The 57,671-nt window shown below is 73.5% G+C and carries 46 protein-coding genes and 1 pseudogene (2 of these 47 cut by a window edge); 18 read left to right on the forward strand and 29 right to left on the reverse strand.

Translation table 11 applies throughout. From position 1 onward, the window contains the following. Together ACIODU_RS10275 and ACIODU_RS10280 are read right to left on the reverse strand one after the other, a co-directional pair. Positions 1-603 carry the 5' end (the start) of an alpha-mannosidase gene (locus tag ACIODU_RS10275; protein ID WP_401766087.1) on the reverse strand. The gene continues 2,526 nt to the left of window position 1, outside the view, so only the first 603 of its 3,129 coding nucleotides appear in the window; the start codon lies at positions 601-603; its stop codon lies off the left edge, out of view. Next, positions 596-2,692 carry a DUF2264 domain-containing protein gene (locus ACIODU_RS10280; RefSeq protein ID WP_401766090.1) on the reverse strand — a complete coding sequence of 699 codons (2,097 nt, stop codon included), beginning with the start codon at positions 2,690-2,692 and terminating at the stop codon, positions 596-598. Before ACIODU_RS10280 ends, ACIODU_RS10275 begins: the two co-directional genes overlap by 8 nt. 411 nt (positions 2,693-3,103) lie before the next feature. Between ACIODU_RS10280 and ACIODU_RS10285 the strand changes: the two genes are divergently transcribed. After that, entirely contained in the window at positions 3,104-3,973 is an 870-nt protein-coding gene (locus ACIODU_RS10285) for an RNA polymerase sigma factor SigF (RefSeq protein WP_356421863.1), read from the forward strand. Positions 3,974-4,111: 138 nt separating this feature from the next. Continuing rightward, entirely contained in the window at positions 4,112-4,375 is a 264-nt protein-coding gene (locus tag ACIODU_RS10290) for a hypothetical protein (protein WP_401766094.1), read from the forward strand. Positions 4,376-4,415: 40 nt separating this feature from the next. Here ACIODU_RS10290 and ACIODU_RS10295 read toward each other — a convergent pair whose 3' ends face one another. The 6 genes from ACIODU_RS10295 to ACIODU_RS10320 all read right to left on the reverse strand — a co-directional run bounded on the left by ACIODU_RS10295 (position 4,416) and on the right by ACIODU_RS10320 (position 14,326). Further along, entirely contained in the window at positions 4,416-7,508 is a 3,093-nt protein-coding gene (locus ACIODU_RS10295; RefSeq protein ID WP_401766097.1) for an alpha-mannosidase, read from the reverse strand. A 149-nt stretch (positions 7,509-7,657) separates the two neighbouring features. After that, a complete protein-coding gene (locus ACIODU_RS10300) occupies positions 7,658-9,778 on the reverse strand; it encodes an endo-beta-N-acetylglucosaminidase (RefSeq protein WP_401766100.1) in 2,121 nt (706 codons plus the stop codon). Between the two features lie 79 nt (positions 9,779-9,857). Beyond that, positions 9,858-11,129: a glycosyl hydrolase gene (locus ACIODU_RS10305; protein ID WP_356421874.1), complete on the reverse strand. Its 1,272-nt coding sequence runs from the start codon at positions 11,127-11,129 to the stop codon at positions 9,858-9,860. Positions 11,130-11,201: 72 nt separating this feature from the next. Continuing rightward, on the reverse strand, positions 11,202-12,095 hold the full coding sequence (locus tag ACIODU_RS10310; protein ID WP_401766103.1) for a carbohydrate ABC transporter permease: 894 nt from the start codon (positions 12,093-12,095) through the stop codon (positions 11,202-11,204). Further along, a complete protein-coding gene (locus ACIODU_RS10315; RefSeq protein WP_401766105.1) occupies positions 12,092-13,024 on the reverse strand; it encodes a carbohydrate ABC transporter permease in 933 nt (310 codons plus the stop codon). The genes ACIODU_RS10310 and ACIODU_RS10315 overlap by 4 nt, the downstream gene beginning before the upstream one ends. Positions 13,025-13,036: 12 nt before the next feature. Beyond that, positions 13,037-14,326 carry an ABC transporter substrate-binding protein gene (locus tag ACIODU_RS10320; RefSeq protein ID WP_401766108.1) on the reverse strand — a complete coding sequence of 430 codons (1,290 nt, stop codon included), beginning with the start codon at positions 14,324-14,326 and terminating at the stop codon, positions 13,037-13,039. A gap of 406 nt (positions 14,327-14,732) precedes the next feature. Between ACIODU_RS10320 and ACIODU_RS10325 the strand changes: the two genes are divergently transcribed. The 5 genes from ACIODU_RS10325 (at position 14,733) to ACIODU_RS10345 (ending at position 20,334) form a co-directional block, all read left to right on the forward strand. Next, on the forward strand, positions 14,733-15,749 hold the full coding sequence (locus tag ACIODU_RS10325; protein WP_401766735.1) for a LacI family DNA-binding transcriptional regulator: 1,017 nt from the start codon (positions 14,733-14,735) through the stop codon (positions 15,747-15,749). Between the two features lie 88 nt (positions 15,750-15,837). Further along, positions 15,838-16,527, forward strand: coding sequence for a FadR/GntR family transcriptional regulator (locus ACIODU_RS10330; RefSeq protein WP_401766111.1), 690 nt, complete (start codon positions 15,838-15,840; stop codon positions 16,525-16,527). Further along, the gene (locus ACIODU_RS10335; RefSeq protein ID WP_401766114.1) at positions 16,524-17,315 is read left to right on the forward strand and encodes a creatininase family protein; all 792 of its coding nucleotides are present in this window, start codon (positions 16,524-16,526) and stop codon (positions 17,313-17,315) included. The genes ACIODU_RS10330 and ACIODU_RS10335 overlap by 4 nt, the downstream gene beginning before the upstream one ends. Positions 17,316-17,610: 295 nt before the next feature. Further along, positions 17,611-18,627: an alpha/beta hydrolase family esterase gene (locus ACIODU_RS10340; RefSeq protein ID WP_401766117.1), complete on the forward strand. Its 1,017-nt coding sequence runs from the start codon at positions 17,611-17,613 to the stop codon at positions 18,625-18,627. A 99-nt stretch (positions 18,628-18,726) separates the two neighbouring features. After that, the gene (locus ACIODU_RS10345) at positions 18,727-20,334 is read left to right on the forward strand and encodes an AbgT family transporter (RefSeq protein WP_401766120.1); all 1,608 of its coding nucleotides are present in this window, start codon (positions 18,727-18,729) and stop codon (positions 20,332-20,334) included. A gap of 127 nt (positions 20,335-20,461) precedes the next feature. Here the strand turns inward: ACIODU_RS10345 and ACIODU_RS10350 are convergent, their stop codons facing one another. From ACIODU_RS10350 to ACIODU_RS10365, 4 genes are all read right to left on the reverse strand, one after another. After that, positions 20,462-20,629: a hypothetical protein gene (locus ACIODU_RS10350; RefSeq protein WP_401766123.1), complete on the reverse strand. Its 168-nt coding sequence runs from the start codon at positions 20,627-20,629 to the stop codon at positions 20,462-20,464. A 72-nt stretch (positions 20,630-20,701) separates the two neighbouring features. Beyond that, positions 20,702-21,088 (reverse strand): hypothetical protein, encoded by a 387-nt coding sequence (locus ACIODU_RS10355; RefSeq protein ID WP_401766126.1) that lies wholly within the window; start codon positions 21,086-21,088, stop codon positions 20,702-20,704. Positions 21,089-21,302: 214 nt separating this feature from the next. Continuing rightward, positions 21,303-23,513 carry an alkaline phosphatase family protein gene (locus ACIODU_RS10360; protein WP_401766129.1) on the reverse strand — a complete coding sequence of 737 codons (2,211 nt, stop codon included), beginning with the start codon at positions 23,511-23,513 and terminating at the stop codon, positions 21,303-21,305. Between the two features lie 110 nt (positions 23,514-23,623). After that, positions 23,624-24,097: a hypothetical protein gene (locus ACIODU_RS10365; RefSeq protein WP_401766131.1), complete on the reverse strand. Its 474-nt coding sequence runs from the start codon at positions 24,095-24,097 to the stop codon at positions 23,624-23,626. 258 nt (positions 24,098-24,355) lie between these two features. Here ACIODU_RS10365 and ACIODU_RS10370 point away from each other — a divergent pair, with 258 nt between their 5' ends. Continuing rightward, positions 24,356-25,147 carry an MBL fold metallo-hydrolase gene (locus ACIODU_RS10370; protein ID WP_401766134.1) on the forward strand — a complete coding sequence of 264 codons (792 nt, stop codon included), beginning with the start codon at positions 24,356-24,358 and terminating at the stop codon, positions 25,145-25,147. Between the two features lie 11 nt (positions 25,148-25,158). Then, on the forward strand, positions 25,159-25,830 hold the full coding sequence (locus ACIODU_RS10375; protein ID WP_356421913.1) for a VTT domain-containing protein: 672 nt from the start codon (positions 25,159-25,161) through the stop codon (positions 25,828-25,830). Here the strand turns inward: ACIODU_RS10375 and ACIODU_RS10380 are convergent. Continuing rightward, on the reverse strand, positions 25,810-26,871 hold the full coding sequence (locus ACIODU_RS10380) for an MBL fold metallo-hydrolase (RefSeq protein ID WP_401766738.1): 1,062 nt from the start codon (positions 26,869-26,871) through the stop codon (positions 25,810-25,812). The two genes, ACIODU_RS10375 and ACIODU_RS10380, sit on opposite strands and share 21 nt — an antisense overlap. A 1,210-nt stretch (positions 26,872-28,081) precedes the next feature. Then, positions 28,082-29,374: an aminotransferase class I/II-fold pyridoxal phosphate-dependent enzyme gene (locus tag ACIODU_RS10385; protein ID WP_401766137.1), complete on the reverse strand. Its 1,293-nt coding sequence runs from the start codon at positions 29,372-29,374 to the stop codon at positions 28,082-28,084. 1,026 nt (positions 29,375-30,400) lie between these two features. Between ACIODU_RS10385 and ACIODU_RS10390 the strand changes: the two genes are divergently transcribed. The 3 genes from ACIODU_RS10390 (at position 30,401) to ACIODU_RS10400 (ending at position 33,223) form a co-directional block, all read left to right on the forward strand. Further along, positions 30,401-31,912: a bifunctional phosphatase PAP2/diacylglycerol kinase family protein gene (locus ACIODU_RS10390; RefSeq protein WP_401766140.1), complete on the forward strand. Its 1,512-nt coding sequence runs from the start codon at positions 30,401-30,403 to the stop codon at positions 31,910-31,912. Positions 31,913-32,013: 101 nt separating this feature from the next. Further along, entirely contained in the window at positions 32,014-32,823 is an 810-nt protein-coding gene (locus tag ACIODU_RS10395) for a class I SAM-dependent methyltransferase (protein ID WP_401766143.1), read from the forward strand. Between the two features lie 49 nt (positions 32,824-32,872). Beyond that, a complete protein-coding gene (locus tag ACIODU_RS10400) occupies positions 32,873-33,223 on the forward strand; it encodes a VOC family protein (protein WP_356421928.1) in 351 nt (116 codons plus the stop codon). Positions 33,224-33,277: 54 nt separating this feature from the next. On the opposite strand, the gene ACIODU_RS10405 is transcribed toward ACIODU_RS10400, so the two are convergent. Continuing rightward, positions 33,278-35,257 carry a DUF5107 domain-containing protein gene (locus ACIODU_RS10405; RefSeq protein WP_401766146.1) on the reverse strand — a complete coding sequence of 660 codons (1,980 nt, stop codon included), beginning with the start codon at positions 35,255-35,257 and terminating at the stop codon, positions 33,278-33,280. A 124-nt stretch (positions 35,258-35,381) separates the two neighbouring features. After that, the gene (locus tag ACIODU_RS10410) at positions 35,382-36,299 is read right to left on the reverse strand and encodes an arginase family protein (protein ID WP_401766149.1); all 918 of its coding nucleotides are present in this window, start codon (positions 36,297-36,299) and stop codon (positions 35,382-35,384) included. Between the two features lie 130 nt (positions 36,300-36,429). Between ACIODU_RS10410 and ACIODU_RS10415 the strand changes: the two genes are divergently transcribed. Beyond that, complete coding sequence (locus ACIODU_RS10415) at positions 36,430-36,765, forward strand: DUF6204 family protein (protein ID WP_401766152.1); 336 nt, start codon at positions 36,430-36,432, stop codon at positions 36,763-36,765. A gap of 3 nt (positions 36,766-36,768) precedes the next feature. Here the strand turns inward: ACIODU_RS10415 and ACIODU_RS10420 are convergent, their stop codons facing one another. The 7 genes from ACIODU_RS10420 to ACIODU_RS10450 all read right to left on the reverse strand — a co-directional run bounded on the left by ACIODU_RS10420 (position 36,769) and on the right by ACIODU_RS10450 (position 43,568). Next, positions 36,769-36,984, reverse strand: a complete 216-nt coding sequence (locus ACIODU_RS10420; RefSeq protein ID WP_401766155.1) for a DUF6243 family protein — start codon at positions 36,982-36,984, stop codon at positions 36,769-36,771. Positions 36,985-37,109: 125 nt separating this feature from the next. Beyond that, positions 37,110-37,649, reverse strand: a complete 540-nt coding sequence (locus ACIODU_RS10425) for a GNAT family N-acetyltransferase (protein WP_356421941.1) — start codon at positions 37,647-37,649, stop codon at positions 37,110-37,112. Between the two features lie 36 nt (positions 37,650-37,685). Continuing rightward, complete coding sequence (locus ACIODU_RS10430; RefSeq protein WP_401766158.1) at positions 37,686-38,621, reverse strand: LD-carboxypeptidase; 936 nt, start codon at positions 38,619-38,621, stop codon at positions 37,686-37,688. Further along, positions 38,618-40,666, reverse strand: a complete 2,049-nt coding sequence (locus tag ACIODU_RS10435; protein ID WP_401766161.1) for a prolyl oligopeptidase family serine peptidase — start codon at positions 40,664-40,666, stop codon at positions 38,618-38,620. Before ACIODU_RS10435 ends, ACIODU_RS10430 begins: the two co-directional genes overlap by 4 nt. Before the next feature lie 58 nt (positions 40,667-40,724). Then, a complete protein-coding gene (locus tag ACIODU_RS10440; protein WP_401766740.1) occupies positions 40,725-42,080 on the reverse strand; it encodes a M20/M25/M40 family metallo-hydrolase in 1,356 nt (451 codons plus the stop codon). Between the two features lies 1 nt (position 42,081). Continuing rightward, positions 42,082-42,918 carry a M55 family metallopeptidase gene (locus ACIODU_RS10445; protein WP_401766164.1) on the reverse strand — a complete coding sequence of 279 codons (837 nt, stop codon included), beginning with the start codon at positions 42,916-42,918 and terminating at the stop codon, positions 42,082-42,084. Next, positions 42,912-43,568, reverse strand: a complete 657-nt coding sequence (locus ACIODU_RS10450; protein WP_356422235.1) for a ScbR family autoregulator-binding transcription factor — start codon at positions 43,566-43,568, stop codon at positions 42,912-42,914. Before ACIODU_RS10450 ends, ACIODU_RS10445 begins: the two co-directional genes overlap by 7 nt. Positions 43,569-43,679: 111 nt before the next feature. Between ACIODU_RS10450 and ACIODU_RS10455 the strand changes: the two genes are divergently transcribed. Together ACIODU_RS10455 and ACIODU_RS10460 are read left to right on the forward strand one after the other, a co-directional pair. Then, positions 43,680-44,630, forward strand: coding sequence for a ScbA/BarX family gamma-butyrolactone biosynthesis protein (locus ACIODU_RS10455; RefSeq protein ID WP_401766168.1), 951 nt, complete (start codon positions 43,680-43,682; stop codon positions 44,628-44,630). A 166-nt stretch (positions 44,631-44,796) separates the two neighbouring features. After that, positions 44,797-45,504: an HAD family phosphatase gene (locus tag ACIODU_RS10460; RefSeq protein WP_161308776.1), complete on the forward strand. Its 708-nt coding sequence runs from the start codon at positions 44,797-44,799 to the stop codon at positions 45,502-45,504. A 161-nt stretch (positions 45,505-45,665) separates the two neighbouring features. Here the strand turns inward: ACIODU_RS10460 and dhaL are convergent, their stop codons facing one another. From dhaL to ACIODU_RS10490, 6 genes are all read right to left on the reverse strand, one after another. Further along, positions 45,666-46,343: a dihydroxyacetone kinase subunit DhaL gene (gene dhaL, locus ACIODU_RS10465; RefSeq protein ID WP_356421955.1), complete on the reverse strand. Its 678-nt coding sequence runs from the start codon at positions 46,341-46,343 to the stop codon at positions 45,666-45,668. Between the two features lie 61 nt (positions 46,344-46,404). Continuing rightward, positions 46,405-47,403: a dihydroxyacetone kinase subunit DhaK gene (locus ACIODU_RS10470; RefSeq protein ID WP_356421958.1), complete on the reverse strand. Its 999-nt coding sequence runs from the start codon at positions 47,401-47,403 to the stop codon at positions 46,405-46,407. 424 nt (positions 47,404-47,827) lie between these two features. Next, positions 47,828-48,541 (reverse strand): class I SAM-dependent methyltransferase, encoded by a 714-nt coding sequence (locus tag ACIODU_RS10475; protein WP_401766171.1) that lies wholly within the window; start codon positions 48,539-48,541, stop codon positions 47,828-47,830. Positions 48,542-48,635: 94 nt separating this feature from the next. Then, on the reverse strand, positions 48,636-51,137 hold the full coding sequence (locus ACIODU_RS10480; protein WP_401766173.1) for a SpoIIE family protein phosphatase: 2,502 nt from the start codon (positions 51,135-51,137) through the stop codon (positions 48,636-48,638). Between the two features lie 168 nt (positions 51,138-51,305). Further along, positions 51,306-53,741: an MFS transporter gene (locus tag ACIODU_RS10485; protein WP_401766176.1), complete on the reverse strand. Its 2,436-nt coding sequence runs from the start codon at positions 53,739-53,741 to the stop codon at positions 51,306-51,308. 256 nt (positions 53,742-53,997) lie between these two features. After that, the gene (locus tag ACIODU_RS10490) at positions 53,998-54,441 is read right to left on the reverse strand and encodes an SRPBCC family protein (RefSeq protein ID WP_161309885.1); all 444 of its coding nucleotides are present in this window, start codon (positions 54,439-54,441) and stop codon (positions 53,998-54,000) included. Between the two features lie 245 nt (positions 54,442-54,686). Here ACIODU_RS10490 and ACIODU_RS10495 point away from each other — a divergent pair, with 245 nt between their 5' ends. The 3 genes and pseudogenes from ACIODU_RS10495 to ACIODU_RS10505 form a co-directional block, all read left to right on the forward strand. Further along, positions 54,687-55,748, forward strand: a complete 1,062-nt coding sequence (locus ACIODU_RS10495) for an Rv2578c family radical SAM protein (protein ID WP_401766180.1) — start codon at positions 54,687-54,689, stop codon at positions 55,746-55,748. 182 nt (positions 55,749-55,930) lie between these two features. Next, positions 55,931-56,941, forward strand: a pseudogene (locus tag ACIODU_RS10500) (alpha/beta hydrolase); the annotation flags it as partial. Between the two features lie 256 nt (positions 56,942-57,197). Then, positions 57,198-57,671 carry the 5' portion of an acyltransferase gene (locus tag ACIODU_RS10505; RefSeq protein ID WP_401766183.1) on the forward strand. It continues 687 nt past the right edge of the window, so the window shows 474 of its 1,161 coding nt (coding positions 1-474); its start codon is at positions 57,198-57,200; the stop codon falls past the right edge of the window.

The raw sequence follows: 57,671 nt of genomic DNA on the forward strand, positions 1-57,671 counted from the left end.
GCGCATCAGCTCGTCGAGCACCTCGACGTCGTGGATCAACTGCCAGACGGCCTCTTCCCGTACGGCGATCTCGGCGGTCCGCAGCACGTAGAGGTGGTCGTCGCCCGCGGTCTCCCGCGAGCCGAAGTGGGTGCCGAGGCCCCGGCTGCCGACGATGTTCGGGTTGGCGGCCAGCTCGACCAGGAGACTCACCGGGTCGCCGCCGGTGGCGGAGGCGGCCAGCAGGACGCTGCGGCTGTACGGGTGGAGCCCCTGGAGCGGGGAGCCGTGCCGGTCGTGCACCAGCCCCTCGGCCTGCCCGCCGGGTCCGCGCGTCAGGTCGAAGCCCAGGTCGAAGACGGCCTCGACGCGGCGGCCCGTCCAGGCGGCGGGGATCTCGGCGGTGGCCCGCAGCCAGGTGGTGGACCAGGGGCCGCCCCAGCTGTCGCCGAGCCGCAGGGGGCGGTACGGCGCGGCCAGCGCCTCGGCGACCGGCACCGGCTCCCCCGGCACCTCCCAGGCGTCGAGGGTGAGGTCCCGGGTGTCGCTGTAGAGGGCGGGGCGCAGGCTCCTCTCCAGGAACGCGGTCACCCGTGCCTCGATGACGCGGCGGTCGTCATGCACGGTACGACTCCTGCGGCTTCTCCGGATTCTCCGGTTTCTCGGGCTTCTGCGGCTTCTCCGGTGCGGGGAGCCGTACGGTGTCGCGGCCCCCGTCGGGCCAGGTCACGGCGGCGGTGGCGGCGGGCCCCTCGAAGCGGAGGGCGACGTCCGGGAGGTCCCGCGGGTCCAGGGCGGCGCCCCCGAGGTGGACGGCGGCGGCGTAGAGGACGCCGGACTCGACGGGCCCCCCGGTCCACAGCACGGGCGTGGCGGAACGGGCCCCGAAGGCGTTGCTGTCGGCGGAGCGATGCGTGGCGGCGAGGTCGAATCCGGCCAGCCCGAGAACACTGGAGACGAGCCCCCCGACACCGACGACGGTGGCGGTCGGCCGGTCGGGACTTTCGAGCCCGTCCGGCGTTTCAAGCCCGTCCGGCGATGGAGGACACAGCGCGGCCGGAGGCCGCGTCACCGCACCGGGCTGCTCCTCCCCCTCGTCCGCCGCGACCGCCCAGCCCCCCAGCCTCAGCCGCCACGGCCCCCCGTCCTCGTCCGCGCCGCCCGGATCGACCCGTACCAGACGGATCTCCACCGACCCCCGCACCGCCGACCCCACCGTGACCCACGGCCCGACCCGGTACGCCGTGTCCGGGCCCCCGAACGGGTCCCACCGTTCGTCCGCCGGCCAGTGCGCCCTGCTGCGGGAGACGCCCGTCGCGCCCTCGACCGAGATCCGCTCCAGCGGACGCCGGTGCGCCGCCCTGCCCTCCGCGTCCACCAGCGTGGCCGTCGCGTCGACCGGCCCCCCGGCCGGATCCGCCGGCATCTCGGGGGCGGTGTGCGTGGAGTACGTGAGGCGGGCGTAGCAGGGGTCGTCGGAGTGCAGGCGGGCCGGGTCGGCGTGGTCGGCGCCGTGGTTGACGACCCGCACGACACCGTCCGACGCCGTGCCCGACACCAGCCAGCCCGGTCCCTTCAACGGCCGTACGAAGGAGTGCTGTTCGACGGCGAGCGGGCTCTCCTCCTCCGTCCACACCGGATGTGTGGGAGGCAGCAGCAGCCCGATGAACCCCTTCGCGGCCCAGTACGGCGAGGCCGGCCCCGAGTACGTCTGGAGCAGGCCCCGGAAGGGCCGGTGCCAGCCCAGGGTCAGGAGCCCCGCGTCGTCCGTGGCGCCGTGCCCGGTGAAGTGGTCGAGCATCCGGGACGCGAGCCGGCGGGTCTCACCCGGGACGAGCGGCGTCGCGTCGAAGAGCGCGCCGGTCCACACGGGGGCGAGCGCGGCGAAACGGTACGTCATCGAGCGGCCCTGGACGAGCGGGGAGCCGTTGGCGCCGACGAGCAGCCGCTGGTCCTCCAGGAAGCGCCGGAGCCGGGCGCGGTAGCGGTCGAGCAGGCCCGGGGGCGCCGCGTCGCCCATGATCCGGCAGAACCAGAGCGGGTAGAGGTGCATGGCCCAGCCGTTGTAGTGGTCGAAGTTGCGGTGCGCGCCGCCGGTGAGCCCGTCGGAGTACCACCCCTCGTCCGCGTACCAGTCGTCGGTGAGCGCGATCGTGCGGTCCAGGTCGTCCTGGTGCCAGGTGCCGCCCACGCCGCGCGCGAAGGCCTCGGTGACGCCCTGGAACCAGATCCAGTTGTTGGCCGGCATGTCGGTCCCGGCCATGGCGCCCAGCCACTCCAGGAGTTGTTCCCGGACGCGGCCGGGGAGGCGGTCCCAGATCCAGGGCCGGGTCTCGTGCAGGGCCAGCGCGACGGAGGCCGCCTCGACCTTCGCCTGGTTGCTCTCCTTGAACGTGGGCCAGCGCCCGGGGTGCGCGGGGTCGACCCCGGCGGTGAGGCCTTCCGCGTACCACTCGGCGAGACCGTGCGGGTCCTCGCCCCGCGCCCCGGCGAGGCGGAAGGCGGCCAGCAGGAAGGTCCGGGCGAAGCCTTCGAGGCCGTCGCTCCAGGCGCCGTTGTGGCTGGCCGGGCCGGGCAGCCGGATGAGCGAGTGGTCGGGGGCGGCGTACGGGCGTACGGCCAGGAGCAGCCGGTCGGCGGTCCGTTCCCAGTGGGCGCGGTCGGCGGCGGGAGCGCGGCCGACGGGGAAGGGGGCAGGGGGGACGGAGGTCATCGCTGGCGGTTCTCCCGGTTGAGGGTGTCGTCCTAGGACGTCGACGTGCCGTCGGGAGAAAGCCCTTTCGTACGGACCCCCGAAGCGTCCCGTCTGCCGCCCGGTCTGACGGAGCCATGTAAATCCAGCGTGTCGCCTCGCGTCAATGCGTTACACGGCCGACGGCCCTCTCCGGCGGGGAGCAGGCGCACCGCCAGAAAGCGCGTTCCCCGTCCACCGGCGCGACCCGGTCCTGGAGCTCGACCGCCCTCGGGATCAGTCCGGCGGGGCAGGGGATCACCGGCTCCCGGGTCGGGGGCGCGGCCCCTTTTTCCGGGTCGGGACAATTGTTCGCCATCAGCGGGGAATGAGTCGGCGATTACGGGGCACTAGCGCCACCGGTACGGTCCGCTGCTGTGGAGGGTGAATGTGATGACAACCGGAACTGTGCGTGCTGTCGGGGTGGAGAGGACGGCCGAGCGGTCGGAGGACGTACTGCCGCGGATCGACGACCCGAGCAAGGTCGCTCCGAAGGACGCCCGCGCGCTGTCCAAGCTCTTCTTCGACCAGCTCATGGTTCTGGAGGAGGGCACGCGCGAATACCAGTACGCCCGTAACACGCTCATCGAGATGAACCGCTCCCTCGTCCGCTTCGCCGCGGGCCGCTTCCGCAACCGGGGCGGCGGCGACATGGAGGACATCATCCAGGTCGGCACGATCGGCCTGATCAAGGCGATCGACCGGTTCGACCTGTCCCGCGAGGTCGAGTTCACCTCCTTCGCGGTGCCGTACATCGTCGGCGAGATCAAGCGTTTCTTCCGTGACACCAGCTGGGCCGTGCACGTGCCGCGCCGGCTCCAGGAGCTGCGGGTCGAGCTGGCGAAGGCCAAGGAGCACCTGGCGACGGGCCTGGACCGGGACCCGACCGTCAAGGAGCTCGCCGAGCTGCTCGGCATCGACGAGGAAGAGGTCATCGAGGGCCTCGTCGCCACGAACGGCTACACCGCCGGGTCGCTGGACATGCCGACCGGCGACGAGGGCCAGAGCGGCAGCGGCCGGACCTTCGCCGACGTGCTGGGCGAGCCGGACCCCGCGATGGAGAAGGTCGAGAACCTGCACGCCCTGGCGCCGCTGCTGGAGCAGCTGGACGAGCGGGAGCGCAGCATCGTCGAGATGCGCTTCGGCCGGGAGATGACGCAGTCGCAGATCGGTACGGAGCTGGGCGTGTCCCAGATGCACGTGTCGCGGCTGCTGAACCGGATCATCTCGCAGCTGCGCGCGGGGATGCTGGTCGAGGAGTGATCTCCGCCCAGCCCCCGGGAAGTCCTTCGGGAAGTCCTTCGGGAAGAGCGTGCGGGCGGCGGCGGGACCGGATTGTCAGACCCATGGATCAGACTTGAGGACCTGAGAGTCCGACAGATTCCTGGGGAGGAAGCCGAGATGACCGCCACCACCTCCACTCCGTCCGCCACGCCCGGTGAGTGCACCGCGGCCCAGGCCTATCTGCGCCTGCTGGCCGCGGTGCGCGCCGTTCTGGACGACCCCTTGCAGGCGTCCCTCGCCGCGCCGCTGCTGGCGGCCCCGATCGCCGAGGCGGACGAGGCGCTGGACGCGGCGGGTCTGGCGGGCAACGAGAGGGAGTTCCTCGATCTGGTCGCCCTCCAGGCGGTGGGCGGCCATGCCGCGCGTACGTCGGGCGGCTGAGGCCGTCCGGCGGCCGGCGCCGCCGGACGGACCCCGCTTCTCAGACTCGCGTCAGCCGCAGGGTGACCAGTTCGAACGGGCGGAGGGACAGCCGTACGGCACCGTCCGTCACCTGGGGCCGCTCCACGTCCGCGAGCGGCCGCTCCAGCAGGTCCGTCACGGCGAGTCCGCCGATGTCGGCCCCGAGGGCGACCGTGACCCTGGCGCGGCCGCCGGTCGACTCGTAGAGCCGTACGACCAGGTCGCCGCTCTTGTCGTCGGCCAGCTTGACCGCGCTGACGACCACGGCATCGTTGTCGACGGCCACCAGCGGCGCCACCTCACCCGCGGTCCCCTCGACCAGGCGCTCCGGCAGGTTGATCCGGTAGCCCTCCCTCACCGCGTCGCCGATCGCCGCGCCCGGCGCGAGGGCGTGCCGGAAGCGGTGGACGCCCTGGTCGGTCTCGGGGTCCGGGAAGCGCGGGGCGCGCAGCAGCGAGACCCGTACGGTCGTGGTGGTGCCGCCGTCGGACGCGCGGACGGTACGGGTCACGTCGTGGCCGTACGTGGAGTCGTTGACGAGCGCGACCCCCCAGCCGGGCTCCTCCAGGTGGACGAAGCGGTGGTTGCAGGCCTCGAACTTGGCCGCTTCCCAGGAGGTGTTGGTGTGGGTGGCCCGGTAGACGTGGCCGAACTGCGTCTCGGAGGCGTACCGCTCGGCGTGCACGTCCAGCGGGAAGGCCGCCTTGAGGAACTTCTCCGTCTCATGCCAGTCGACCTCGGTGTCGATGTCGAGCCGCTTGGTGCCGGGCGCGAGGGTCAGCAGTTGGGTGACCCTGGACGTACCGAAGGAGCGGACGACCCGGACGACGGCCGCGCCCTCGTCGTTCGGGACGGCGGTGACCTCGTCCGCGTCCGTGAGGTCGGTGACGGTGTTGCGGTAGAACTCGTCGACGTCCCAGGCGTCCCACTGGTTGGGGAAGTCGGGGTGGATCTGGAGCAGGTTGGCCGCCTCGCCGGGGGCCACGGTCTCCCGTTCGGCGGCGATGTCGTACGCGGACACGACCAGGCCCCGGCCGTCGACCACGACCTCCAGCAGCCCGTTGCCGAGGACGAACCCGCCGTCCTCGCGGGGCGACAGCTCCGCCTGTCCCGCTCCCTGGGCCGGGCCCGCGGCACCGGCCGCGACGCCGTGGCGGGCGTGCGGCGCGGAGTTGAAGAGCAGGGCCGTCCCCCCGGAGGGGTCACCGGCCAGGGCGCGCTGCGCGGCGTCGATGATGCCGTTCAGCTCCGCGGCGACGGCGGCGTACGTCTTCTCGGCCTCGCGGTGCACCCAGGCGATGGAGGAGCCGGGCAGGATGTCGTGGAACTGGTGCAGGAGCACCGTCTTCCAGATCCGGTCGAGCGCGTCGTACGGATAGGAGTACGGAGAGGTCTCCGGGGAGGCGTCCGGCGCCCCGGCCGCGGACGCCCCGGCCGCCGACCCGGCCCGTACGGCGGCGGTGGCCGCCCACAGCTCGGCCTCCCGCAGGAGGTGTTCGCTGCGCCGGTTGCCCTGCTTGGTCTTGGCCTGGCTGGTGAGGGTCGCGCGGTGGAGTTCCAGGTACAGCTCACCGACCCACACGGGCGGATTCGGGTACTCCGCTTCGGCCTTCGCGAAGAACGCGCCCGGGGACTCCCACTCGACGGTGGCGGACCCCTCCAGGCTGCGCATCCGCGCGGCCTTGCCGATCATCTCGCGGGTCGTGCCACCGCCGCCGTCGCCCCAGCCGGTGGGGGCGAGGGAGTGCCGGGCGACGCCCTTCTCCTTGAAGTTGCGGGCCGCGTGCGCGATCTGCTCGCCCGTCATCGAGCAGTTGTAGGAGTCGACGGGCGGGAAGTGCGTGAAGATCCGGGTCCCGTCGATGCCCTCCCAGTCGAAGGTGTGGTGGGGGAACTTGTTGATCTTGCTCCACGAGATCTTCTGGGTGAGCAGCCACTTGGACCCGGCGGCCTTGATGATCTGCGGCAGCCCGGCGGCGAAGCCGAAGGTGTCGGGCAGCCACGCCTCGTCGTTCTCGATCCCGAACTCGTCGAGGAAGAACCGCTTGCCGTGCACGAACTGCCGGGCCATCGCCTCGGACCCGGGCATGTTCGTGTCGGACTCGACCCACATCCCGCCCGCGGGCACGAACCGGCCCTCCGCCACGGCCTTCTTGACCTTCGCGTAGACCTCGGGCCGGTGCTCCTTGATCCAGGCGAACTGCTGCGCCTGCGACATCGCGAAGACGAACTCGGGCTCGTCCTCCAGCAGCGCGGTCATGTTCGCCGTCGTGCGGGCGACCTTGCGGACCGTCTCGCGCAGCGGCCAGAGCCACGCGGAGTCGATGTGCGCGTGGCCGACGGCGCTGATGTGATGCGCGGTCGCCGGGGCCGGCGTGGCGAGCACGCCGGCCAGCCGCTCGCGCGCCGCCGCGGCCGTGCCGTTGACGTCCTGGAGGTCGACGGCGTCCAGGGCGCGGCCGACGGCGCGCAGGATCTCCCAGCGGCGGGCCCCCTCGACGGGCAGCTCGGCCATCAGCTCCCCCAGCACCTCCAGGTCCAGGACGAGCTGCCACACGTTCTCGTCGAAGACGGCGAGGTCCATGCGCGCGAGGCGGTACTGCGGCTCCGTGCCGGCCGTCTCCTTGTCGCCCAGGGTGGTCGGCACGAAGGGGACGTAGTCGAGGATGACCGGGTTGGAGGCCGCCTCGATGTGGAGCAGCACCTCTTCCCCGCCCGCCACGGGCGCGCCGATCCGCACCCACTGGTTGCGGGGGTTGAGGCCCTTCACCGGCGAGCCGTCGGGCCGGTAGACCAGGCCCTCGCACTGGAACCCGGGCATGTTCTCGTCGAAGCCGAGGTCGAGGATCGCCTCGACGGTCCGGCCCGCCCACCGCTCGGGGACGGTGCCGGACACCCGGAACCAGCTGGTGGCCCACGGAGCACCCCACCGGTCGCCGACGGCGGCCGGCCTCACCGGCCCCGCGAGTCCCTCCTCGACGGGTACGGGTTCACCCGGCGCGTCCCAGACGGCGACGTCCAGCGGGATCGATTCGGGATAGACGGCAGGACGGATGCGCTCGTCGAGGACGCGCTTGAGGCGTGCTTCGACGAGGCTGCGGTCGTCATGCATGAGGGGAGACTCCTGTAGGACGTGAGGGTGCGGGGTACGGACGTGCGGGTGCGGGGGGGCGGACGTATGGACACGAGGATGCGGTACGGGTGGCGGCTGCGGGCGTGAGTACGGTACGGGTGCGGACGGGGACGCGACAGGTCAGGGGCCTACCAGGGGCGTTCGGCCCCGGTGGCGGACGAGACCTGGTACGCCTCCGAAACACTACGCACCTCGAAACGGGCCACGCTCTCGCCCGGTTCCGCGCGGAGGGCCGGCACGTGGTAGGCCGTACCGGCGGTCCCGCCCAGGAAGCGCCGCGAGCCGTCGGGCAGCACGCGGTGGAGTTCGTACTGGCGCACCTCGCCCGGCGCCCGGTCCCAGACGAAGCGGAAGGCGCTGCCGGTGGTGTCGGGCGCGGTGGAGGTGATCCGCAGGGCGGCCGGGGCGGCGGGCACGATGGTCGCGTGGTGGATCGAGAGCGCGCCGAGCCGGAAGCGTACGGACGTGGCGCCCGTGCCCGCCGTGAGGCGTATCCCGAGCGCGTGGACCGTGCCGGAGGGCTGTCCGGCGAGCAGACCGGAGAGCCGCAGCGTGGCGGTGCTCCAGCCGGTGCCCGGCCGTAGCGTCCCGGCGGGCAGGTAGCTGTACGGGACGGGCGCGCCCGGCGTCGCGGGCTCGCGCGTGGCGACGGCCAGGTCCACGACCACGGGACCGGCGTCGGCGCGGTAGGTGAGGTCCACGACCGTGTCGGCGGTGAGGGGCAGCCGGGTGCTGTACAGGTCGACGGTGGCGGGCGCGGTGAGGGCGCCGTCCACCAGCAGGCTGCTGCCGCCGCGCCAGGCGTCGGCGAAGTCGAAGGTGACGGACGGGCGGACGCCGGTGGTGCGCACGACCCAGCGGCGGTTGGGCAGCCGGTCCTGGAGGCCGAGGTGGTTCCAGGCGGTGGTGGAGGTGACGGCGCCGTTGTCGTACCAGCGCAGGCCGTGGCCGGTGTTGAAGGTCGAGGCGAAGGGCAGGGCCCGTACGGTCGACCGGTCGGCGACGGACACGGCGGGCGCCCGCCAGCCGCCCGCGGTGTCGGGCGTCGACGGGTCGAGGGACTGGCCCGTCCAGAAGCGGTCGTCGGCGGCGTGGAACTGGCCCGGGGTGCGGCCGGCCGGGAGCTGGTTGCGGGTCCACTCGGGCCGGTAGAAGCCGAGGGAGACGACGTGCGGCTTGTCGAGGGGGACGATGGCGTTCCAGTTGACCGACTTGTTCCAGCCGCTCGCCTCGACGTCGACGCCCGCCCACAGTTCGTAGCGGTCGCGGCCGAGGTTCCCGGCGAGGGTGCCGGAGGAGGCGAGGGAGGCCGTACTCCAGCGGAAGTCCAGGAACATGGAGTCGCTGACCCTGCCGCTCGCGTCCTGGAAGAACGTCTGGTTGGCGGAGTTGAGGGCGCCCTGCCAGGAGACTCCGCCGCCGGTGGTCATCGAGTCGTACCAGGTGACCTTGAGGCCCCGGGCCTGGCTGAGCGCGCGCAGCCGCCGCAGGAAGCCGTTCATGTCGGTCGCGAGGGCCGCGTTCCCGCCGCCCGTCTCGGCGTTGACGAACCAGCCGTCGAAGCCGTACGCGACGGCCACCTCGACCAGCTTGTCGGCGAGCGGGTAGCCGCCCGCCGCGTCGCGCTGGACGAGGTCGCGGGTCCACTGGAGCTGACCGCCGTAGGCGGCGGGCGGCAGGAAGACGTTGCCGAGGACCGGGACGCCGTTGCGGTGCGCCGCGTCCACGACGGGCGCGTTGGGCGCGAGGATCAGGCCCTCGCCGGAGGAGCCGCCCCAGAAGACCAGTTCGTCGAGGTACTGCCAGTGGGCCAGCGCGTAGAAGTCGGCGGTGGCGGAGCCCTGGGAGGGGTTCTGGGCGGTGGGGCCGAAGGAGACGAGCGAGGAGATACGGGCCTGGCCGGCGCGGGCGGTGGTGTTCACGGCCACCGGGGTGAAGCGCGCGGCGAGGGGTACGGACGCCTGGTTGAAGGCGAGGTCCGGGTCGTCCTGGGCGCGCCAGGTCTTGAGCCCGCGCCAGGTGATGCCGGCACCGGGGGTCCCCGAGGGGAGGGAGTCCGGGTACCAGTAGGAGGCGTAGGGCGCGTTCGCGGCGGCGGCCGCCTCCGGGGCCGGTGCGGGGGCCGCGGCGGCGGCCGGGGCGCCGAGGCCGGTGGCGGCGGTGGCGGCCGTGGCCGCTGTGGCGGCGCCCGCGAGGACGACCGTGCGGCGGGTGGGGTGGGCGGGTCTCCGCGTCTCTGACGGGTTCACTTGGCTCTCCGTATCGTTGGGGGGCGATTCCGGTGCTGAGCTGAACTGGCCTGTGCGGTACGGCACGTGGGGGCGCCGTTCATCGGACGTCGTGCGGGCGGAGGACCTCGGTGATCCCTCGGGCCGCCAGATGCATCTTGTCCCCCGCGAGGCTCTCCAGAACCACCGCAGGCCTGTGACCTTCCTCCGTCAGCCGGGCGAAGGCCTCGAAGAACTCCCCGCCCGGCGCGCAGGTCGCGCGATGGGGCGAGGTCTCGTCGTCCCCGGTGTCGAGGGCGAGCGCGGTGGTGCGGACGGCGGGTGTGTGCTGCCGGCCGCGCCGTTCCCGTACGATCCGGGCGATCGTCTCCCCGGCGGGCTTGACCTTCCGGTCGTTGGTCAGCAGGCCGAGGCTGTATTCCAGTTCGGGGAAGTCGGCGAGGTCCCGCGACACGTCGTGGGAGCACCACCAGGTGACGCCCCAGACGTCCGGGCAGTCCAGGGCGTTGGCCACGGTCGCCTCGGTGAAGGCGGCGGCGTGTCCGGCGGGGATCAGCGGGGCCGGGGCGCCGACCTCCTGGAGCCAGACCGGCCGGTGCGGGTCGCGCGCCCAGGCCTTGGACAGCTCGATCAGGTACGCGGCGTGGTGCTCGGTGGCGCTGCCGGTACGGCCGTGGCGCTGGGCGGTGCCGTTGAACACCCAGGAGTGCACGGCGGTGACGGCGCCCAGCCGGGCCGCGTGGGCGGGGGTGAACGGGTGGCCGTCCACGTACCAGGCCGCGTCGTACTCCGCGTGCAGGTGGAGCTTGCCGGGGGCGCCCTCCTCGCAGGCGTCGAGCAGCCGGGTCAGCCAACTGCCCGCCTGGGCGGGGGTGATGGGGTCCGGGTCGGGGTGGGGGCGGCCGGAGAACTGGTTGATCTCGTTGCCGAGGGTCATGCCGATGAAGTTCGGCCGGTCGGCGAGCGCGGCGGCGAGCGTCCGCAGGTACGTGGCCTGACCGGCGACCACGTCGGGATCGGTGAAGAGGTTGCGCCGGTGCCAGGTCTGCGTCCAGGCGGGCAGGAAGTCGAAGCTCGACAGATGGCCCTGGAGGCCGTCCACGTTGACGTCGAGGCCGCGTTCGGCGGCGGCGTCGGCGAGCTGGACGAGCTGCTCGACGGCGCGGGGCCTGATCAGGGTGCGGTTGGGCTGGAAGAGCGGCCACAGCGGGAAGACCCGGACGTGGTCGAGGCCGAGTCCCGCGATGGAGTCCAGATCGGCCCGTACGGCGTCGAGGTCGAAGTCCAGCCAGTGGTGGAACCACCCCTGGCTGGGCGTGTAGTTGGCGCCGAAGCGCGGCACGGAAGGGCTCTGGCCGGCGGAAGGGCTCATACGGCAGACGGTTCCTGGTTCTCGGTCGGTGTTGGTCGGCGGGGGGGATGGCTCGGGGTACGTACGGCCGGCTCAGCCCTTGACGGCACCTTCGCCGACACCCCGGAAGAAGTACCGCTGGAGACAGGCGAACAGCGCGATCAGCGGGGCCACGGCGATGATCGTGCCCGCCGCCACGAGCCGTTCGTCGTTGGCGAACGTGCCGTGGAGGTAGTTCAGCCCGATGGTGAGGGTGAACCGGTCCGGGTCGCTCAGCACGATCAGCGGCCAGAGGAAGTCGTCCCAGGCGCCCATGAAGGCGAAGATCGCGACCACGGCGAGAGTGCCCTTGACGGAGGGCAGGGCGATCCTGAGGAACCGCTGCCAGACGTTGGCCCCGTCCACGAAGGCCGCTTCCTCCACCTCCAGGGGGAGGTTGAGGAACGCGTTGCGCATCAGCAGCACGTTGATCGCGCTGATGGAGCCCGGCAGGAGCACCCCGATCAGGGTGTTGTTCAGGCCCAGCTCGCGCATGGTGGTGAACTGGGCGATGATCAGGCCCTCGACGGGGACGAGCATGGCCAGGATGAACGCCAGCGTCGCGGCCCGCCGCCCCCGGTAGCGCATCCGGGCCAGCGCGTAGCCGGCCAGCGCCGCGCCGACGCAGTTGGTGACCACGTTGGCGGCGGCGACCTTGAGCGAGTTGAACGCGTAGTCCCACACCGGGATGGTGTCGGCGACCCGGCCGTAGTTGTGGAGGGTCGGATCGCCCGGGAGGAACGACGGCGGGGAGCTGAAGATGTCCTCGTGCGGGCCCTTGAGCGAGGTGGACAGCTGCCAGAGGAACGGGCCCACCGTCAGGGCCAGTACGGCGATCAGCAGGACGTACCGCAGGACGAGCTGCCAGGGCGCGACCCGCCGCCCGTCGGCGTCGGTGACCCGCGGGCCCCGTCGTCCGTTCGTTTCGGTGGCTCTCGGCACGCTCACGCGTCCTCCTTGCGATCGGCGCGGAGCACCAGCAGCATCAGGGCGACCACCACGACGAAGACGACGACGGAGAGGGCGGAGGCGTACCCGACCCGCCCGCTCAGTCCGGTGCCGACGCGCTGCACGAGCATCACGAGAGTGGTGTCCTCCCCGGCGGGGCCGCCGTTGGGGCCCGCCATCAGGTAGACCTCGGAGAACACCTTGAAGGCGGCGACCGAGGAGAGGGCCGCGACGAGGACCATGGTGGAGCGGACCGCGGGGACGGTGACGGTGACGAACCGCCGTACGGCACCCGCCCCGTCCACGGCCGCCGCCTCGTGCAGTTCACGGGGTACGTTGGCCAGCGCGGCCAGGTAGATGATCATGTAGTAGCCGAGGCCCTTCCAGACCGTCACGGCCATGGAGCTGACCAGCAGCAACCACTGGTCGCTGAGGAAGCCCACCGTGCCGACCCCGACGGTCTCCAGCAGCGCGTTGATCAGGCCCCGGTCGTCCAGCATCCACACCCAGATCAGCCCGACCACGACGATCGAGGCGACCACCGGGGTGTAGAAGGCGGCGCGGAAGAAGGCGATGCCGGGGATGTGCCGCTGGACCAGCAGGGCCAGCAGCAGCGGCAGGATCACCAGCGCCGGGACCACGCCGAGGACGTAGAGCGCGCTGTTGCGCAGACCGATCCAGAACATGTCGTCGTCGAGCAGCTCGCGGTAGTTGGCGAGCCCGACGAAGTGTCCCGGCAGCAGCGTCCGCCGGTCCGTGAAGGAGTTGACCACGGTGCTGACGAACGGGTAGAGGCTGAACACACCGACGATCAGCAGGCCGGGCGCGGCGAACAGCCAGGGGCTGTGCGCCAGATGGCGCCGGATGCCCCGGGCAGCCGTGGGGGCGGCGCGGGCCGCCGTGGCGGGGGCGGGGTGGGTGGTGGTCATGGTCCGCTCGGCTCAGCTCTGCTGGAGCAGGCGGTCGCACGCCTTGACAGCGTTGTCGAGTGCTTCCTTGGGGCTCTGCTTGCCCTGGAGCGCCTTGGCCACCTCGTTGCCCAGCTCGGTCTTCATCTGGTCGCTGAACTGGACCGGGGTGTAATTGACCGCGTTCTTGAGGGACTTGGCGGCGGCTATCCGAACCCGCGTCTCGTCGGTGCCGTCCTCCTTCGTGAAGTACGGGTCGTCCAGGGAGCCGGCGGTGCTCGGGAAGATGGCGACCTGCTTGGCGAACGCCATCTGGCGGGTCGCGTCGGTCACGAAGTGGCCGAACGCCACCGCCGCGGGCTTCCGCTTGCTCTGGGAGTTGACCATCACCCCCATGACGTACATGTTCACCTTGCCGGTGCTGGTGATCTGGTCGGTGATCCCGATGTTCTTGTAGAGGTTCGGCGCCTGCTTCTTGAAGTTGCCGAGGTCCAGGGCACTTCCGGGGTTCATCGCCACCGACTCGGTGAGGAACTTGTGCCCCGCCGACTCGGGGGTGGCGGTGAGTGCCTGGGGGTCGAGCGCCTTGGCGTCGTACAACTCCTTGTAGCGGGTGAGCAGTTCCACGCCCTTGGCGTCGTTGAAGGCGAAGCCCGTACCGGCCTTGTTCGTCAACTGGGCGCCGTAGCGGCCGAAGTCCTCGATGGTGGGCACGTTCGCGAGGGTCGCGATCTTTCCGCCGCTCTTCCTGGCGATCTGGAGCCCGGCGTCGAAGACCTCGTCGTACGTGGTCGGCGGCTTCTCGGGGTCGAGGCCCGCTTCCTTGAAGAGGCGCTTGTTGTAGAACAGCGGCCCGGTGTTCAGGTACCAGGGGAAGGCGTACGTCCCTTCCACGCCCGGCACTTGATCGCCCGCCCAGGCGCCCGGCAGGTACTCCTTGCGGTACTGCGCCGCGGACTTGTCGAGGTCCAGCGCGAGTCCGGCCTTCACCAGCGGGGCCAGCAGGTCCGGCGAGACGTTGACGACGTCGGGGAGGGTGCCGCCGGCGGCGTCGGCGCTGATCTTGTCGGCGTAGCCGTCGGCCGGCCGGTCGACCCACTTCACCTCCGTGCCCGGGTACTTCTTCTCGAAGTCGGCGATGACCCCGTTGAAGTAGTCCTTGAAGTTGGCCTGGAGGTTCCAGGTCTGGAAGGTGATCTTCCCTTCGATCTTGCCGGAGGCGTCCGGGGACGAGCCCGCGTCGGACCCTCCTCCGCACGCGCTGAGGGGCAGGACGGTGGCGAGGACAACGGCGGCTGCGACGGTTCCGCGGGGGATACGCACGGTGAACGGCTCCTTTGCTCGGACCAGGCGTGCGCGGGCGGACCGGAGCTGAGGACACCCGGGCCGCCCGCGCCTCGCAGACATTGCAATGCGCCGGGAGGAAAGTCAACAGATCGGTCGCGGATAAGTCGCCGGGAAGCCGGGACGAGATCAATAGCCACGGCATAACAGCAGCTCAGCGCGTTGTCACGGCAAGATCACGAGGGATGACTAATGCGCTTTAGCTTCTTCAGCTCAAGCGCATTAGTGCGCCGGGCGACTTCGCTCACCCAGGGCGGCGGGAAGACATACGATGCCCCCGTCGGACATCGGGCGGAACGCGGGATCGGGGCATAGGGTGGCAGCGAAGGGGACGTCGTCCGGAGGGACCCCGCCGGCCAGGCGCACCCCCGCCCGCCGCGCGACCATGAAGGACATCGCCCAGCGCGCCGGGGTGTCGGAGAGCGCCGTGTCCTTCGCCCTCAACGACCGGCCCGGGGTCTCGGAGGTCACCCGCGACCGGGTCAGGCGGGTCGCCGAACAGCTGGGCTGGCGGCCCAGCACCGCCGCCCGCGCGCTGTCCGGCGAGGGCTCGGCGACGGTCGGCCTGGTGCTGGCCCGGCCGGCCGCGACGCTCGGCGTGGACTCGTTCTTCCTCCAGCTGATCTCCGGCATCCAGGAAGTGCTGGCCCGGCGTCAACTCGGCCTGCTCTTCCAGGTGGTGGAGGACGTCGGCGCCGAGTGCGCGGTCTACCGGCGGTGGTGGGCGGAGCACCGGGTCGACGGAGTGCTGGTCGTGGACCCGAGGACCGACGACCCCCGGCCCGACCTGCTGGACGAACTGGGCCTGCCCGGCGTGGTCATCGGCGCGCTGCCCGGCAACGACGTGGGCCCGCACCCCGGCCTCTCGCAGGTACGGGCCGACGACACGGGCGCCATGGCGTCCATCGTCGGCCGGCTGCACGAGCTGGGCCACCGGCGGATCGTGCACATCGCCGGGCTGCCGTCCTTCGCCCACACCGAGCGCCGGATCGAGTCGCTGCGGATCGAGGCCGCCCGGCGCGGCCTCGCCGAGGTCCGCTCGCTCACCACGGACTACTCGGACACCGAGGGCGCCGCGGTGACCCGGCGCGTCCTGGCGGAGGGCACCCCGCCGACCGCGCTGATCTACGACAACGACGTGATGGCGGCGGCCGGGGCGGCGGTCACGGCCGGGCTCGGGCTCTCCGTGCCCCGCGACGTCTCGGTCGTCTCGTGGGAGGACTCGGCGCTGTGCCGCCTCGTCCACCCCTGGCTGACCGCCCTCTCCCGGGACACGATCGGCTTCGGCCGGATCGCCGCGGGGGAGCTGGCCGCGCTGCTCGACGGGGGCGCCGCCCGCTCCGTACAGGTGCCGCTCCCCCGGCTGATCGAGCGCGAGAGCACGGGAGAAGCACGCGGGTAGCGGGGGAAAGCACCGGGGGAAGCACGGGCCGAATCGATCCTGTCGCGACCATTGACACCCCGAGAGATCAAGTGATCTATTCACTTTCATGAGTCGCAGTGAGGTGTCACTGTCCGAGCATCTGGCGGACAGCATCGTTGAGATCATCCGAACCGAACGGCTGGTTCCGGGGGACGTCCTGGCGTCCTCCCGGGACCTGGCCCGACGGTTCGACGTCACCACGCCCACGGTCCGCGAGGCGTTGCGCAGACTTGAGGCCACCGGCGTGGTGGAGTTCCGGCACGGCTCGGGTACGTACGTGGGTCCCGGCAGCGAGCGGCGGCTCCTCGCCAACCCCCATCTCCCCCGCAGCAGCCGCGAGTCGGTCCTCGAACTGGTCGAGGCACGGCTCGTGCTGGAGCCCGCCGTGGCGGCCGCCGCGGCGCGGGTCCGGGAGGCCGGTGCGGTGGGGCGGCTGGAGGAGGCGGCGGTCAACGCGCTGCATCCGCCGGAGGATTCACCGGTCACCTCGACGCACTTCCACGTGGCGCTCGCCGCGGCCAGCGGCAACGCGCTGCTGCGGGAGGCCGTCGAGGCGTTGCTCCAGGTCAGGGCCATGGAGCAGGTCGAGATCCGGCACCGCTACAACGACCGTGCGCGGGACCACGCCGAGCACGTGGAGATCTTCGAGGCGGTACGGGACGGGGACGCGGACGCGGCCGAGCGGCTGACCCGGGACCACCTCGGGTCCATCCGCGCGGCGGTCCTCGCCGCCGACTTCCCGGGGGGCGAGCGATGAGCACCGACTCCCCGGCGGAGACCCGGCCGCCGCTGCGGCTGGCGGAGATGACCACCGTCGAGGCGGCCAGGGCCGTCACGGCGAGCCCGGTGGTGATCATCCCGGCGGGCGCGTTCGAACAGCACGGCCCCGGGATGCCGTTGGCCACCGACACGATCCGGGCCGAGGGGGTGGCCGAACGGGTGGCCGCCGGACTCGACGGGCGTGTGGTGATCGGCCCACCCCTGCCGGTCGGGGTGTCCCCGCACCACCTCGCCTTCGCCGGTACGGTCACCCTGACCACCACCACGCTGGCCACGGTGGTCCGTGAGTACGTGGAGAGCCTCCACCGGCACGGGTGGCGGAAGATCCTCGTGGTGACCGGTCACGGCGGCAACAACGCCACCCTGACCACGGTGGCGCAGGACCTGCTCACCACCCACCCCGACCTCCAGTTCGCCTGGACCCCGGTCACCCCGCTGGCCGCCGATGTCGTCTCGGAGATGGGCGTCAGCGAGGTGCACGGTCACAGCGGGGAGGCGGAGACCGCCCAAATGCTCCACCTCGCACCGCACTTGGTGCACCACGACCGGCTGGTCCCCGGTACGACGGCCACCGACCAGCTCGATCCGCTCCCCCGGCTGGCCCGGCACGGCAGCCATCCCGCGCTCGCCGTGCGGTACGACCGGCTCAGTGAGAACGGTGTGCTCGGCGACCCGCGGTGGGCGACCGCCGAGGACGGGCGGGCGGTCGTGGACGCGGTCGTCGCCCGGGTGACCGCCTTCGTCAAGGAGTGGCTGGACGTCTGATCCCGTAACAGCCACACGAGCCGCACCACCAGCACCACCAGCACCACCCGCACCACCGATGACGGCGTGTGCGGTGCCGCAGCCCCGGCCTGCCCGGAGCGCGGCCCGCACGCACCACCCCGCCCGCGATCGCCGGGCCCGTACATCCCAGTCACGCGTTTCCCTGTCACGCGCCCACGCGTCGTCCGTACGCCCGCGCGTCCCCGCCCCGCTCTGCCCGGGGCACCCCCAGCTCAGCACCCGGTACCCGTACCAGAGCCGTCCGCCGCCAGGCGTCCGGCAGAAGGAGCCTGCCATGAACAGCACCCTCCGGCCCAGAACCGCCCTCTCCCTCCGGCGGCTGGCCACCGCAGCGACCGGTCTCTTGCTGTGTGTCGCGGCGACCGCCACCACCGCGTCCGCGTCCGCCGCCCCCGCGTCGCAGCGGACGACGGGCAAGACGGCCTGCCGGCTGCCCGCGCCCCAGGCCGCCGGCACGAGCGAGGCCCACACGCTCACCAGCGGTGGCCGGGAGCGGTCGTACCGGCTGCACCTCCCCGCCGACTACGCGAAGAAGCGCGACTGGCCCGTCGTGCTGGCCTTCCACGGCCGGGGCAACACCGGCACCCTCACGGAGGAGTTCTCCCAGCTGTCGACCCTCCCGGCCGTCGTCGTCTACCCCGAGGGGGTGATCGGCACCGGCGACGGCGACCGGCAGGCCTGGCAGGGCGCGCCCTACGCGGCGGCCGGCGTCGACGACGTCGCGTTCACCGGCGACCTCATCGACCGGCTCGAAGCCACCCTCTGCGTCGACGAACGGCGGGTGTACGCCACCGGCAAGTCCAACGGCGCGGGCTTCGTCAGTACGCTCCTCGCCTGCCGGATGGCCGACCGCATCGCCGCCATCGCCCCCGTCGCCGCCGCCCTCTACCCGACGGGGGAGTCGTGCCGGCCGTCCCGCCCGGTGCCCATGATCGAGTTCCACGGCACCGGTGACGTGACCATCCCGTACGCGGGTGACGCCGACCGCGGCCTGCCCGCGATCGCCACCTGGGCGGCGGACTGGGCGAAGCGCAACGGCTGCCACACCCGGCCGCGGGTACGGACCACCGCACCCGACATCACCACGACCAGCTGGAACGGCTGCGACCGCGGGGCCGACGTGCGGCACGTCGCCGTGACGGACGGCGGGCACACCTGGCCGGGCGCCGACGTCTACAGCGGCGGCGGCTACACCACCCAGACCATCGAGGCGCGTGACGTCCTGTGGGCGTTCCTCCGGGACTTCCGCACGCCCCCGGCCCGCAGCCACGGCCACGGCCACGGCCACTGACCGCTCCGCCGGTCCGCTGCCCCCCCACGCCGCAGGTCCACCCCTCCCCCTCGCCGATCCCGTCCCCTACTCTCGCATCCGAGCAAGGAGCCGCTCCCCATGACCACACCGACCCCGCCCGCACCCCCCGGCAGAACGTCTCCGCCACCCGGCGGCCCCGCGGACCCGAGCGGTCCCGGCGTCGCCGAGGGGGCCCGGCTGCCGCGCATCGTCCGCGCGATGGCCGTCATCGAACGCGCGGGCAACGCGCTGCCGCACCCGTTCTGGCTGTTCTGGATCCTCTCCGGCGTGCTCGCCGTCGTGAGCGCCTTCCTGGCCGCCGCCGACGTCTCCGTGGTCTCCCCGAGCGACCACAAGACCGTCGTCGTGCAGAACCTGCTCAGCGGTGACGGCCTGGCCATGGCCGTCTCCACCATGATCGAGAACTTCGCCACGTTCCCGCCGATGGCCACGATCGTCGTGGTGATCATGGGCGTCGCGGTGGCCGAGAGGACCGGCTTCCTCGCCGCGCTGATGCGGGTCAGCGTCTCGCGGGTGCCCGCCTCCTGGGTCGTGTTCGCCGTCGCCTTCGCCGGCACGGTGGCGCACGTCGCCTCCGCCGCCGCGTACATCATCCTCGTCCCCCTGGGCGGGCTGGCCTTCCGGGCCGTCGGGCGCTCCCCGATCCTCGGCATCGTCGTCGCCTACACGGCGATCGCGTCCGGGTACGACGCGAGTCCGGTGCCCACCCCCAACGACGCGATCTTCGCGGGCATCACCACGGCCGCCGCGAAGATCGTCGGCGGGGACGACGCGTACGTCTCGCCGCTCAGCAACTGGTTCTTCAACATCGCCTCGTCGGTGCTGCTCGCGATCGTCATCACCCTGGTGGTGCGGTTCGTGCTGAGCAAGCGGCCGGACCTCGACGCCGACCCGGACGCCGACCTGGAGGACCTGGGCGCGCTCACCCTCAGCCCCAAGGAGCGGTCCGCGCTGCGCGCCGCCGTGCTGACGCTGGTCGCCACGCTGGTCGTGCTCGTCGCGGTGATGGTCCCGGCGTCGTCCCCGCTGCGGGGCGAGGGCGGCAGCATCGTCGAGTCGCCGTTCCTGGACGGCATCGCGGCGGTGGTCGCGTTCGTCTTCGGCCTGGTGGGGATCGTGTACGGGTACCGCTCGGGGTCGATCACCTCGGCCGGTGACGTACCGAAGCTGATGGGCCAGGGCATCAAGCAGATGGCGCCGGTGCTGGTGCTGTTCTTCGCGATCGCCCAGTTCCTGGCGTACTTCGACTGGACCCGGATCGGCGACGTGCTCGCCGTCCGGGCGGCGGAGGCGCTGGAGCGCAGCGGGATGCCGATCGTGCTGGTATTCCTGCTGATCCTGTTGCTGCTGACGCTGGTCAACGTGATGGTGACGAGCGGGTCCGCGATGTGGGCGCTGGCCGCGCCCGTCCTGGTGCCGATGCTGATGCTGGTCAGTGTTCCCGCCGAGACGACGCAGGCGCTGTTCCGGATCGCGGACTCCGGGTCGACCGCGATCACGCCCATGAGTCCGTACTTCCTGATGGCTCTCGGCTTCCTCCAGCGCTATCGCAAGAACGCGGGCATCGGCACGCTCGCGTCGTACACGCTGCCGCTGGCGGTGGCGATGACGGTGGCGTGGACCGCGCTGTTCCTGATCTGGTGGGCGGTCGGCATTCCGCTCGGGCCGGGGGCGCCGGTGCGCTGAGGGGTCCGACGGGGACCCGGTGTGGTCCCACGGGGTGGCGGACCGGGCACGTACGGGAGGTACGTGCCCGGTCCAGCGACGCCGCGGGCGCCCTGTGCCGGACGCCGCGAAGAGGTCGCGGACAGCCCTAGCGGGGTGTGCCGCTCTCGGTGCGCTGTCCGTCCGACGCGTGGTCGGCCGCCGCGCCGGCGTCGGGTTCGGCCGTGGGCGGGCGGCGGCGGATCGTGGGTTCGTCGGCGCGGGCGGCCTCGGCGCGCAGCAGGGCGTTCAGGGCGGCGAAGGGGTCGATGGGCATGGCTGTGTCCTCACGGTGGGGGGCGGTGCTGGTCAACTGCTCGGGTGGGACGGGCACATGGGTGCCCCCCTGTCAGCAGCGCAGCACGGCCCCCGAGGCGGCCGGAGGCACGCGCGAGGGTTCCTGAGGGGTGAACGGCCGGGTGTACGAGGCCGGTCGCGGCCCGAGCCGTCCTGTTCCGGTCCGTGGTACGGCGGGTGCGCCACCGGCCCGTACGGCAGCGCGGCCGACGGCGGTCCGTTCGCTCTCGGCGGGGTCCTGCTGTCCCTCGCCCGCCGGTTCGGGCGCGGCGGAGGCGGGGGGCCTGGGTTCTGCGGCGGCGGCCGGATCGTGCCCGGTGTCCAGCGACATGCCCACGAGCGCGACCAGGACCAGCAGCGCGGTCAGGGCGATCCGGCGCGCGCGAGCGGCGCGGGTCGCCGCGAGGGGGCGGCGGGTGACGGGCGCGATACGGCACATGGCGGAACCTCCTGGACACGCGACCTCTGCCCGTCAGCGCCCCCGATCCGCTCTCCGCCGCCCCGGATTCCCCCGTACGCCAGCGGAAACCCCCTGGACGAGCGACACGCCCCACCCTCGTTCGAACCCCGCCGCCCCAGGACGAACGCGCACCGCGACACACGCGCACCGCGACGAACGCCCGCCGCCACGAACGCCCCGCCGCCCAGCGGCGTCAGCCGCTCTGCTGCCACGCCGCCTCCGCGTCCACCTCCGCGTCCGCCTCCGCCGGGCTGGTCTGCCGTGGCACGTCCGCCTCCGCCGGCCCACCGGCGGCCGCCAGGCCCACCGGTACCTCCGGGCCGTTGCCCTCGCGCAGCCACCGGCGCAGCACCTGGTGCACCTGCTCCGCGCCGACCAGTTCCGCCGGGGGCCCGGACGCCGCGTCCGGGGACCCCGGGGTGTGCGGGACCGGCGGGGACAGGACCAGCGGGGACAGCAGGAAGGCGTACGACTGCTGGCCGCCGAGGCCGCCGTGGGAGCCGATCTGTTCCTCGAAGGCGTGCACCCGACCCGTCCGCGGATCGAACGTCGAGTTGACCATGATGTCCGCGACGTGCGGGAACGTGTCGGTGCGCCGTACGGCGTCCGCCGCGCCGGCCCCCATCACCGCGAGCGGCCCCTCCCCGTCGCGGAGTTCGGCGACCGGGACCTCCACCCCACCCCGGGCGAGCACCACCGAGCCGTGCGCCTCGCTGCGTACCAGCAGGAAGCCGATCCCCGGATGGTCGGCCAGCGTCGGCAGGAGCGCGGGATGGCGCGCGTCCATCTGCTCGCGGCTCATCCGGCCCGGTACGTCGGGGAAGGAGACCAGCGCGAGGTTGCCGGACGCGAGCACCACCGGGTCCGAGCCCTGCGCCGGCTCGTCCTCCGCGCCCTCCCGCACCGGCCGGTGCAGTGCGTGGCGCACCGCGTGCCGGGCCGCCGAGCGGGCCTCCGCGCCGCTCCTCGACCGCTCGGCCCGGCGGGACACGGGCAGCCCGCACCCCGCCCTGACCAGGTCCTTGAGGGTGAGCCCGTACAGGCTCTCGAAGGTCTCGCCGGGGCTCTGCCCGTGGTCGGAGAGCAGCACGATCCGGTAGGCGCGCGGCGCGTGGTCCGCGACCTTGACCAGCAGCCCGACCGAGCGGTCCAGGCGGGTGAGGACCTGCCGCGCGTCCCGGCTGTGCGGCCCGGAGTGGTGCGCCACCTCGTCGTACGCGACGAGATCCGCGTACACCGCCGTGCGTCCCGCCAGCATGTCGCCGATGACCGCCGCGACGACCACGTCCCGTCCGAGGACCGTCGCGAACGCCCGGATGAACGGGTACAGGCCGCCCCGGCTCACCCGCGGCCGGTCGCCCCGGGCCCGCGCGCGGAGCGACTGCCCCATCTCGCGGGCGACTTCCGCCGCGAAGGAGACGACCGTACGGACGGCGTTGGCGGGGTCGCTGAAGTACGCGAAGTACCCGGCGCGGGAACGGTTCGCCCTGCCCCGCCGGGCCGCGATGGAGAGGACGAAGGCGAGTTCGTCGGCGCCGCCGCTGAAGAGGTTGCCCCGGCTGGCGCCGTCGAGGGTGAGCAGCCCGCCGTCGCCGGTGCGTTCGATGGCGCGGCGCTGGAGTTCGGCGGCGCTCGCGGGGCGGTTGCTGACCATCGTCCTGCCGCTGTCCTTCTCGTACCACCGGAAGGCGGGAACATCGTGGTTTGACCCGTGCAGGATGCCGAGTTGGCTGGCGCCCGTCTGGCTGGACCAGTCGGTGCGCCAGCGGGTGAGCCGGTGGGTGGGCTCCCCTTGGAGCCACGCGGCGATGTTCGGCATCACGCCGTTCGCGAGGGCGTCCAGCAGCACTTGGTGTCCCACCCCGTCGAGTTGGAGGAAGACCGTGCCGGGCGGCCCGCCCTGCCCGCCGTCCTCGCCGCTCCTGCGCCGCCGCCGGTCGGCCAGGCGCGAGAGCCGGCGCCGGTACGCGTCGTCGTCGCCGACCGCCAGCCCGGTGGAGGTCGCGGACGCGACGGCGGACATCACGGCGGCGACCACCACCGCCGTCTCGGGGTTGGCGGCGCCCCGGCCGTCGGGGATGAGCCACAGGGCGATGAGCAGCAGCGAGCCGTTGAGGAAGAACACGAGCGCGCCGAGGATCAGCGCGGGCACGAGCAGCAGGGCCCGTACGAGCAAGGGCCAGACCAGCGCGCTGAGCAGGCCGAACGCGCCCGCGCCCCAGCCCGCCGTGACGGCCGTCCTGGTGATGGTGTCCCCGTCGTCCGACTGGAGCTGGAAGTCGGGCAGGATGCCGGCGAGCGCCAGCAGCGTCAGGCTGGACACCAGCCACACGATGATCACCCGGAGTACGGCCCCGCCTGTCGTACGCCATCGCCCGCGCAGCACGTTCGTTCTCCACCCCATGGTCCGGGCCCGTATCCGCTCACGGGCTCGGCCCCAGCGTGACACAGGGCGGCGCGGGGGCGGGTGGACGCGGGCCGGCGGCCACGGGGCGGCGAGGTGAGCGCCCCGGGTCAGCAGCCGTCGTACCCGGCCGTGGGCATGGAGAGCCTGCGGTGGACGTCGGCCTTCATCGCCGCGTCGTACGGCGGTTCGTCCAGGCCCACCGTCTCCAGCCGCACCCCCCGGCGCGCGCACTCCGCCGAGAAGGCGGGGACGGAGGTGAACGCCCGGTCGAGGACCCGTTCGTTGGGGGCGACGAAGACGTCGAGGAGACCGGCCTCGACGTCGACCCACAGCCCGTGGTGATCGGCGCGCAGCCCGTAGAGGAGCAGCTGGCGGGTGACGACGTACCCCTGGTCCGCCGCCCAGCGGGCGCACATCGCCTGCTGGCCCCGGGTGTCCACGAGGAAGGGGGTACGGTCCAGCTCCTCCAGGGGCGTCAGGCTGGCGATCACCGCCACCCGTACCTCGCCGGTCGCCACCTCACCCGTACCGGCTGCCCCGGCCGTACCGCCCGCCTCGACTGCCACGCCCGCCTCGGCCATGTCCCGTTCCCCACCCCTTTTGTCCGGGCCACCCCTTGTCCGGACCGCAGACCTTACCGCGCCCGCACCGGCCCGAGGGAGGCGTGCACCGGGCAGGGGGCGCGCGACCCGCGCCGTCCGGGGGCGCGCGGGAGGGTGCCCGGAAGCGGCGGGCGCCGGGTTCGCGGGCCCGTCGCGGGGTACCCCCCGTACGCTGAGTGCGGAGATCGTGCCCGGGGCGGGGTCACCGCCGCCCGGGCGGACGGAGTTGAGGTCGGGTTGGGAACTGTCATCACCTGGTGGGGTCACGCCACCTGCACGGTCGAGGACTCCGGGGTACGGCTGTTGACGGACCCCCTCTTCGTCCGGAGGCTGGCCCACCTGCGCCGCCGGCTCGGCGCCGTGCCCGCGCCCGAGGCCGCCGTCGCGGACGCCGTACTCGTCTCCCACCTGCACTCCGACCACCTCCACCCCCGGTCGCTGGCGAAACTCGCGCCCGGCACCCGGCTGCTCGTGCCGCGCGGCGCCGAGCGGGCGGTCCCGGCGCTCCGGCGGCTGGACGCCCGCAGGAACCGCGCCGGGCTGCGGATCACGGAGGTCGGCGTCGGCGACGAGGTGGAGATCGGCGCGCTGCGGGTACGGGCCGTGCCCGCGCGGCACGACGGCCGGCGGCTGCCGGTCGGGCCGCAGCGCTCGCCCGCCCTCGGCTATGTGATCAGCGGCGAGTCGCGTACGTACTTCGCCGGGGACACCGGACTCTTCGACACGATGGCGGACACGGTGGGTCCGGTGGACGTGACGCTGCTGCCCGTCGGCGGCTGGGGCCCGCACCTGGGGCCCGATCACCTGGACGCCGCGCGGGCGGCCCAGGCGCTGGCGGACCTGTCACCGGCCGCCGCCGTACCGGTGCACTACGGCACGTACTGGCCGATCGGGCTGGACGCGGTACGGCCCCACGAGTTCTTCTCGCCGGGCGAGGACTTCGTACGGCACGCGGCGCTGCTCGCTCCCAAGGTCACCGTGCACCTGCTGCGGCACGGCGAGAGCGTGCGGCCGGAGGCCCGCCGGTGATAGATCAGCTCATGAGCCAGCTGCCCACGGAGTCGACCCAGCAGGCCGTCGGCTATCCGTCGGTCTTCCTGCTGGTGACGCTGGGGGCGCTGGTGCCGGTGGTGCCGACGGGGGCCGTGGTGAGTTCGGCGGCGGTGGTGGCGTTCCACCAGACGGCGCCGCTCTCGATGCTGTACGTGTTCCTGGTGGCGTCGTTCGGGGCGTTCCTCGGCGACATGGCGCTGTACTGGCTGGGCCGGCGCGGGGTCGGGTCGAAGAACGGGTCGCGCTGGCTGGCGAAGATAAAGGACCACGCCCCGCCCGACCGGCTGGAGCAGGCGCAGGAGAAGTTGCGGGAGCACGGGGTCACGGTGCTGGTGCTGTCCCGGCTGGTGCCGGCCGGGCGGATCCCGGTGATGCTGGCGTGCCTGCTCGCCGAGTGGCCGTCGCGGCGGTTCGCGCGGGGTGACGTACCGGCGTGCCTGGCCTGGGCGGCGACGTACCAGCTGATCGGGATCCTCGGCGGCTCGCTCTTCGAGGAGCCGTGGCAGGGGGTGCTGGCGGCGGTGGTCCTCACGGTGGTGGTGGCCACGGCGCCGGCGCTGTGGCACCGGGTACGGGGAGAGGGCGGCGGCCGGGACGACTCCGGGCGCGGTGCTCCGGCCCCGGAGGGTCCCGGCTCCTCAGGGGGTCAGGAGACGTGAGGCGCCGACCGGCAGGTCCCAGAGCTGGGAGCGCGGCCTGCCGGTGTTCTCCCAGGCGGCCCTGACCCGGGTGAGGGGCTCCAGGACCGGTTCGGCGGAGAGGACGAACGTCGCCCAGTGCATGGGCGCCATGTTGCGGGCGCCGAGGTCCTGGCATGCCCGGACGGCCTCCTCCGGATCGGTGTGCACGTCGCTCAGCCACCAGCGCGGGGCGTAGGCCCCGATGGGGAGCAGCGCGAGGTCGATGCCGGGGTGGCGGCGGCCGATCTCGCCGAACCAGTGCCCGTAGCCCGTGTCCCCGGCGAAGTACACCCTCTGGCCGTGTCCGTCGCTCAGCACCCAGCCGCCCCACAGCGACCGGCAGATGTCGGTGAGGGTCCGCCGGGACCAGTGGTGGGCGGGTACGAAGTCGAACCGTACGGGCCGGCCGTCGGCGCCCGGCAGTTCGGCGGCCTCCCACCAGTCCAGCTCGGTGACCCGGCCGAAGCCGCGGCGCCGGCACCAGGCGGCGAGGCCCGCCGGGACGAAGAGGGGGGTGGTGCGGGGCAGCCGCTTGAGGGTGGGGGCGTCCAGGTGGTCGTAGTGGTTGTGGCTGATGACGACCGCGTCGACCGGGGGCAGGTCGGCCCAGCGGACGCCGACGGGGGTGATCCTGGCGGGGGTGCCGAGGATGCGGCGGGACCAGACGGGGTCGGTGAGGACGGTGAGCCCGCCGATGCGGACCACCCAGCTGGCGTGGCCAGCCCAGGTGACGGCGACGGTGGCGGCGTCCACGGACGGGAGCGGGCCGGGGGCGAAGGGGAGCAGCGGGACGTCCCGCAGCCCGGCCGCGCCGGGCCGTACGGTTCCCTCCCTGGCCAGCCGGGTCATGGCCCGCACGCCGGGGAGGGGCGCGGTCAGCCGGCCGGCGAAGGACTTGGGCCACCGGCGGATCTCCCCGAGCGGCCGCGGCGGCTGCGGCGGTTGCGGCGGCCCGGCGCCGCGCGACGAGGGGCCCTGACCTCGGCGGCTCTCTCCGTCCCGTTTCGTCTCTTCCGTCACTGGGGCTCCGTTCCACACGGTCGTCTCGGCGCGGTGGTGGTGAGGGGTGGGCGGGGTGGACCTGGGCGACCGGCGCCGGGGGTCCGACGCGGCCGGTCGACCCGGCGGGGCGGACCGGGGCGGTCCCCTCCGGCTGACCTGAACGACCGACGCGGCGGGGCGGAGCCGGGTGGTCCGCTCGGGGCGCCTGGCCTGGCCGGCCGGCTCGGCGAAGTCGCCTTGGGCGGTCCGATTCGGGCGGTCGCCCTGGGCGGTCCGATCCGGGCGGTCGACCTGGCCGGCCGGCGCGGCGGAGCTGACCCGGGCGTTCCGCTCCGAGCGGTCGACCTGGACGGTCGCCTCAGCGGAGTTGGCCCACACGGGCCGCTCCAGGCGCCTGACCTGGCCAGCCAGCACGGCGAAGTCCTCCTGGCCGGGCCAATCCGAGCGGCCAACCTGAACGGCCGCCTCGGCGGAGTTGACCCACACGGGCCACTCCAGGCGCCTGGCCTAGCCGGCCGACCCGGCGAAGTCGCCCTGAGCGGGCCAACCCGGGCGGTCGACCTGAACGGCCGGCGCGGCGGGGCTGACCCACCCGGGCCACTCCGGGTGCCTGGCCTGGCCGGCCGACTGGGTGAAGTCCTCCTGGCCGGTCCGCTCCGGGCGATCAACCTGAACGGCCGACTCCGCGAAGTCGCCCTGGGCGGTCCAATCCGAGCGATCAACCTGAATGGTCGCCTCGGCGGAGTTGACCCACGCGGGCCACTCCGGGCGCCTGACCTAGCCAGCTGGCTCGGCGAAGTGCTCCTCGCCGGTCCAATCCAAGCAGTCGACCTGGCCGGGCCAATCCGAGCGGCCAACCTGAACGGCCGCCTCGGCGGAGTTGACCCACACGGGCCACTCCAGGCGCCTGACCTAGCCGGCCGACCCGGCGAAGTCGCCCTGAGCGGGCCAACCCGGGCGATCGACCTGAACGGTCGCCCCGGCGGCGCTGACCCCCGCGGGCCGCTCCGGGCGCCTGGCCCAAGTCGTCGGCTCGGCTGGGTCGACCCGGGCAGTCCACTCTGGGGAGAGGGACTCAGCAGTCGACTCCGTACGGCTGACCGGAGCAGCCGACCCGACGAGGGCGGCCCGGGCGGTCGACTCGGGAGAGACGGACGTCTGGGCGAGCGACGCCGTACGGCTGACGCCGGCGGCCGATTCGGCGCGAGGGTCGTGAGTGGTTGTCGTCTCATGGCGGGGCGTCTCCGCTCGGCGAGGCGTCTTGGCTTCGCGGGGCGTCTCCGCTCGGCGGGGCGTCTTGGGTCAGCGGGGCGTCCTCGCTCAGTTCCTCGAAGGCGGAGCCAAGGCGGTCGAGTGCCTCCGCCACGTGGGGCAGCGCGAGGGGATCCGGTGCCGTGAGGGACTCCCACCGCTCCTCCGGGGTCGTTCCGAGCAGCGGTCCGGTCGACAGGCGGACGCGCAGCGTGTCCGGTGCCTCGCCGAACCGGTGGCCGCCGGGGACGGGTGTCCCCAGCCGGTGGCTCAGGTGGTCCTCCAGCTCCAGGGAGTCGGTCACCCCCAGCGTGGCGAGGCGTTCCCGCAGCGGGCCGAGGTCGGCGTAGAGGTGCCGGCCCGCCTCGGGCGGGAGGGAGAGCGCGCCGGAGGAGAGCACCAGCCGGTGCGCGGCGGCGGCCACGCGCCCGTGCAGGGCGGCGGCGGCCCGCACCCGGTCCGCGACGGGCCCGGGCTCGTCCAGCGCGTACGCGGCCGCGGCGCCGACAGGACCGGCGACGAACGCGCCGAGCGCGGTGAGGATGTCGAGGGTGTCGGTCCGCCGGGCGGCCCCGGCCGGGGTCGCGGGGAAGCGCGCGACGGCCGCCGGCCAGGCGGCGGGCAGGAGGGCGCCGACGGTGTCGTACAGGACGGTGACGTCGTCGGGCCGGCGCTCGGCGGGACTGAACAGGACCGTCCCGTGCGGTGCGTGCGGGGTGTCGCACCAGGTCTCGTCGCTGACGAGGTGCAGGCCCTCGGCGACCGCCGCCTCGCACGCCTCGGCGACCAGCTCGGGCGGCGCGACGGTGCCGGTGGGGTCGTCGGCGGGCGACAGCAGGAGGACCCGCGGGTCACCGCCCTCGGCGCGTACCCGCCGCACGGTCTCCAGCAGGGCGTACGGATCCGGTACGCCCCCGCACTCCGCCGGGGTCGGTACGGAGTACGCGGCCCGCCCGAGGAGGCGGACCTGCGGAACCCACCAGGCGGGACAGGGACGCGGCATCAGCACGTCCCCGCCCAGGGCGGCGAGCAGGGCGAACAACAACAGGGGCGCGCCGGGCGCGGCGACGACGTCCTCGGCCCTGACCCGGTGCCCGCGCCGCCCCCAGTAACCACAGGCGGCCTCACGCAGAACGGCGCTCCCGCCGACCGGCTCGGCCTCGCCCCGCCCAACGGCCGCCGCACAGACGTCCCCCAGCTCAGCGACGACGGGCAGCCCCACCTCAGGCGCGGAGGGCCCAAACCGAACGGGCCCCCGCCCCCGAACCAAGCGCCCCCCAAAACCCGAACCACCACCCGCCCCACCACCAGAAACCGAACCCCCCTCAGCCGGCCCCCCGACCGCGCGCGCCCCGGGCCCCGGACCACCACTCACCGAACTCACCCCCGCATGACCACCAGACGCCGGACCAACGGCCACCGGACCGGCAGGAACCGAACCACCCCCGGCCGCGCGCCCCCCGGGAGCCAGACCGCCATTCACCGAACTCACGCCCGCATCACCGCCCGGGCCCTGGCTCGCGGCCACATCACCACCGGGCGCCGGACCGAGGACCGCACCACCGCCAGGAACCGAACCACCCTCGGCCGGACGACCGGCCGCGCGCCCCCCTGGCCCCGAACCGCCACTCGCCGAACTCACACCCGCAACACCGCCAGGGGCCTGGCTCACGGCCGCAAGACCGCCAGGGCCCGAACTCACGCCCGCATGACCTCCAAGGGCCCGGCTCGCGGTCGCCTGACCGCAAGACGCTGGACCGGCGGTCGCGTGGCCGCCAGGAACCGGACCACCCCCGGCCACGCACCCCACGGGACCCGAATTGCTACTCGCCGAACTCGCGCCCGCAACACCGCCAGCGGCCTGGCTCACGGCCGCATGACGGCCAGACGCCGGACCGGCAGGAGCCGGATCCCCGGCCGCACGACCGGCAGGAGCCGGACCTGGGGGCGCCGCGGCCGTCGCCGGATCGCCCGTCGCCGGGCTCCCCGCGCCGTGGGCCACGTCGGCAGTGCTCCCCGACCCGCCGTCCCCACCCGCCCCGCCGGGGCCGTCGGCAGCGCTCCCCCACCCGCCGGGGCCGTGGTCGGTGGGGTGGGCGTTCCGCGATGTTCGTCGCATGTCGCCATCCCTTCCCGGTCGGCCGGATCGTCGTCCGCGCGCTCGTGGGGGCCGTTCCGAGCGCGGGGCCCCTGTCCTTTATACGGAGATATGCCCTCACCTGCCCCTCGGATACCGCGCCCGCCCGGATGTCGTACCGCCTGCTTGGGGGCCCGGTCCGCGGGGTACCCGCGTTGCATGTCAGACACCTCAGCGCGCTTCCGTCAGGCGACGCCGGGCACCAGAGCCCGGATCTCGGCCCTTCTGGAGGCCTGGGACAAGCAGGTCTTCGACTCCGTCGCGGCCCGCCACTGGCCGGGGGCCGGGCCGGTGCTCCCCCGGCTCAGCCGGGCCGCCAACCACGGACTGCTGTGGTTCGGCGCCGCCGCCGGGATCGCCGCCGTGGGGCACGGACCACGCTCCCGGCGGGCCGCCGTGCGGGGCATCGCGTCGCTGAGCCTCGCCTCCGCCGCCATCAACACGGTCGGCAAGCGCGCCGTACGCAGGCGGCGGCCCCTGCTCGACGCCGTGCCGGCGATACGGCAGCTGAAGCGGCAGCCGTTCACCACCTCCTTCCCGTCCGGCCACGCCGCCTCCGCCGCCGCCTTCGCGACAGGCGTCGCGCTGGAGTCCAAGGGGTGGGGCGCGGTCGTGATCCCCGTCGCCGCCGCCGTCGCCGTCTCGCGCGTCTACACCGGCGTGCACCATCCGAGCGACGTCCTGGTGGGCGCCGCGCTCGGCGTGGGGGCCGCCTACGCGATACGCGGCATCGTGCCGACCCGCAACCAGCTGCCGCTGCCGGGACGCCCGTACACGGAAGCGCCCGCGCTGCCCGGCGGCCAGGACCTCGTCGTCGTGGTGAACCGCGCCTCCGGCACCTCCGAGACCGCCCTCCTCGTGCGCGACGCGCTGCCGTTCGCGGAGGTCGTGGAGTGCGAGCCCGAGGACGTCGAGGACGAGCTGGAGAAGGCGGCGGGCCACTGCCGCGCCCTGGGCGTCGTGGGCGGCGACGGGACGATCAACCGGGCCGCGGTCGCCGCCGTACGGCACGGCCTGCCGCTCGCCGTCTTCCCCGGCGGCACCCTCAACCACTTCGCGTACGACCTGGGCGTGGAGGACGTGCACGCCACCGTACGGGCGCTGGCCGAGGGCGACGCCGTACGGGTGGACCTGGGGCGTTTCACACCCGGCCCCGGGGGCCCCGGCTCGGTGGGCCACTTCATCAACACGTTCAGCCTGGGCGTCTACCCGGAGCTGGTACGGGTGCGTGAGCACTGGTCCCCCCGGATCGGCGGCTGGCCCGCCGGCGTGCTCGCGGCGGTCAAGGTCCTGCGCGCCGAGCACCAGCTGCACGCCGAGTTCGAAGGGCGGCAGCGCTCGCTCTGGCTGCTCTTCGCGGGCAACGGCATGTACCAGCGCATGGGCCCGACCCCCGGCCGCCGGCACGATCTCGCCGACGGCCTGCTGGACGTACGGATCGTGCACGGCGGCCGTTTCCCGAGCCTGCGCCTGCTGTCCGCCGCGCTGGCGGGCCCGCTGAGCCGCTCGCCCGTGCACGCGGCCGAGCGGATGCGGCGGCTGCGGATCTCGGACATCGCGCCGGGGACCCCGCTCGCCTTCGACGGCGAAGTCGCTGAGGCGCCGAGGGAGTTGACCGTCGACAAGGCGGTCGAGGCCCTGACGGTCTACCGGCCGAAGGCCGTCTTCTAGGGCGGCCCCCCACCCCACCCATCCACATCGTGAGATCTGTGTCTCACTCCTCGACATGTCGGCGTACCGTGGCCCCACCGTCCACGAGAGGAAGCACGGCCATGCCGAAGGAGACCGCCGTCTACACGCACGGGCACCACGAGTCGGTGCTGCGCTCGCACCGCTGGCGGACCGCCGCCAACTCCGCGGCGTACCTCCTCCCCGAACTCCGGCCCGGCCAGGACCTGCTGGACGTGGGCTGCGGGCCCGGGACCATCACCGCCGACCTGGCCGCGCGCGTCGCGCCCGGCACGGTGACGGCGGTCGACGCCTCCCAGGACGTCCTCGACCCGGCGCAGGAGAGCGCGCGGGCTCGGGGCGTGGACAACGTCCGCTTCGCGGTCGCCGATGTCCACTCCCTGGACTACCCGGACGACTCCTTCGACGTCGTCCACGCCCATCAGGTGCTCCAGCACGTCGGCGATCCGGTGGCGGCTCTGCGGGAGATGCGCCGGGTGTGCCGGCCCGGCGGGGTCGTCGCGGCGCGGGACGCGGACTACGGCGCGTTCACCTGGTTCCCCGAGGTGCCGGTCCTGGACGAGTGGCAGGACGTCTACCGTACGGTCGCCCGGGCCAACGGCGGTGAGCCCGACGCGGGGCGGCGGCTGGTGTCGTGGGCCCGTGCGGCCGGCTTCACGGACGTCACCGCGACCGCCACGACCTGGTGCTTCGCCACCCCGGAGGACCGGACGTGGTGGAGCGGGCTGTGGGCGGACCGTACCGTCGCGTCGGCGTACGCGGACCGGGCGGTGGACGGCGGCCACACGACGCGCGAACGCCTCACGGAGTTCGGCGACGCCTGGCGGCAGTGGGGCGCCGAGGAGGACGGCTGGTTCATGGTCCCGCACGGCGAGATTCTCTGCCGCGTGTGACCGGCCGTTGCCGTGTTGTCCTCGATCGACTCCAACTAGGGTGACCCGTATGGAAATCCTGGGAACCACGTTGCGCATCTGCGTCGACGACCTGGAGACCTCGGTGATGTTCTACGAACACCTCACCGGAAGCCGCGCGCTCCGCTTCGAGCGCGACGGGGTCTCGGTCGCGGCCGTCGGCTGCTTCCTCCTGATGAGTGGCCCACCGGCGGAGATCGACGTCCTGCGCAAGGTGACGGCGACGATCGCGGTGAAGGATCTCGACGAGGCGGTGATCCGGCTCAACGGGGTCGGCGCCAAGGTCCTCGTGGGCCCGGTGCCGACCCCCGTGGGCCGTAACCTCATCGCCGCCCACCCGGACGGCTCGGTCTTCGAGTACGTGGACCGCCGGGCGGTCTGAACAGTCGCCCGGCAGGAGCCACCCGCCCGGCAGGATCCACCGGGGCACGCGCCCCTACGGGCGCATCCGGTACTCGTACGCGTCCGGCAGCGGGTCGTCCGTCAGCTCCGCCCACAGCTCGTTCAGCGTCTCCGCGCCCTCCCGGAGGTCCGCGACCTCGAACCCCGCGTCGAACAGGGCGCGGGCCTCCGCCTTCCGCCCCTCCGCGCTCAGCAGCCGGGCCTCCGCCAGCACGAAGGCGCCGCGCTCCCGCACGGACGGTGGGAGCCGGTCGTGGACGGCGCGTGCCTCGGCGGTACGGCCCACCGCCAGCAGCGCCGCCACCGCCTCCCGGCCCAGCGCCGCGAACACCGCCGTCCAGGCTTCCCCGTCCACGTCGTCCGCACCCGCCCCGCGCTCCCCCCACAGGTCGTCGCACGCCTCCACGTACAGGTCGGCGGCCCGCTCCGGGTGGTCGCCCATCTGGTCCGCGACGGCCAGGCACCGCAGCAACGGCCACCGCGGGGCCGCCCGTTCGAGTCCGCGCTCCCAACTGCGCACCGCCTGGGCCAGATCGCCCGCGTGCCACTGCGCCACCCCGAGGTGGTACTCGGTGTGCGGGTCGGCGGGCGCGGTCTCCAGCATGTCCCGCCAGTGCGGGGCGACCAGCGTCGGCCCGGGCGGTACGGCCCGGTCGGGCGCGGGCAGTGCCCCGTTGGACAGCAGCTCCACCCAGGGCGCCTGCTCCTCGCCCAGCGTGGCCTCCTCGAAGGGCGTGCCCGGCAGTTTGTGCCCCGCGCGCAGCACCTCCAGCGCGCCCCACCCGGACCCCACCGCCAGCGGCTCCCCGGGCCGTACGTCCGCGCAGGCCAGCCACGCCGTGTAGGCGGCGTCGACCTCCGCGCGCGGGAGGGCCGCCTCCAGCCGGTCCGCGACCTCCGCGCGGGCCGCGCCCCAGTCGGCGCCGTGCACCGCGTCGGGATCCGCGGCGAGCGGACCGTACGCCTCCAGCCAGCTGAACTCCCCGCCCGCTTCGAGCGGTACGTGCTCCAGCTGGGTCCGGGCCAGGCCCGCCTGGATCTCCGCGTAACCGGGCGTGCCCGGCTCGGTCAGCCACCGCTGCCAGCGCCGGCCGCCCCGGCCCGCGCCCCACACGAAGAGCTTGCGGCCGCGCAGCGCGTCGGTCGACGTCTGGACGAGGCCCTGCCCGGCGCCGTCCAGGGACGCGATCCATTTCCGTTCCCCGGCGGGCACTTCGTAGAAGTAGTCGGCCGGGAACGTGCCGCGCGGCGGGTAGGTGACGTCGGTGCCCGCGACCTCGGGCACGGGGACCCGGCGCAGGTCGCGCTCGTACCCGAAGTGCCACGCCTCCGTCGCCGGGGCCAGGACGCGGGTGCGCTCGTCCTCCTCGACGGCGATGTTGGACCACCAGTAGACCGGCGCGGTCCGCTCGTGCGGATTGCGGATCCGTACGCCGACATAGAGGAAGTCGGACCCGTCGGGCAGCCACAGGTCCACCTGGAACGGCAGGTCGCGCAGCCGCTCCCACTCCCAGAGCCGCAGCATCTCGCCGCCGTCGGGGGCCGGGACGAGCGCCGCGTGCAGCGGGGCGCAGGAGAGGGTGGTGTGGCCGGTGGCGCCGATGTTCCACTCGACGCCACCGGAGAACCAGGCGCCGTTGAGCGCGAAGCACGCGGGCTGCAACACCGGGTTGCGGTAGACCAGTTCACGGCCGGTGGGCTTGTGGCGGATCGAGTGGACACGGCCGCCGAGGCCGGGCAGGACGGTGACCCGCAGCCGGTCGTTCTCGATCACGAGGGCGTCGAGGTCCGTGGGCGTCCGCTCGCGTCCGTACCCGTCGAGGATCCGGACGGGGAGGACGGTCCGCAGCGGCGCGTACCCGACCTGGCGGGCCATGTCACGCGGCATGCCCCGTTTCGCGCGGTCGTCGACCGTGTGGGTCTCGTCCAGGGCGCGCAGGGCGGGCAGGGGGTTCTCCGGCCCCAACGGGGCGGCGGGCAGGGTCAGTACGGCACGTCGCACGCTCGTGGCCACGGCAACCTCGCTTCGTCCGGGGGCCGCGCGCTCTTCCGGTGCCGGGCCCGGTGACCATGGAACACGCTCGGTGGCGCTCTGACCAGGTGTCAACACGTACGGGGGACGCGCGGCGCCCTCGCTCTCACTCCCCCTCGGGTACGGTCCCCTCGTCCCGGAACGCCCCGACGACCAGATCCGCGAGCAGCGCGCCGGCGGTTCCCTCCGGGTCCAGGTCCGGGTCGTAGATGGTGACGTTGAGGCCCACGCAGTGCGCGGAGCGGACCAAGGTCCGCAGCAGGACCGCGAGTTCAGCGGGGAGCAGGCCGCCGGGATCGGGGCTGTCGACGGCGGGCATCACGGACGGGTCGAGGACGTCCGCGTCCAGGTGGACCCAGAAGCCGTCGGTCACCGGGGTCTCCAGGGTGGGCAGTACGGCCCCGGCGAGGTCGGCCGTACCCCATTCGCGCAGCTCGCCGACCGTGACGGTCGGAATCTTGAGGCGGGCCAGTTCGTCGCGGTCGTCGTCGTAGTCCCTGATCCCGAAGAGCCGTACGTCCTCGTCGCGCAGGTAGGGACGCAGCCCTTCCAGGTCGGTGAGGTCCCGCTGGCCGCGTCCGGTGCTCAGCGCCAGCTCCTCGCCGCCCGCCGCGCCGACGGAGGCGGAGTTGCCCGGGTGCCGGAAGTCCGCCGAGCCGTCGATCGCCGCGAGCCCGTACCGGCCGAGCCTGCGCAGCGCCAGGGAGGCGCCGAGCTGGATCGAGCAGTCGCCGCCCAGCACGACGGGGAAGTCCCCGGCGCGGACGTGGTGTTCGATCCGGTCGGCGAGGCGCGGGGTGTACGCGGCGATCGCGGCGGCGTTGAAGACCCCGTCGCCCTCCTGCCACGCGCCCCGGTCGTAGCGCGGCGGCACGACGACCCCGCCCTCGGACGCCCCGAGCCGCTGGACGATCCGCTGCTCGCGCAGGGCGCCGGCGAGCTTGTAGCAGCCGGGGACGGTACCGGGGGCGGGCGGGCGCAGGCCCAGGTTGGAGGGGGCGTCGATGACCACGATATTCCGCATGCGGGTCATCCTCCGCGTCGTAGGGTGCGTCTTCAAGCGGGTTCGCGCGCGACGGACACGGTCCCGGCGCGAGGCGATCCGGTACGAGACGGTCCGGCACGACCGGACGCGCGAAAGGGCAGGCGGGACGATGGGAACGCAGCACACCTACCGGGTGATCGTACGAGGGGTGTGGGACGGCCTGACCGACGAGGCACGGGCCCGGCTGCTCGCGGAGGTGGACGCCCACGGCCTGACCGAAATGCGCTTCACCCCGGAGGGCTCGCTCTCCTACGACCGCGCCCTCAAGCGCTTCACGTACCGCTTCGTGGTCCTCTCCGACGCCGAGGACGGCGAGGAGATGGCCGTGGCGCTCGCGGAGGACCGCGCGGAGACGGCCCTCAAGGCTCTCGGCTGCGGCCACCGCGACCTGCGCTCGACCGCCACCGACATGGACGCGATGAAGATCAACAGAAAGACCCGCTGACCATCAGCCCTGTGCGCTGTTGTCGCCCGCCTGCCCGGCGTCCCCGGCCGCGCCCGCCTTCTCGCGCATCTTGCGCACCAGCTCCGCCTTCTGGTCGGCCGCGCCCTGGCGGTCGAGGTTGCGGTGCGGGCCGTTGTTCTGCCGTTCGGTGCGGGACAGCCTCTTGCGCTGGCCGCCGCCCATGCCCACGGGGTTGTTGATGTTCTTGCTCACGGTCACGGGCTCTCCCGGTGGTGGTGTGGAGTGATGTGCGGATCCCGGCCTGCCAAGGGTACGAGCCCGGTGGTGCTCGGTGCTCCCGCTGCGCGCGGGAAGGGCACCGGGCGGGAAGGGCGCCGGGCGGCTCAGTCCACCATCTCCGCCGTGATCGCCCAGCGTTCGTGGTCGCGCCACGCGCCGTCGATGAGGAGGAAGTCCGGGGAGAGCCCCTCCAGCCGGAAGCCCGCGCGGCGCACGAGCGCGATCGAGGCGGCGTTCGCGGGCTGGATGTTGGCCTCCAGGCGGTGCAGACCGAGCGGGCCGAAGGCGTAACGGATCACCAGGCCCAGCCCTTCCGAGAGCAGGCCGCGCCCGGCCGCGTGGGCGAAGGCGCCGTAGCCGAGGGCGCCGCTCTGGAAGGCGCCCTGGACGATGTTGTTGATGTTGATGAAGCCGGCGGCGCGGTGGTCGTCCCGCGCGCGGACCAGGAATCCGGTACGGGTGGGGTCCTCGATGAGGCGGCGCGCGTACGGCGTGTAGTCCTCGGCGCGGGTGGGCGGGAAGAGCCAGGGGTGGTGCAGGTCCCGGCTCTCGCGGGCGAGCGAGGTGAACTCGTCCATGTCCTCCTGGCGGTACGGGCTCAGGTAGGTGCGCGGACCTTCGGCCAGGTCAGGGCTGTCGGGCATCCCCTCAGCGTACCGCCGGGCAGGGGTCCGCGCCGCTCACACCAGCGCCGGTACGTCCAGGGTCAGCGTCCCGCGCCCCGCGTCGAGCGTCGCCGGCACCCCCAGCGGCACCGTGAGGTTCGTGGGGCCGTGGCCGAAGCCCATCTCCTCCACGACCGGCACGCCGAGCCCGCCCAGCCGGTCCCGCAGCACCGCCCGCACCTCGTCGTACGGCCCGCACTCCGCCCAGGACCCGAGGCCGATCCCGGCCACCCCGTCCAGCGCGCCGGAGCGCAGCAGCTGGGTCAGGATGCGGTCCAGGCGGTACGGCTCCTCGCCGGTGTCCTCGAGGAGCAGCAGTCCGCCGGCCATGGTCGGACGGGCGTACGGGGTGCCGAGGTCGGCGGCGAGCAGGCTGGCGCAGCCGCCGAGGGTGACGCCCCGGGCCCGGCCGGGGACGAGTGCGCCGGCCGCCGGTCCGCCGCCGAGGGTCATCACCGACTCGGGCTCGAAGAGCGTGGCCCGCAGCGACTCCTGGGTGTCGGGGTCCTTGAGGAAGGTCACGGCGGCGGTCATCGGGCCGTGCAGCGTGGCCAGGCCCATCCGTACGGCGAAGGCCTCGTGCAGCGCGGTGATGTCGCTGTACCCGACGAAGACCTTGGGCCCGGCGGCCCGCAGGGCGGTCCAGTCGAGCAGGTCCACCATGCGCTGGACTCCGTAACCGCCGCGCGCGCAGAGCACCGCGGACACGGTCGGGTCGCACCACGCCTCCTGGAAGTCGCGGGCCCGGTCCGCGTCCGTGCCCGCGAGATATCCGAACGCGCCGTGCCGGTCCAGGACATGGGGCGCGACGACCGGGTCGAGGTCCCAGCCGCGCAGCAGGTCCAGGCCCGCGTCGAGCCGTTCGGCGGGCAGCGGGCCGCTGGGCGCCACGACGGCGACCTTCGCTCCGGGGCGCAGTCGCGCGGGCCGGGTCAGGGGGGTGACGGTCACCGGGTGAGCTCCAGCTTCGGGACGTCGGTCCTGGTGAACCGGAACGTCTGGGCGTACAGGGACAGTTCGGCCTCCAGCGCGCGGATCATCGTGGCCGCCTTCCGGAATCCGTGGCCTTCGCCCTCGAAGGTGAGGTAGGCGTGCGGGATGCCGCGCCCGGCGGTCCTGGCCAGGAACCTCTCGCACTGCTCGGGCGGGCAGATGACGTCGTCGAGCCCCTGGAGCAGGAGGAACGGCGAGGTGATCCGGTCGACTTGATGGATGGGCGACCGGTCGCGGTAGCGGTCGGGGACCTCGGCGAGCGGCCCGATCAGCGATTCCAGGTACTGGGACTCGAAGTCGTGGGTCCCGTCGGTGGCCCAGCCCTCCAGGTCCAGGATGGGGTAGCTGATGGTGCCGCAGCCGTAGACGCCGGTGGCGGCGAGGGAGGCCGCCGCCGTCCAGCCGCCGGCGGACCCGCCCCGTACCGCCAGCCGCGCTCCGTCGGCGGTGCCCTCGGCGGCCAGCGCCCGGGCGACGGCCGCGCAGTCCTCGACGTCGACCACGCCCCACTGCTCGCGCAGCCGGTCGCGGTACTCCCTGCCGTAGCCGGTGGAGCCGCCGTAGTTGACCTCCACCACGCCGATGCCCCGCGAGGTGAAGTAGGCGATCTCCAGGTCGAGGACGAGCGGGGCGCGGCCCGTGGGCCCGCCGTGCGCCCACACCACGTAGGGGGGCAGTTCGCCGTCGGGCGCCGCCGTGTCGGGGCTGTACGGCGGGTAGACGTGGGCGTGGACGTCGCGCCGGCCGGGTCCGGTGAAGGTACGGATGTGCGGCTCGGGGTAGTAGGCGGGGTCGACGGGGTCCCGGTGGGCCTCGCCGACGACCCGGGCGCGGCCGGTGACGGTGTCCAGTTCCACGATCTCGTACCCGGAACGGGGTCCCGCCGCGACGCCGATCACCCGGTCGCCCCGCACGGTGAGGTCGGCGGCCCATTCGGTCCACGGCCCTGCGGTGTCCACGACGTCGCCGGTCTCCGGGTCCAGTATCCCCAGCGCGTTGGCGCCCTTCCCGTGGATGACGGCGATCATGCCGTTCGCCAGCGGGTGGAACCACCGCAGGCCGATCTTCCACAGCGGTCCGCCGAACTCCTCGCGGCGGCCGGGGCACAACGGGGTGGCCGGCGGCAGCGGTGTGGGGCTGCCGCCGGGCGACGGGAGGGGGCCGGAGAGCGCCGTGTCGAGGCCGAGGCGCTGGATCTCCCACCAGTTGCCGATGTCCGAGACGAGGAGCAGCGCGCCGTCCGGTGACCAGTCGACCTGGGCCACCGACTCGCCGACGCCTCCGGCGACGGTCCTGACGCCGGTGAAGGGGGCGGTGGGCCCGGGTCCCGCCGGTGCCACCGCGCCGAGCTGGACGACCGTGCCGTCCCAGGGCATCCGGGGGTGGTCCCAGGCGATCCAGGCGACGTGGGCGCCGTCGGGCGAGAGCCGGGGTCCGGTGACGAAGCGGTGGCTGTCGTCGGACAGTTCGCCTACGGCGGTACGGTCCCCGGCGGCGGAGCCGTCGAGCGGGACGGCGGCGATGACCCGCCGTACGTCGGTGGGCCGTTCGCCGGTGAACTCCTCCAGGACGCACCAGACTTCGCCGCGCTCCCGGTCGATCCGGGGGTCGGCCCACCGCAGGCCGCCGCCGGTGGCGGACACCGGGGTGAGGGGGCGGGGTCCGGCGTCGCCGTCCGGCTCGTACGCGTACAACCGCTGGTCGGGGAAGTGGACGAAGACGATCAGCGGCCCGCCGTCGGGGCGCTCGGCGCCGGCCCAGGGCACCCCGCCGTACTCGACCACCCGGCTGCGGACGTTCCACGGCGGGGGCAGCACGGACTCCTCGCGGCCGTCGGGGTGCCGGCGCACGAGGGCACGGCGGCCGTCCTCGGCGGGCCGCGGCGCGGTCCACCACAGCTCGTCGCCGACCGCCCCCACGTACTCGGGCCGGCCGTCGTGCGACGCGGCGAGGGTGGCGTCGATCGGCGACGGCCACGTTCCGTACGCCCCGGTGGGCACCATGGACAACTCTCCTAAGCGGGCTGGGGGTGGTGGCTGCGCGGACCGGAAACGGCGGTCCCTACGCGGACCGGAGGAAGTGGTCCAGGACGCGGACGCCGAAGTGGAGCGCCGGGACGGGGACCCGTTCGTCTACGCCGTGGAAGAGCGCCTGGTAGTCGAAGCCGGGCGGCAGCTTGAGGGGCGAGAAGCCGTAGCCGGTGATGCCGAGGCGGGAGAACTGCTTGGCGTCCGTACCGCCCGACATGCAGTACGGCACGACGTGCCCCGCCGGGTCGAACCGCTCGACGGCCGCCCGCATCGTGGCGAACACCGGTGAGTCCACCGGGGCTTGGAGGGCGGTCTCCCGGTGGTGGAACTCCCACTCGACGTCAGGGCCGGTGAGCAGGTCCAGGGTGGCGCCGAACTCCTCCTCGCCGCCGGGCACCATCCGCCCGTCGACCAGCGCGGTGGCCTGCCCCGGGATCACGTTGACCTTGTAACCGGCCGCCAGGACCGTCGGGTTGGCGCTGTTGCGGATCGTCGGCTCGACCAGCGCGGCGGCCGGGCCGAGCTTGCCCAGCAGGTCGTCCGGGTCAAAGTCCGGGGCGTCGACATCGGTCTCCACCCCGTGCAGGACGGCCAGTTCCCGCAGGGCGGCCCGGACGGTCGGGGTGAGGCGGACCGGCCACTCGTGGTCGCCGATCCTGGCGATGGCGGCGGCGAGCCTGCTGACCGCGTTGGCGCGGTTGACCTTGGAGCCGTGTCCGGCCCTGCCGTGCGCGGTGAGCTTGAGCCATCCCGTGCCGCGTTCGCCGGCCGCGATCGGGTAGAGCGCCATGCCGGGGCCCGCGTGGAAGGTGAAGGCGCCAGATTCGCCGATGCCCTCCGTACACCCCTCGAACAGCTCCGGGTGGTGGTCGGCGAGGAAGCCCGAGCCGTCGACGGCGCTGGCCTCCTCGTCGGCGGTGTAGGCGATCACGATGTCACGGCGCGGCCGGACGCCCGCCCTGGCCCAAGCGCGGACGACGGAGAGCACCATCGCGTCCATGTTCTTCATGTCGATCGCGCCCCGGCCCCACACCACCCCGTCCCTGACCTCCCCGGAGAACGGGTGGACGGTCCAGTCGGCGGCTTCGGCGGGCACCACGTCCAGGTGGCCGTGGACGAGGAGCGCCTCGGCGGAGGGGTCCGTGCCCTCGATCCTGGCGACCACGTTGGTACGGCCCGGGGTCCGCTCGATCAGGGTGGGTTCGAGCCCGGCGCCGGCGAGCCGTTCGGCGACGTACTCGGCCGCCGGGCGCTCCCGGCAGTCGCCGCTCCCCCGGTTGGTGGTGTCGATGCGGATCAGGTCGGAGGTGAAGGTGACCACCTCGTCCAGCGCCGCCGCGTCGAGTGCGTCGATCGGGTCGCTGGGCGTCGTGTCGCTGGGCGTCATGTCAGCCATACTGCTCCTCCACCGCGGCCGAGACGATCGTGGTGACCGCCTTGAAGGTGCGAATGCCCTCGTACATCGTCCCGCTGGTGTACACGACGCGGCGTTCGCCCGTGGCGGCGACCCCCGGAACCACGGTGGCGGCCGAGGCGAGATGGGCGGCGTCGAACTCCAGCTCGACGCTGAAGGGACCGGCGGGCGCCGGTTCGTACCGTACGGCGAGCGCGGTGGCCTCCTTCGCCGCCGCGCGGATGTCGGCGGCGGTACGGGCCGGGGTACGGCACACCGCGGCGTACCGCGAGACGTGGTCCTTCACCGCGACCTTGCGCGCCCCGGGGGCGTAGCCGTCCGCGTCCGCGCAGGTCAGGTCGTCGCCGGTGACCAGGACCACCGGGACGCCGTACTCGGCGACGACGGCCGCGTTCAGCACTCCCTCGCTCGCCCGCGTGCCGTTGAGCCACACGCCGGTGATCGAGTTGGCGAGGTAGGTGTGCGCGAGGACCCCGTCCGTACCGGCGCCGGTGTGGTAGCCGACGAAGGCGATGCCGTCGACGTCGCCGTGCTGCGCGCCTTCCACCATGGAGAGCGACTTGTGACGCCCCGTCAGCAGCTGGGCGCGCTCGTCCAGCCGCTCCAGGAGGAGATTGCGCATGGTCCAGTGCGCCTCGTTGATGAGGACGTCGTCGGCGCCGCCGTCGAGGAACCCGAGCACGGCGGCGTTCACGTCGGAGGTGAACAGGGCACGGCAGCGCTCCCACTGCGGCGTGCCGGGCAGGACGTCGGCCGGCCAGGTCACGCCGGTCGCGCCCTCCATGTCGGCGCTGATGAGGATCTTTACCATGCGCCAGTCCTATCGCAGGTGGCCGCGGGTACGCACGGGCGCACCCGCTCCAGCAGTCCGGCCGCGTCGGGGCGCGCCTGGAGCCCGGCCAGCAGCAGCAGCCACAGGTCGCGGAGCCGGTCCTCGATGTACTCCCGGCCGTCCAGGGCGTCCGAGACGGTGTGGAGGCCGAAGAACGCGTACACGACCCCGTGCGCGGCCACGCGGGGGTCGAGGTCCGGGTTGAGTTCCCCGCCGGCGCGGGCCTGTTCGAGGAGCGTGGTGACCGTGGCGAGCCAGCCGACGAACGGGGCGGGCAGCGGGGCGTCGATCGCGGTGCGCTCGGCCCAGAGGCGGGCGCCGGCCCGGACGACGACGTCGTCGCGGAACGCCTTCGCCACGTCGAAGCTCAGTCCGACGAGCCGGTCGAGCGCGGGGCGCTCGGCGGTGAGGTATTCCCCGACCAGCTCGGGCCAGGTCGCGAAATGCGCCTCGACGATCGCGAGGGCGAGTTTTTCCTTGCTGACGTAATGGAAGTAGATGGCTCCGCTGGTACGGCCGGACTCCGCGCTGATGTCGCTGATACTGGTCCCGGCGTATCCCCGCTCATCGAACAGGCGTGCTGCCGCTTCCAGAAGAAACCTACGCGTGTTTTTCGCCCTAGCCTGCACGTGCACTCCGAGTCCCGATTCCGCTGCTGACATCACGCAATGTAGTGCTTTCCGCCAATGCCGCGACAACGCTGGCGTGCAGATCCCGAGAAATTGGGATTGTTTTATTTCATGATGGATTTGTTCGATGAACTCGGCGGTGACTCCGGACCGCTGAGCTGGTCGCGCACCGTCGCCCGTGAGACGGTCCACCGGGCCTCGGTCGCGGAGGTGCTCCTGACCGACGTACGGCAGGCGGGGGACGGCCGCTTCGAGGCCGCCGCGTGCTGGCCCCGCTCCCATCCCACCTTCCCGCGCGGCGGTACGGATCTCCACAGCCCCCTGATGGTCGTGGAGACCCTGCGGCAGCTGGGCATCTACCTGCCCCTGCGCCACTACGGCGTCGCGCCGGACGCCCGGCTGCTGATCACCGACCTCTTCTTCCGCATCGACCCGGCGGCCGAGCCCCGGGCGGCCTTCGGCGCCACCGAGATCACCTGCCTGGCCACCGTGAGCGAGGTACGGCGCGGGCCGGGCGGCGCCGTGACGGCGCTGCGCCTGGAGGTGGCGTTCCTGGCCGGCGGGCGGGCGTTCGCCCTGGCCGGCGGGGGTGCGCTCTTCCTGGACGAGGAGCGGTACGGCACGGTGCGCGCGGGCCGGGCCGGGACCGTCGCCGCCGGAACGCCACCCTCGGACCGACCACGTCCCGACGCCGCGACGGTCGGGGTGCACACCCCGCACGACGTCCTGGTCACCCATGGCGCGGGGCCCCGGCGGACCGGGGGGCCGGGCCAGGACGACATCCTGCTCGTCGAGCCCGCCGACCCCCGCCACCCGTTCTTCTTCGACCACGCGTCGGACCACGTGCCCGGCATGGTCCTGCTGGAGGCGGCACGGCAGGCGGCCGCCCGGCAGAGTGGCGGAACGTTGCTTCGCCCTACCGCCGGACGGCTGAAAGCCGCGCGGTTCACCGAATTCGATCCGCCCGCGCGCATTCTCTGCGTGCCACACCACTCGACCTGCGTCTTCCGCGTCCTGCAAGGGGGCGAACAGAAAGCATTCGGCACCCTGCACTACCGGTGAACACCCTCGTCACGATCCGTGCCTCCTTGACTACGTCGAGTCGCCGTCCTTAGCGTAGCGATCGTTATGTTTTCGGCGGGCGCCGGATGAACACACTCCGCGCGCCCGCCACTCAAAGCCGCCCTCTCGGGCGCCACTCCCCTACGCGAACGGACAAGAAATCGAAATGACGGCTTCTCGCATCCTTTCCTGGACCCCCGCGGCCATTGTTTTCGACTGCGACGGCACGCTGATGGACACCGAACGGCATTGGCAGGACGCCCGCGACCTCGTCCTCGACGGGTACGGATTCGCTCCCGCCCCCGGATTCGCCGAACGCGCCAAGGGCCTGCACTACACCGAGTGCGGCACCCTCATGGCCGTGGAGTCGGGACGCCCCGACCTGGCCGGGGACATGACGTCCCAGCTGCTCACGGAGTTCCGGTCGCTCGTCGCCGAGCAGCCGATGACCATGCCCGGCGCCCGGGAACTGGTCCACGACGTACGGCGGTTCGCGCCGCTGGCCGTCGCCAGCAACTGCCCGGCCGAGGTCGTCGAGTCCTGCCTCGACACGGCGGGACTGCTCGACTGCTTCGACCACATCGTGGTCCCCGACGACACCATCAGGCCCAAGCCGCACCCGGACGTCTACCTCACGGCCGCCAAGCTGTGCGGCGTCGACCCGGCCGACACCCTGGCCGTCGAGGACTCGCACTGCGGCGTCCAGGCCGCGGTGGGGGCCGGCATGCGCGTCCTCGGGGCGGGCTCCTGGCCGAGCCCGGAGACGGTGGCCCTGGTGGACCTGTGGGTCCGCGCCCTGGACAACCCGGAGGTACGGCTCTGGGCCTGCGACCGCATCCCCAGCCAGGCGCAGGGAGGCGTACCGGCCAGCTAGGAGGTCACGCGGTATTTTCGACGCGGGTCAGGTGCGGGACCGCCGGGAGCCGGCCCCGCGCACCCTGGCCTGCCAGAGCCCCGGCCCCCGCCGGACGTCCCCGCCCCGGAACGCCACGCCCGTACAAGAGCCTTACGAGGCCGCGGTGTTGGCCGGTGCGCCTACCGGGCCGCCGGAGTGGGTTCCTCCAGGTACGGCGCCAGAGTCGTGACGCTCTCGCCGGACGACGAGAAGAGCAGCGCGATGCCCACCGCGCCCGGGTCGGGCACCCCTGAGGCATGTTCCCCCACGTAGCTGGCCCTGCCCCGGCGGGCCCGCAGCCCGGCCGTGTCCCGTACGCCCTCCCAGGAGGCGGCGGCCGCACGCGACAGGGCCTCCCGCGGGTCCCCCTTCCGGTCGCACGAGCGCAGGGCGTCGCAGGCCGGCACCAGCGCGTCGACCAGCGTCTTGTCCCCCGGAGCGGCCTCCCCGACCCGCCGGATCGCCGACAGGCCCGCGCCCGCGCCGGCGGCCAGCGCGCTCACGGTCAGCTCGCGCCCCGCCTCCGTGGCGGCCACGGCCATTTCGTGGAAGAGCAGCCCGAACAGCGGTCCGCTCGTCCCTCCCACCTCGTCGAGGAAAGCCGTGGCGGCGGCGCGCAGCGGGGCCGCCGGATCCCCGGGACCGGTGGGCGGGTCGCCGAGGAAGCGGAGTGTGACGTCCAGTCCCGCCATGAGGTTGGTGCCGAAGTCGCCGTCCCCGGCGGCCTGGTCGAGCGCGGTCAGTTCGGCCTCGGTGGCGGAGACGGACGCCGCGAAGCGCCGCATCCAGCCGTCGGTGAACGTTCCGTCCACGTGCATGGCGTCCTGCCTCTCTTCGGGTCGGCGGCGCTGCCGCCCAGGTCGACGGAGAGCGGTCGGCTCAGCGGGGCCAGGCAGCGGTACGGGCCGGGGCGTCGAAGAGCTTGACCGTCTCGGCGTCCGCCACCATCACGGACAGGGAGAAGCCCCTCATGTCCAGCGCGGTGACGAAGTCGCCCACCAGCACGCGCTCGGTGGTGATCCCGCGTGCGTCGAGGACCCGGGCCGCGTCGGCGAGCACCGCGTACAGCTCCAATCGGGTGAGCGAGCCGAGACCGTTGACCAGGAGGATCACGGACGCGCCCTTGCCGAGCCCCAGGGACCGCTCCAGCGCGCCCGCCATGTTCCCGACGAGCTCCCGGACCGGCTGCCGGGGGACGGTGTGGTCCGCCCGCTCGCCGTGTATCCCGACGCCGTACTCCATTCGGTCGATCGGCAGCTCGAAGGCCGGCAGCCCCGTGGTGGGCGCGGTGTGCGCCTCGGAGGCGACGGCGAGGCTCCGGCAGCGGGACACCAGGTCCGTCCCGAGGTCCGCCAGGTCCCGCAGTCCCAGCCCGGTGTCGGCGGCGGCCCCGAGCACCTTCTCGACCAGCACGGTCGCGCCCGTGCCGCGCCGGCCCGCCGCGATCGCCTCGGACTCCGAGGCGAGGTCGTCGTCGATCAGCACGCGGGTGCAGGCGATGCCCTCGTGGACGAGGCGCTCGGCCGCGATGCCGAAGTTGATGCGGTCCCCGGTGTAGTTCTTCACCAGATGGAGTACGCCGTCCTCACGGGCCACGGCCCGGGACGCCATGAAGACCTGCCGGTTGTGCGGGGAGGCAAAGATCCGGCCCGGACAGGCCGCGTCCAGCATGCCCAGCCCGACAAATCCCGTGTGCAGGGGCTCGTGCCCCGAGCCGCCGCCCGACACCAGGCCCACCCGTCTGGCGGGGGACGTGTGCAGGGCCCGTATGAAACCGTGCTCGACGTCGTGCGCCACCAGATCGCCGTGGGCGCGGGCGAAGCCGGCCAGCGCGTCGATGACCAAAGAGTCCGAACTGTTCCCGAAGTACAAGGCCATGTGGGCTCCCAGAAATCACCCGCCGCGGGCGGACCACCGGATGGCCATCGTGTGCCACGACACGCCGGGCGGCAACTCACACCGACCCGGCGGCCGAAGCACGCTCCCGGCCCGGGAACGCCTCTCGTACGCCCTCCCGACCCCGGCCACGCCCTGTCCCCGCCCCCCTTCGCGCCCCCGGGGCGGGGCCTGGGCGACGGGTCGGTCCCGGTGGGGTCCGGCGGCCACCGGCTCACTCCGGAGCGGGCCGGCTCACCCCGGGGCGGACCGGGGTGAAGCCCGGCCGGTCGCACCCGCCCCGGGGGGTCCCGGTCACTCGCGGTCACTCCCGGTCACCACCGGCCCGTACCGCGCGCTCCCGGGGCCGTACCGCGCACTGCCGGCCCCGGCTCACCGCCCGCCCGGGCTCACTCCCCGCCCCGCCTCACTCCCGGGCGAGCACGAACCAGCGCGCCGGCAGGTCGATCCTGGTGCCGTCCGGCAGGTGCTCCGTCTGCGGGAGCACCGTGTCGCCGCTGTCCAGGATCTTCAGGCCCGCAGCCCGCAGCAGATCGGGGACCTCCTCGTCGGCCGCCCCGGCCGGCCGCAGGCCGTGGTCGAAGACCCGCTGGAGCTTCGCGGGCGTACCCGCCTCCACCGCCCGCTGGAACACCGCCTTCGAGGCGGAGGTCAGCTCGACGACGAACGCCCGGCCCCGGGCCCCGACGAGCCGCGCGACCGCCCCGGCGACCGCCGCGCGGTCCTGCGGCTCGCTCTGGTGGATGACGGCGCGCATGTAGACGTTGGTGTCGCCGAGCCGCGCCGCCAGGGCCTCGACCGCGTCCGCGTCGACCAGGTTCAGCTGTTCGTACGTGGCGGCCTTCTCCGTGTCCGCGCGGCGCGCGTGCTCCACCGCCGCCGCCGACAGGTCCACGCCGACCGCGCGGGCGAAGAGCGTCGCCAGATAGCGGGTCTGGGTGCCGCTGCCGCAGCCGAGGTCGACCACCGGCAGCGACGCGTCCGCGTACGGCAGCAGCAGAGCGCTGTGCGGTACGGAGCTGAGGGAGGCGTCCGAGTCCCAGATGGCCTCCCCCGGCGCGTCGGAGGTCTCCCGCCAGTACCCTTCCCACGCGTCCCGGTAGCGCTGCGACACATCCATGTGCGTCTCCCCAAGTCCAGCTGTCCGAAGCAGAGTTGTGCAGGTCAGGACTACCGCTGGGAACGCTCGCCGGGCAAGGGGTCGGGACGGTCTTTCACCGGCCTGCCCGGCGCGCGCGCCCCGTCCGGCCCAGAGCCTGCTCGAACCACACCGTCTTGCCGTGCGGGGTGCTGCTCGTCCCCCACTCGCGGGCGAGACTGCTCACCACCCGCAGGCCCCGGCCGAACTCGTCCTCCCGGCTCGCGCTCAGCAGGGTCGCCGGGGCCGGCTCGTCGTCCTGGACCTCGCACAGCAGCGCGTCGGTGCGGACCAGCCGCAGCCCGACGTGGTGCGAACGCGCGTGATGGACGGCGTTGGTGACCAGCTCACTGACCATCAGCTCGGCCGTCTCCACGGCGTCCGGCAGGCCCCAGTCGAGCAGCCGGCCGTGCACCAGCCGCCTGGCACGTGCCACCTCGCGCGGATCGAGGGCCAGTTGCCACTCGGCGACGTCACCGTCCGGGATGCCGTTCAGGCGGGCCATCAGGAGCGCCACGTCGTCCTTGCGGCCGCCCCGGGGGTTCAGCGCGCGGATGATCGTGTCACAGGCGTCGTTCATCGACGCGGCGGGATGGGCGGCGGACTCGCAGAGCGCGGCCAGGCCCTCGCCGATGTCCGCGCCGCGCACCTCCACCAGACCGTCGGTGCACAGCACCAGCCGGTCGCCGGGCGCCACGCGGACGACCGCCGTCTCGAAGGCCACGCCGCCGACCCCGATGGGCGCGCCGGTCGGCAGGTCGAGCACCTCGGCCCGGCCGTCGGCGGCCCGGACCAGGACGGGCGGGATGTGCCCGGCGTTGGCGATCTGGAGCTCGGAGCGGATCGGGTCGTACACCGCGTACAGGCAGGTCGCGAGATAGCTCTCGCCGAGCCGCTGGGCCAAGTCGTCCAGATTGCGCAGCAGTTGGGCGGGCGGCATCTCCATGGTCGCCATCGTCTGGACGGCGGTGCGCAGTTGGCCCATCATCGCCGCGGAGCGCAGCCCGTGGCCCATCACGTCGCCGACGACCAGCGCCGTACGGGACCCGGGCAGTTTCACCGCGTCGAACCAGTCGCCGCCCACCCGGCCGAGCCGGGTGCCGGGCAGGTAGCGGGTGGCGGTGTCACAGCCGGCCATCCGCGCGGCGACCGTCGGCAGCATGCTGTCCTGGAGGGTCTCCGCCACGTTCTCCTGGTACGTGTACATGCGGGCGTTGTCGAGGACGAGGCCCGCCCGGGCGGCCAGTTCGGCGCCGGTCGTACGGTCCATGTCGTCGAACGGCTCCCGCTCGGGGCGCCGCATCAGGACCATGAAGCCGAGCACGACGTCGCGGGCCTTGAGCGGGACCAGCAGCATGGAGCGGTTGTTGATGAGCGGCCGCAGGTCGCGCTTCTCGAACTCGCCCGAGATACGGTCGCCGTCCTCCTCGCTGAGCGTCGGGATGAGGACGGGCTCGCCGGTGACCATGCACTGGAAGAACGGGGTGTGCTCCGGGAAGGAGATGGCCTCGCCGATCGGCACGGTGTCGTCCCAGCGGCCCGGTTCGTCGTTGTGCTCGACCCAGACCCGGTGCCAGACGGTGGTGACGTCGGGCGGCCCGTCCGGGAACCCCTCCCCGGCGAGGACGGCGGCGCGCAGGTGCGTACCGGCGAAGTCGGTGAAGCGCGGGACGGCGGCGCTGGTGACCTCGCGGATGGTGCGCTCCAGGTCGAGGGAGGAGCCGATCCGGCGGCTCACCTCGTTCAGGAACTCCAGGCTCTCGCGCACCGCGGCGTATTCCAGGTCGAGTTCGGGCCGGGGCGCGCCGCCGCGCCGGGTCCCGCCGTCCTCGTCCACGACGGTCAGCCGGCTCCGCCGGGCCGCCACCCGGCGCGGCACACCCCAGTCGGGGGTGACGGGAACGCGGTCGTGGTGGCTGAACTCCAGCACGGGATAGCCCAGTTCGAGCACCTGCGCGACGATGCGGGTGGACTCGGCCGGGCTCATGTTCGGCAGGATGTCGGGCAGGCGCCTGGCCAGGGACTCCGCGTCCGGGAAGTCCGTGTGCAGGGCGAAGCCCGGCGCTATCCGCTGGACGTCGGCCTGCCGCGCCTCTTCGCCCGCGGCGGCGTCGGCGGAAGCGGCGGAGGCCCCGTCGGCGCCGAACTGGGCGGCGTCGGCGGCGAGTACGAGATGGCGGCCGGGTCCTGGACCGACCAGCGGATAGGCCCACCACAGCACGTCTAGGCGCTCGCGCCCGGCCTCGGAGAGCGTCGCGCGGCCCGCCGTCGGGTACGAGCCGCGGGTGTGCAGGTCGGGACCCAGCTCGTCGTGACCCTCGAACGTGGCGCGGCTCTCACCGCCGTACCCGCCGTGCGCGAGGCCGGGCTCCTCGTCGGCGAGCGCGCCGGCCACCGGCATCAGATCGCTGGCGGACCGGCCCACCGCCTCGTCCTTCGAATGGCCGAAAAGCCGCCGTGCGCCGGTCGACCAGTGCGACACGAGGCCGTCGCGGTCCACGACGACCACGGCGAGCGGAATCCGGCCTGCCGTCGCGAGCGGCTGTTGCGGCGGCCCCGGCGGAACACCACGGTCCATGGCTGGAAGGCTCCTTCCCTGCCGCCAGGATCTGCGGCTCCGCCCACCACGGTACGGCCCTGCGCACGAGAAGCGCCGGGCAATGAACTAATAGGTGGTGCGCCCGCGCACGCCGGTGAATTGACTGAAATTCAGTCAGCTTTTCAACGGTCCCCCGGCGCGCTTCCCTCAGTCCGCGTGACCCAGTTGGAGGTCGCGTTCGGTGCGTCCGCCGCCCGCCATCTGGAGCACCGTGGCGACCGGCGGATAGCCCGCCGCGATCACCGTGTACTCCCCGGACGAGAGGTCCACGAAGCGGAAGGTGCCGTCGGCGCCGGTGGTGAGGGTGTCGACCACGTTCCCCGCCGCGTCCAGCAGCGTGACGCGGGCGTCCTCGACGGGCCGGCCGCCCCCGGCCCGTACCGTACCGCGCAGCACCGCCCCGCCCGCCAGCTCGATGTCCTGCCGGGTCTCGCGGGAGGACTGCACGCTGACGGGGAGCGCGGCGGGGCGGAAGGCGGGGGCGCTCGCGGCCAGCGTGTACTCCCCCGCGACCAGTTCGCCGATCACGTAGGCGCCCTCGCGCCCGCTGCGGGTGGACGCCACCACGTCGCCCCGTACGTCGGTGAGGGTCACGGCGGCGTCCCGTACCGGCGTGCCGTCCGCCGTGAGCACCGCGCCGGCGAGGCGGCCCGCGCCGCCGAGGACCACGTCCAGTTCGACGGGGCGCTCGCCGACGGTGACGGTGACGGCCTGCGGCTGGTGGCCGCCGGCCGCCGCGATCATCACGTACGAGCCGGCGCCCGGCACGCTCAGCGCGTACCGCCCGTCCTCGCCGCTCGCCCCGCGCCCGATCTGCTGCCCCTGGACGTCGATGAGGGTGAGCGCGGCGCGCGGGACCGTACTGCCGTCGTAGTGCTGCACGGTGCCGCAGACGGCCACTCCCGAGATGTACGGGGGCGGTGCGGCGACCGGGGCGCCGTTCGCGGCGGCGCGCGCGGCGGGGACGGCGGCGGACTCGGCGGCGGGGGCGTTGTAGGACACCAGCGGTTTCTCCTTGAGGAAGAAGGCGAGCAACAGGCCGAGGACGAGCACCGGCACGAGATAGAGGAAGATCCGCGGCATCGCGTCCGCGTACGCCCGGATGTAGTGGTCCCGCAGCGCGGGCGGCAGCGCGTGGACCATCTGCGGGGTGATGGAGTGCGCGTTCGGCAGCGCGGCGCCCGCCGGGATCCGGTCGGCGAGCGCGTCGGCGAGCCGGTTGGCGAAGAGCGTGCCGAAGACTGCGGCGCCGACACTGCCGCCGATCTGCCGGAAGTAGTTGTTGGCGCTGGTGGCGACGCCGAGGTCGGAGGGCGGCACCGCGTTCTGCACGGCGAGGATGAGCACGGGCATCACCAGCCCGATGCCGAGGCCCAACACCGCCTGGGCGAGGCCGCATTCGAGCATGGAGGTGTCGGCGTCCAGCCGGGACAGCAGCCACATCCCGGCGGCCGAGAGCGCGCCGCCCACCACCGGGTAGATCTTGTAGCGGCCGGTACGGCTGATGAGTTGGCCGGAGACGACGGACGCGACGACGATGCCGCCCATCATCGGCAGCATCAACAGGCCCGACTCGGTGGCCGAGGCGCCGTCGACCATCTGGAGGAAGGTCGGCAGATAGCTCGCGGCCCCGAAGAGCGCGAGACCGAGCACCGCGCCGATCAGACCGGTGAGGGTGAAGACGGAGTCGCGGAACAGCCGCAGGGGGATGATCGGTTCGGGCGCGAAGTGCTCGACGACGAGGAACAGCAGGGTCGTTCCGACGGCACCGGCGGCCAGTCCCAGGATGACGCGTGAGCCCCACGCGTACTCGGTACCGCCCCAACTGGTCAGCAGCACCAGGCAGGTCGAGGCGGCGGCGAGCATCAGCGCGCCAAGGAGGTCCAGCCGGCCCCGGCTGGTGGGCTTGGGGAGGGTGAGGACGACGGACACCACGGCGAGCGTGAGCAGGCCGAAGGGCACGTTGAAGTAGAAGCACCAGCGCCAGGACACGTGGTCGGTGAAGAACCCGCCGAGCAGCGGACCCGCCACCGAGGCGAGGCCGAACGCGCCGCCGATCAGCCCCATGAACCGGCCGCGCTGCCGGGGCGGCACGATGTCCGCGATGATCGCGTGGACGCCGATCATCAGTCCGCCGGCGCCGACGCCCTGGACGGCGCGGAAGGCGATCAGCTCGTTCATGGTGCGGGACCAGCCGGCCAGCGCCGAGCCGATGACGAACACGACGATCGCGAACTGGAAGACGCCCTTGCGGCCGAAGAGGTCGCCGAGCTTGCCGTAGATCGGCAGACCGATCGTGGACGTCAGCAGGTACGCGGTGATCGCCCAGGACATCCGCTCCAGGCCGTGCAGCTCCCCCACGATCTTGGGCAGGGCGGTCGCGACGATCATCTGTTCCAGCGCGGCGAGCAGCAGGGCGAGCATCAGCCCGAAGAAGACGAGCCGGACCCGGCGGGGGCTCAGGGGCTCGGCCGGCGGCGCGCCGCCGGCGGCGCGCGTCGGCGGGGGCGGGGTGCCCGCCGCCACGGCCGGGACGGGCACGGTGGCCTGCCCGGCGTCCTTCACCAGCGTGATCCCGCCCACGTACTGCTCCCCTCGTCGCACCTGCGCGGCGCCATTCTTCGCATTGCTCGCCAACCAGGAGCAAGCGGGAACGGGCGGGGTGAAGGGCCTTGAGACGGGGGCGGGTTGGGGAGAAACGGGGGCGCCGGGTCGCTCATCAGGGGCTTTCCCGCGACGTGTCGTACGGGGTGCGCGCAACGGCGTCGCGGGGAAAACCACTCGAACCGGTGACCCCGGGGAGCCCCCGGGGTCCGGCTGTTCACGCCTTCCGGCGGACCTACTTCTCCGTCTCGGCGGCGAGCCGCGCCAGCACCTCGTCGTAGATCCGGCCGAGGCCCTTGGGCGCGAAGGTCCGCTCGAAGAAGCCGCCGATGCCGCCGGCGCCGTCCCAGACGGTGGTGACGACGGCCTTGGAGCTGCCCTCGCCGGCCGGGGTGACGGTCCAGGTGGTGACCATCGAGGAGTTCCTGTCCTTCTCCACGAGCCGGCCGTCGGTGGGCTCGGTCACCTCCAGCAGACAGTCGCGGACGCGCTTGCTGGTGGCCTGGAGCTTCCAGTGGACGAGGGTGCCCTCGCCGTCACCGCCCTCCCGTACCTCGTACTCGCTGAACTGCGAGGGCAGGAGCTTCGCCCGGGTGTCCTGGTAATCGGCCAGCGCGTCGAACACCGTGTCCGCTTTCGCCGCGATGATCCGCTCCGTCGTGGCCTCGACCTGCGCCATGGCACTTCCTCCAGCACTCGGTTCTCGGGTTGGGGTGCGGCCAGCCAACCACCCGACGGCACGCCCGCCCAAATCCGGGGGCGCGGAGGTCAGGACCGGTGCACGCGACACACGTCCGGGGAGCGGTCCGGGGGTCCGTACAGCGACCCGCCCGACCTCTGCCCGACCACTCGTTCGGTCATCCGTTCGACGATCAAGCGAACACATGTTCTATTGTGGGAGCAGTACTACCGAGGAGGTACTCCATGCGCTGGGACAATCTGACCGAGGGACCGTCCACCACACGGCCCGCCGGGGACATCGCGCTCTTCGGTACGGACGCGGTCACCACCCGCACCTTCGACACCCCCGAGTTCCGCGGCATCACCTTCCACGAGGTCCGCGCGCGCTCGATCGTGAACCGGGTCCCGGGAGCTTCCCGCATGCCGTTCGAATGGACGGTCAACCCGTACCGGGGCTGTACACATGCCTGCGTCTACTGTTTCGCCCGCAAGACCCACAGCTATCTGGACCTCGACACCGGGCTGGGCTTCGACTCCCAGATCGTCGTCAAGATCAACGCGCCGGAGCTGGTACGGCGGAAACTCGCCTCGCGCCAGTGGCAGGGCGCGCACATCGCGATGGGCACGAACGTCGACTGCTACCAGCGGGCGGAGGGGCGCTACCGGCTGATGCCGGGGATCATCACGGCCCTGCGGGACCAGGCGAATCCTTTCTCCATCCTGACCAAGGGCACGCTGATCCTCCGCGACCTCGACCTGCTGCGCGAGGCGGCGTCCGTCACCGACGTCGGCGTCTCCGTCTCGGTGGGCTTCACCGACCGGGAGCTGTGGCGCACGGTCGAGCCGGGCACCCCCTCGCCGGAGCGGCGGCTGGACGTCGTACGGGCCATGACGGACGCCGGGATCGGCTGCGGGGTGCTGATGGCCCCGGTGATCCCGTTCCTGGGCGACAGCACGGAGCAGCTCCGTGCGACGGTACGGGCGATCGCGGCGGCCGGGGCGACCTCCGTGACCCCGTTGGTGCTGCACCTGCGGCCGGGGGCGCGCGAGTGGTTCATGGAGTGGCTGGGGAAGCACCACCCGGAGCTGGTGGGGCGGTACGAGCGGATGTACGCGGAGGGCGCGTACGCGCCGAAGTGGTACCAGCGGCGGATCACCCGGCAGGTGCACGAGCTGGCCGACACGTTCGGCATCGGCCCCCGGGGCGCGGGCGGTTCGACGGGGCTGAGCCGGCCGGGCAACCACCGGATGGCGGCGCCGCTGCCCGATCCTGAGCCGGAGGGGACCCAACTGACCTTGCTGTGAGGCGGTTTCGGCGCTGCGGGGGCGGCATCCCTCCGTCGCCGAGGGGGCGGGCACCCCCTACCCGTCATACCTGGGAGCCACCGGTGAGCTGAGCTCCCCGGCGGGACGCGGACCATGCGCGGTGATCCCTAACTTCGGTACCGGCAGCACGACAGCGATCCGGTACGGAAGGTCCCTCCCCCATGGCGTCACGGCCCCGCGGCAACGGCAGGCAGCGCACCCGGTGCGCCGATACGGAGAGTGCGGCACGCTCGCCGCGCGCCACGCGCACGCACCGCACGCACCGCACCCTGCTCGCCGTGCTCGTCACCGCGTCGGTGGCGGTGCCGGTGTCGGGCGCGGCCCGCCCCTCGGCCGTCCCGGCGCCCGTCCCCGCCGCGCTCGCGCCGCTGCGGGACGACCTGAACCCCGCAGCCCTGGACGCGCGGTACGCCGTCAACCGCGCCGGGATCCGGGCCGCCGAGCGGATGGCGGCCGGTCACGGCGACCGGGTACGGGCCGCCGCGCTGCGCGTCATGGCGGACCCGGCACGGCACTTCCTCTCCTTCGACGGCCGCGACGGCGGCCGTACCGCCGAGGTCTTCGGCGATCTCGCGCGCGCCCGGCGGATCGCCGTACTGGTGCCGGGCTCGGACACCGGCCTCGACCACTACGCGCGTTTCGGGGCCGGGGCGGCCGCGCTCCGGCGGGAGATGGGCGCCGGGGCCGCCGTGATCGCCTGGCTCGGCTACCGGACACCCGCCACGGTGAGCCCCGCGGTCCTGACGGCGGGCCGGGCCGACGAGGTGGCCCCCGATCTGCGGTCCTTCGTGGGCGAGTTGGCCGCTGCCGCGCCCGCCGCGCGGGTGTCGCTGCTCTGCCACTCGTACGGCTCGGTCGTCTGCGCCCGCGCCGCCCCGGGCCTGCCGGTCGCCGACCTGGTGCTGTACGGCAGCCCCGGGACCGGCGTCGACCGCGCCGCCGCGCTCCGTACCGGCGCCACGGTCTGGGCGGGCCGGGGCTCCGCCGACCGCATCGCGGACGTGCCGCACGGACGGCTCCGGCTGCCCTTCGTCACGGTGGGGTTCGGCAGGGACCCGGTGTCGGAGGCGTACGGCGCCCGGATCTTCGACGCGGGCGGGTCCGCCCACAGCGGCTATCTGCGGCCCGGGTCTGTGTCGTTGCGGAACCTGGCCCGGATAGCCAACGGGGCGATGGACGCGGGCGGTACGACCCCCGGCGGGGTACGTACCGGCTCGTCCCGCGCCGGAGGGACGGCGACCGGTGCGGGCGCCGGCGGGGCGATCCACGCCGGCCCGGTCTCCGGCGGGGAAACGGCCATCGGCGAGGTCCCCGCCGCCGAGACACCGTCCGTCCTGGCCCCCGCTCCGGGCACGCCCCCGGGCCTGCCTCCGGGCGCGGCCCTCCCCGTACGGACACCCGCCGACGCCCCCACCCGGGAGGCCGGCCGTGCGTGATCTCGTACGGCGGATCGACTCCGCCACCCCGCCCGGCCGCGACCGGGCCACCGACGCCCTGCGCGCCCTCGCCATCCTCGGTGTGGTGCTCGGCCACTGGCTGGTGACCGCCCTGGTCGCCGACAGCGGTACGGTGCGCGCCGCGAGCCCGCTCGCGTACCTGCCCCAGCTGGCGCCGGTCTCCTGGCTGTTCCAGACGCTCGCCGTCTTCTTCGTGGTCGGCGGGCAGGTGGCGGCGCCCAGTTACGCGTCGGCCCGCGCCCGGGGCGCGACGTACGGGCGGTGGCTCGGCGCCAGGACGGCCCGGATGGGGCGGCCGGTGACCGCCGTGCTGGGGGTGTGGGCGGTGGCGGCGGGCGTGATGCTCGTCTCCGGGGTGAGCCCGGCGACCGTACACACGCTGCTCAAGCTGGTGCTGTCCCCGTTGTGGTTCCTGCTGGTCCTGATGGCGCTGACGGCGGCGACC

Origin of the sequence: Streptomyces sp. NPDC088261 (genome assembly GCF_044740805.1) — a bacterium.
Lineage (GTDB): Bacteria > Actinomycetota > Actinomycetes > Streptomycetales > Streptomycetaceae > Streptomyces.

Bases quoted from the DNA above. Each gene is read 5' to 3' on its own strand.
- ACIODU_RS10330 (WP_401766111.1), top strand. From the start codon at position 15,838: ATGAGTCGCAGTGAGGTGTCACTGTCCGAGCATCTGGCGGACAGCATC.
- ACIODU_RS10475 (WP_401766171.1), bottom strand. From the start codon at position 48,541: ATGGATGTGTCGCAGCGCTACCGGGACGCGTGGGAAGGGTACTGGCGG.
- ACIODU_RS10285 (WP_356421863.1), top strand. From the start codon at position 3,104: ATGACAACCGGAACTGTGCGTGCTGTCGGGGTGGAGAGGACGGCCGAG.
- ACIODU_RS10355 (WP_401766126.1), bottom strand. From the start codon at position 21,088: ATGTGCCGTATCGCGCCCGTCACCCGCCGCCCCCTCGCGGCGACCCGC.
- ACIODU_RS10460 (WP_161308776.1), top strand. From the start codon at position 44,797: ATGACGGCTTCTCGCATCCTTTCCTGGACCCCCGCGGCCATTGTTTTC.
- ACIODU_RS10390 (WP_401766140.1), top strand. From the start codon at position 30,401: ATGTCAGACACCTCAGCGCGCTTCCGTCAGGCGACGCCGGGCACCAGA.
- ACIODU_RS10325 (WP_401766735.1), top strand. From the start codon at position 14,733: ATGAAGGACATCGCCCAGCGCGCCGGGGTGTCGGAGAGCGCCGTGTCC.
- ACIODU_RS10345 (WP_401766120.1), top strand. From the start codon at position 18,727: ATGACCACACCGACCCCGCCCGCACCCCCCGGCAGAACGTCTCCGCCA.
- ACIODU_RS10315 (WP_401766105.1), bottom strand. From the start codon at position 13,024: ATGACCACCACCCACCCCGCCCCCGCCACGGCGGCCCGCGCCGCCCCC.
- ACIODU_RS10440 (WP_401766740.1), bottom strand. From the start codon at position 42,080: ATGACGCCCAGCGACACGACGCCCAGCGACCCGATCGACGCACTCGAC.
- ACIODU_RS10305 (WP_356421874.1), bottom strand. From the start codon at position 11,129: ATGAGCCCTTCCGCCGGCCAGAGCCCTTCCGTGCCGCGCTTCGGCGCC.
- ACIODU_RS10495 (WP_401766180.1), top strand. From the start codon at position 54,687: ATGCGCTGGGACAATCTGACCGAGGGACCGTCCACCACACGGCCCGCC.
- ACIODU_RS10410 (WP_401766149.1), bottom strand. From the start codon at position 36,299: ATGCGGAATATCGTGGTCATCGACGCCCCCTCCAACCTGGGCCTGCGC.
- ACIODU_RS10280 (WP_401766090.1), bottom strand. From the start codon at position 2,692: ATGACCTCCGTCCCCCCTGCCCCCTTCCCCGTCGGCCGCGCTCCCGCC.
- ACIODU_RS10350 (WP_401766123.1), bottom strand. From the start codon at position 20,629: ATGCCCATCGACCCCTTCGCCGCCCTGAACGCCCTGCTGCGCGCCGAG.
- ACIODU_RS10455 (WP_401766168.1), top strand. From the start codon at position 43,680: ATGATGGATTTGTTCGATGAACTCGGCGGTGACTCCGGACCGCTGAGC.
- ACIODU_RS10395 (WP_401766143.1), top strand. From the start codon at position 32,014: ATGCCGAAGGAGACCGCCGTCTACACGCACGGGCACCACGAGTCGGTG.
- ACIODU_RS10415 (WP_401766152.1), top strand. From the start codon at position 36,430: ATGGGAACGCAGCACACCTACCGGGTGATCGTACGAGGGGTGTGGGAC.
- ACIODU_RS10290 (WP_401766094.1), top strand. From the start codon at position 4,112: ATGACCGCCACCACCTCCACTCCGTCCGCCACGCCCGGTGAGTGCACC.
- ACIODU_RS10490 (WP_161309885.1), bottom strand. From the start codon at position 54,441: ATGGCGCAGGTCGAGGCCACGACGGAGCGGATCATCGCGGCGAAAGCG.
- ACIODU_RS10435 (WP_401766161.1), bottom strand. From the start codon at position 40,666: ATGGTGCCCACCGGGGCGTACGGAACGTGGCCGTCGCCGATCGACGCC.
- ACIODU_RS10470 (WP_356421958.1), bottom strand. From the start codon at position 47,403: ATGGCCTTGTACTTCGGGAACAGTTCGGACTCTTTGGTCATCGACGCG.
- ACIODU_RS10360 (WP_401766129.1), bottom strand. From the start codon at position 23,513: ATGGGGTGGAGAACGAACGTGCTGCGCGGGCGATGGCGTACGACAGGC.
- ACIODU_RS10425 (WP_356421941.1), bottom strand. From the start codon at position 37,649: ATGCCCGACAGCCCTGACCTGGCCGAAGGTCCGCGCACCTACCTGAGC.
- ACIODU_RS10400 (WP_356421928.1), top strand. From the start codon at position 32,873: ATGGAAATCCTGGGAACCACGTTGCGCATCTGCGTCGACGACCTGGAG.
- ACIODU_RS10340 (WP_401766117.1), top strand. From the start codon at position 17,611: ATGAACAGCACCCTCCGGCCCAGAACCGCCCTCTCCCTCCGGCGGCTG.
- ACIODU_RS10295 (WP_401766097.1), bottom strand. From the start codon at position 7,508: ATGCATGACGACCGCAGCCTCGTCGAAGCACGCCTCAAGCGCGTCCTC.
- ACIODU_RS10335 (WP_401766114.1), top strand. From the start codon at position 16,524: ATGAGCACCGACTCCCCGGCGGAGACCCGGCCGCCGCTGCGGCTGGCG.
- ACIODU_RS10480 (WP_401766173.1), bottom strand. From the start codon at position 51,137: ATGGACCGTGGTGTTCCGCCGGGGCCGCCGCAACAGCCGCTCGCGACG.
- ACIODU_RS10375 (WP_356421913.1), top strand. From the start codon at position 25,159: ATGAGCCAGCTGCCCACGGAGTCGACCCAGCAGGCCGTCGGCTATCCG.
- ACIODU_RS10445 (WP_401766164.1), bottom strand. From the start codon at position 42,918: ATGGTAAAGATCCTCATCAGCGCCGACATGGAGGGCGCGACCGGCGTG.
- dhaL (WP_356421955.1), bottom strand. From the start codon at position 46,343: ATGCACGTGGACGGAACGTTCACCGACGGCTGGATGCGGCGCTTCGCG.
- ACIODU_RS10365 (WP_401766131.1), bottom strand. From the start codon at position 24,097: ATGGCCGAGGCGGGCGTGGCAGTCGAGGCGGGCGGTACGGCCGGGGCA.